The organism is Streptomyces sediminimaris, from assembly GCF_047049295.1.
Classification (GTDB): domain Bacteria; phylum Actinomycetota; class Actinomycetes; order Streptomycetales; family Streptomycetaceae; genus Streptomyces; species Streptomyces sediminimaris.
In genome coordinates this window covers 4,040,001-4,097,671 of sequence record NZ_JBJWOT010000001.1, presented here as the reverse complement: position 1 = coordinate 4,097,671, position 57,671 = coordinate 4,040,001, and the positions used below count along the sequence as shown (strand labels likewise).

The following is a 57,671-nucleotide window of genomic DNA, read 5'->3' as shown; positions in this document are numbered from 1 at the left end:
TGCGAGCCGCACGGCCGCGTGCCGGTTCTCCGCGCCGAGTTTCGAGACGGCCGACGACAGGTAGTTGCGTACGGTCCCCTGCGACAGCGCGGCCCGCTCGGCGATCTCCGCGACCGGCGCCCCGTCGGCGGCGAGTTCCAGCACCTCGGCCTCCCGCGAGGTCAGCGGGGAGTCACCGGAGGCGATGGCGTCGGCGGCCAACTCGGGGTCGACGTAACGGTTCCCGGTGTGCACCGTGCGGATGATCTCCGCGAGCCGCTGCGCGCTCACGGTCTTGGGCACGAACCCGCGCACGCCCGCCGCGAGCGCCCGCTTGAGGTGTCCGGGCCGCCCGTGACTGGTGACGATCAGCACCCGGCAGTCCGGCAGTTCCGAACGCAGGGATGTGGCGACCTTCACACCGTCCGCGCCCGGCATCTGCAGGTCGAGCACGGCCACGTCCGGCCGGTGCGCCCGCGCCATGGCCAGTGCCTCCGGCCCGCTCGCCGCCTCGGCGACGATCGCGAGGTCGTCCTCCAGAGCGAGCAACGCGGCCAGCGCCCCCCGGATCAGATGCTCGTCGTCGGCGAGCAGCAGGCGTACGACATCGGTCATGCGGTGACCTCTTCCACGCTCAGCGGTACCTCGGCCACCACGCGGAAGACGTCGCCGCCGGCCGGCCCCGCCCGCAGCGTCCCGCCCACCGCCGACAGCCGCTCCCGCAGCCCGGCCAGTCCGGACCCGCCGCCGGCCGCGGTGTCGCTCGCCCCGTCGTTCTCCACGGTCAGCACCACCCGTCCCTCGTCCCGTGCCAGCGCGATGTCACATTGCGCCGCGTCCCCGTGGCGCAGCACGTTGGTCGTGGCCTCCCGCACCACCCACCCCAGCGTCGACTGCACCTCGGTGTCGAGCCCGCCGGTCCGCCCGCGCACCGCGCACGCGATCCCCGCGGCGCTCAGCACCCCTTGCGCTCCGGCGATCTCCGCCCCGAGATCCGCCTCCCGGTAGCCCCGTACGACGTCCCGCACCTCCCGCTGCGACTCCTGCGCGATCCGCTGCACCTCGATCATCTGGTCCACGGCCTCGGGCCGTCCGCGCCGCGCCAGCTGCACGGCGAGCTCGCTCTTCAGCGCGATGACGGCCAGGTTGCGCCCCATCACGTCGTGCAGGTCCCGCCCGAACCGCAGCCGTTCCTCGGCCACGGCGAGCCGGGTCTCGACCTCGCGGGCCCGTTCCGCCTCCCACAGCACGGACAGCGTCCAGGCGCCGCAGCGGCAGGCGAGCAGCGAGAACAGCCCCCCGAAGACGGTCAGCACGCCGACCAGGGCGATACGGGCGAGGTCCTGCCCGGTCCATCCGAACGCGGCCATGAGCACCACGGCCAGCACGGCGAATCGGCGCAGGAACCGCCGTACCGGAACGACCAGCCCGTACAGCAGCCCGAAGGGCAGCAGCGAGGCGCCGATGGCGAGCCGGACGGCGACCGGTCCGGCGGCGTGCAGGGCGGCGAGCGCCAGGGTCAGCCCCAGCGCCGCCCCCAGCAGGACGGCGGCGGGGCGCAGCGCGCCCGGCGGGAGCGGGGCGCGGCCCAGGTAGTGGTCGAGCACCGAGCGGGTGAGCCGGTTGGCCTCCGCGCACTGCAGGGCGCCCACCACCAGCAGCAGCGCTCCGACGGCCAGCGGCACGGGCCGCCGCTGGAGCCCGCCCGCCAGCGGCAGCGCCAGCCAGCACAGCGAGAAGAACCAGGTGGTCGTGTACCAGGTGACGACACTCTGCAGTTCGACCCGCTCCGCCTTGGTCCGCTCCCGCCAGTGCCGCTGCTGCCACTGCCTCATCCGACCGAGCACCCGCACTCCCCGTCCGTCAGCGCCGCGGTTCCCAGCGGAACCACCGCCGTACAGCAAACACCGCGAGGACGGTCCAGGCCACCGCCGTCGCGACGGCGCCCAGCACCTCCTGGCCGCTCAGCTGCCCGGTCCAGCCGCCCCGGACCAGCCGGATCGCGGGGGAGAGCGGCAGCAGCTCGCACAGGGACGCAAGCCGGTCCGGCAGCACCTCCGCCGGGATCGCGATGCCCGAGCCCAGCATCGAGACGAACACCAGCGGCAGCGCGGTGACCTGCGCGCTCTCCACGGTCCTGGTGAAGGCGGCGGTGAGCGCGGCGAGTGCGGCACACAGCACCAGGCCCGTGAGCAGACCGAGGACGGTCAGGTACGGCGCCCGGGGCGCTCCCGCGTCGAGCAGCACCGTGCAGCCGACGGAGAGCACGAGGGACTGGGCGAGCCCGACGCAGACGGCGGGCAGCGCGGTGCCGGCGAGGATCTCGGCATCGCCCGGCTCGCCGGTCCGCAGCCGCTTGAGCACCAGTTCCTCGCGCCGGGCGACGTAGGCGCTGACCAGGGAGGTGTACACGGCGAACAGGAAGGAGAACCCGATCGCGGCCGTGAGCATCACCGTGCCGACGTTCAGCCCCTGGGCCTTGAGGTCCATCCGGTCGATCGCGGGCCGCACGCTGAACGGCAGCGCGAGCGGCACCAGCAGCGCCGTCAGCAGCGTGCCCCGGTTGCGGCCGAGCAGGGTGAGCTCCGCCCGGGCCAGCGCCCGCATCCGCCGCCCGGCGGGAGCCAGGACGAGGGCACTCATGCGGCCACCTCCCGCTCGCGCGCGATCCCCAGGAACGCCTCCTCCAGCGAGGCGGAGCGCACGTCGAGCCCGTGCAGTTCCACCCGCGCCCGTTCGGCCCACGTCAGCAGCCCGGTGGCCGCCCGCTGCAACTCCCGCGTGCGCAGCCGTACGAGAGTGCCGTCCACCTCGTGCCCGCACACGCCCAGTTCGCCCAGCGGCGGCAGGTCCCCGAGGAAATAGCCGGCGGGCAGCCGGAAGGAGATCCGCGCGGGCTGGCGTGCGGTGACCTCGTCCGGGGTCCCGGTGACCGCGATGCGCCCCTCGTGCAGGATGGCCAGCCGGTCGGCGAGGCCCTCGGCCTCCTCCAGGTAGTGCGTGGTGAGCAGCACCGTCGTGCCTCCGTCGCGCAACGCCCGCACCAGCTCCCAGGTGTCCCGGCGCCCTTCGGCGTCCAGGCCGGTCGTGGGCTCGTCCAGGAAGAGCACCTCTGGTTCGCCGAGCAGGGCGAGCGCCAGGTCGAGGCGCCGTCGTTCACCCCCGGACAGCTGCTTGACCCGTACCCCGGTCCGTCCCGTCAGCCCGACGAGCGCCAGCGCCTCCTCCTCCGGGCGGGCCCCGGTCACGCAGCCCGCCCACATCCGTGTGGTCTCCGCGACGGTCAGTTCCGAGGGGAAGCCGCCCTCCTGGAGCATCACGCCGGTGCGCGGCCGTACGGCGCCGCGCTCCTCGTACGGGTCGTGGCCGAGTACCCGTACCCGCCCCCCGGCGGGCCGGGCGAGCCCTTCCAGCAGTTCGACGGTCGACGTCTTGCCCGCGCCGTTGGTGCCGAGGAGCGCGAAGATCTCGCCGCGGCCCACGGAGAAGGTGATGCCGCACACCGCCTCGAACCCGCCCCCGTACACACGCCGCAGGTCGGTGACCTCGATCACGTGCTCGTGTCCGTTCGTGTCCATGACGTCAGCGTCCCGGCGATACGGGGCCGCCGGCAGTGCGCGCTGTCATCGCTCGGCATGACAAATGTCAGAAGCGGCCGCACACGGAAAAGGCCCCGGTCCTGAAGGACCGGGGCCTTACTCCCGAGCGGACGACGAGGCTCGAACTCGCGACCTCAACCTTGGCAAGGTTGCGCTCTACCAACTGAGCTACGTCCGCATTGCCTCCGACCGGCTCCCACCGATCGGCGCGGGCACCAGCCTACCTGATCCACAACAGTGGTCAGGACCGGCGGTGCAGAGCGGGTGACAGGAATTGCACACTGCGCCTTCCCCCTGGAAGGGGGATGTTCTACTACTGAACTACACCCGCACGTACTCCGTGGGCCTTGGCTTTTCGGCCTCGCCCCGCGGCGTGCTCCAGACTCTAACTGACCAGGAGGGGTGCAGCGCAAGTCGGTTGAGCCGAGGGGCGGGTGACCGGTCGTCGGGCGGGGCTCACTGAGCCGCGCTGAACGCCTCGTAGACCCGCTTGGGGATCCTGCCGCGGGCCGGGACGTCCATCTTGTTGGCCTGGGCCCAGGCGCGGACGGCCGCCGGGTCGGGCGCGACCTCCGTCTGCCGGTAGGCCTTGCCGGACCTCGACCGCTTGCGGCCGGCCTCCACGTACGGCGCGAGCGCCTTACGCAGTTTCTTCGCATTGGCTTGATTCAGGTCGATCTCGTACGACTTGCCGTCGAGTCCGAAGGCGATCGTTTCCGCCGCTTCCGAGCCGTCGATGTCGTCAAAGAGCGTGACCACGACCTTCTGCGCCACGAATATCGGTCCCTTCGTGCGGCACGCTGACAATTCATTTGTACGCTTCATTTGTACAGTGCCGGACAATGCAATGTGAAGTCCGACTAAATCGTTCCGCGTGTCAAAAAGCAAGAGGGGGCGCGGCGACTTCGATTGAAGGGTGGTGGGGGCGGACCGGCGGGCGCAATAGCTGCCGGGCATCGATCCCGGATTTTTCCCGTAACTTTTCGCCCCCGGACACCCTCCCGCCGTGTCGTGACGGGCGTCACGTAGTTTCCTACAAGTCGACGCGCGTAGAAATTTTGTGCGGGTAGTCTGAAGTCACTTGTAGGAACCTGCTCAGCACCACACACCGGGAGTGCCAGTGGCACGCGTCGTAGTCGACGTCATGCTCAAGCCGGAGATCCTCGACCCCCAGGGCCAGGCGGTCCAGCGCGCACTGCCGCGACTGGGTTTCGAGGGGATCTCCGACGTACGTCAGGGAAAGCGATTCGAACTGGAAGTTGACGGGCCGGTCGACGAGGCCGCGCTCGCCCGCATCCACGATCTTGCGGAATCCTTCCTCGCCAACACCGTGATCGAGGACTTCACCGTCAAGGTGGAGAACGTCGCGGAGGCGACGCAGTGACCGCTCGTATTGGCGTCGTCACTTTCCCCGGAAGTCTCGACGACCGGGACACCCGGCGCGCGATCCGCCTCGCGGGCGCCGAAGCGGTCGCCCTCTGGCACAAGGACAAGAACCTCCACCAGGTGGACGCCGTCGTGCTCTGCGGCGGTTTCTCCTACGGCGACTATCTGCGGGCCGGCGCCATCGCGCGGTTCTCGCCGGTGATGGAGCCCCTCGTCGAGCAGGCGAAGGCCGGACTGCCGGTCCTCGGCATCTGCAACGGCTTCCAGATCCTGACCGAGGCGCACCTCCTCCCGGGCGCGATGCTCGGCAACGACCACCTCCACTTCATCTGCCGCGACCAGAAGCTGCGGGTGGAGAACGCGGAGACCTCCTGGACCAGCGACTACACCGCCGGCCAGGAGATCCACATCCCGCTGAAGAACATGGACGGCCGGTACGTCGCCGACGAGTACACCCTCGACAAGCTGGAGGCCGAGGGCCGCGTCGCCTTCCGTTACGTGGACTGCAACCCGAACGGTTCGCTGCGTGACATCGCCGGCATCAGCAACGAGGCCGGCAACGTCGTCGGTCTGATGCCGCACCCGGAGCACGCCGTCGAGCCGCTCATCGGCAGCGGCCGTACCGACGGCCTCCCCTTCTTCACCTCGATCCTCAAGAAGCTGGTCAACGCATGAGCCGGACGCCTCTGGACACGGTCGAGCACGCGACCGAGACCCCCGACGTCGAGCTGCCCTGGGCCGAACTCGGCCTGAAGAAGGACGAGTACGAGCGGATCGTGGGGATCCTCGGCCGCCGCCCGACCGGTGCCGAGCTCGCCATGTACTCCGTCATGTGGTCCGAGCACTGCAGCTACAAGTCCTCCAAGGTGCACCTGCGCCAGTTCGGCGAGAAGGCCCCCGAGAACGACGCGCTGCTCGTCGGCATCGGCGAGAACGCCGGCGTGGTCGATGTCGGCCAGGGCTACGCGGTCACCTTCAAGGTCGAGTCGCACAACCACCCCTCCTACGTCGAGCCCTACCAGGGCGCGGCCACCGGCGTCGGCGGCATCGTCCGCGACATCATCGCGATGGGCGCACGGCCGGTCGCGGTCGTCGACCCGCTGCGCTTCGGCGCGGCGGACCACCCGGACACCAGGCGGGTGCTCCCGGGCGTCGTCGCGGGCATCGGCGGCTACGGCAACTGCCTGGGCCTGCCCAACATCGGCGGCGAGGTCGTCTTCGACGCCTGCTACCAGGGAAACCCGCTGGTCAACGCCGGTGCCATCGGCGTGATGCGGCACGAGGACATCCACCTCGCGAAGGCGTCCGGGTCCGGCAACAAGGTCATCCTCTACGGCGCCCGGACCGGCGGCGACGGCATCGGCGGCGCGTCGATCCTCGCCTCCGAGACCTTCGACGACGTCAAGCCCTCGAAGCGTCCCGCCGTGCAGGTCGGCGACCCCTTCCAGGAGAAGCTGCTCATCGAGTGCACCCTGGAGGCGTTCAGGGAGAAGCTGGTCGTCGGCATCCAGGACCTCGGCGCGGCCGGTCTGTCCTGCGCCACCTCGGAGCTGGCCTCCAACGGCTCCGGCGGCATGCGCGTCACCCTGGACGACGTGCCGCTGCGCGACTCCACGCTCTCGCCCGAGGAGATCCTCATGAGCGAGTCGCAGGAGCGCATGTGCGCGGTCGTCGAGCCGGAGAAGGTCGACCGGTTCCTGGAGATCTGCGAGAAGTGGGACGTCATCGCCACCGTCATCGGTGAGGTGACCGACGGCGACCGCCTGGAGATCTACTGGCACGGCGGCAAGATCGTCGACGTCGACCCGCGCACGGTCGCGCACGAGGGCCCGGTCTACGAGCGGCCGTACGCCCGCCCGTCCTGGCAGGACGAGCTCCAGGCGGACGACGCGGGCAGGCTCGCGCGGCCCGCCACCTCCGAGGAGCTGCGTGAGCAGGTCCTGAAGCTGGTCGGCTCGCCCAACCAGGCCTCCAAGCAGTGGATCACCTCGCAGTACGACCACTTCGTGCAGGGCAACACCGTCCTCGCCCAGCCCGAGGACTCCGGCATGATCCGCATCGACGAGGCCAGCGGGCTCGGTGTCGCGATCGCGACCGACGGCAACGGCCGGTACGCCAAGCTCGACCCGTACACGGGCGCGCAGCTGGCGCTCGCCGAGGCGTACCGCAACGTCGCCGCCACCGGCGCCAGGCCGCTCGCCGTCTCCGACTGCCTGAACTTCGGCTCGCCCGAGGACCCGGCCGTGATGTGGCAGTTCGCAGAGGCCGTCCGCGGGCTCGCCGACGGCTGCCTGCAGCTCGGCACGCCGGTGACCGGCGGCAACGTCTCGCTGTACAACCAGACGGGCGAGGCCGCGATCCACCCGACCCCCGTGGTCGCGGTCCTGGGCGTCATCGACGACGTGGCCCGCCGCACGCCGGTCGCCTTCCAGGAGGAGGGCCAGCTGCTCTACCTCCTCGGCGAGACCCGCGAGGAGTTCGGCGGCTCGGCCTGGTCGCAGGTCGTCCACGACCACCTCGGCGGCCTGCCGCCCGAGGTCGACCTGGAGCGGGAGCGCCTGCTCGGCGAGATCCTGATCTCCGCCTCCCGCGACGGCATGATCGACTCGGCGCACGACCTGTCCGACGGCGGTCTGATCCAGGCGGTCGTGGAGTCGGCGCTGCTCGGCGGCAAGGGCGCGCGTCTGGTCGTACCGGACGGGCTGGACGCCTTCACGTTCCTGTTCTCCGAGTCGGCGGGGCGCGCGGTCGTCGCCGTGCCGCGCTCGGAGGAGGTCCGCTTCACCGACATGTGCGGTGCGCGGGGCCTGCCGGCCACCCGCATCGGTGTCGTCGACGGCGACACCGTCGAACTGCAGGGTGAGTTCGAGCTGCCGCTGGCGGAGCTGCGCGAGGCGCACGAGGGAACGATCCCGGCACTGCTCACCTGAGCCGGCCCCGGCTCCGGTCCGGTCCGCCGGTCCGGTTCCACGGCAGCCCCGGGGCCCCGCCCGTCGCGCACGGGCGGGGCCCCGGGACTCCGCGAGCACGGTGTGACGCGGGCTAGGCTCACCGCCATGCCACCGGCCAGGAAACGCGCCCGTACGTACGACTCCGTCAAGATCCGTGCCGCGGTGACCGCGCAGTTCGGGCACCTGCGGGAGGCCGTGCGCACCCTGAGCCCCGAGCAGCTGGCCGGGCCCACGCGGCTGGGGGAGTGGACCGTGCGGGACCTGATCGCCCACACGGGGATGGCACTCGGTGCCGTCAGCCGCTTCATCGACCTGCCGGAACCGGCGCGGCAGGAGGTCACGGTCCTCGACTGGCCGTTCGCGACCGCCGCCGGCGCGACCGGGATCGACGACGCGAGCCGCCGGCTCGCCGCGGACAACCCCGACCTCGGGGCCTACCTCGCCGCCGTCGACCGCCGCTTCACCGCGGACCTGGCCGAACACCGCGGCACCCGCCTGCTGGCCACCGGAGCCGGGTCGATGCCGCTGTCCGACTACCTGGTCACCCGCACCGTCGAACTGATCGTCCACACCGACGACCTCAACGACGCCGTCCCGGGCCTGGAGGTGCCCTACGAGCGCCAGGCCCTCGCCGCCTGCACCCGGCTGCTCGCCGACGCCCTGGCCGCCAAGGCGCCCGGCGGCGCCACCGAGGTGCGGATCCCGCCGTACGCCGTGGTGCAGTGCGTCGAGGGACCGCGGCACACCCGTGGCACCCCGCCCAGCGTCGTCGAGACCGACCCGCTGACCTGGATCCGGCTCGCGACCGGGCGCCTGAGCTGGCCGGAAGCGGTCGACAGGGCCCGGGTCGGCGCCAGCGGCGAGCGGGCGGACCTGAGCGGGCTGCTGCCGCTGATGGCGTGAGCCGCGGGAACCGGTCTTTCGTCCCTTCCGTCCCATCGGTATGGGCACACCGCGACTCACCCTCGCCGTCCTGACCGTGCTCCCGCTCGTCCTGGGGTGCGCGGGCGACGGCGGCGGCGCCTCGGCGGAGCCGGGCGTGACGGGCGTGCACTGGAAGGTCGACAGCGTCACGGTGGACGGCGTCACGCGGCAGGCCCCCGCGGACGCCGGCGCCGGCGTCCGTTTCGGCACGGACGGCACCGCCGTGGGCAGCTACGGCTGCAACCAGTTCGGCGCGAGGGCCGCCTTCACCGGCCACCGCGTCGAGCTCACGCACGCCCACCGGACCCTGATGGCCTGCGAGCCGGAGCGCATGGCCTTCGAGCGGGCCCTGTCCCGCACCCTCACCGGCCGCTCGCTCGCGGTCGGGACGAAGGACGGCGAGCTGACGCTCACCGCCCGCGACGGCGACCGGGTCCACCTGACCGAGGAGAAGGACGTACCGCTGTACGGCACGAGGTGGACGATCACCTCCCTCGGCGCCGGGGGCACGGCGACGAGCCTCCCGCGGCCGGCCCGGGGATCGGCACACCTCACCTTCGGCAAGGAACCGGGCAGGGTCACCGGCCGCCTGGGGTGCAATCACGTCACCGCGAAGGCGACGGTACGCGACGGACGTATCACGCTCGGTCCCGCGTACACCACCCGAATGATGTGCGACGCCTCACTCATGCGTATCGAGAAGCGCCTCCTGCGTCTCTTCGACGGCACGGCCGGCTACACCCTGGATCATCGAACCCTCACGCTGACCAGCGGAAACGGAGAAACCGCCGAAGCGGTCGCCGGACGGTGACCGAAGGACGGCAGGTATCCCCAATTCGGACCAGTGGTCGATCTCGCCTACACTCGGTGCCGTGCCACGTGGTGACGGTCGACTCAATCACGATCTGCTCCCCGGTGAGAAAGGCCCCCAGGACGCCTGCGGCGTCTTCGGAGTCTGGGCTCCGGGCGAAGAGGTCGCCAAGCTCACTTACTTCGGGCTGTACGCCCTCCAGCATCGGGGCCAGGAATCCGCGGGAATCGCGGTCAGCAACGGCTCCCAGATCCTCGTCTTCAAGGACATGGGCCTGGTCTCCCAGGTCTTCGACGAGACCTCCCTCGGTTCGCTCCAGGGTCATATCGCGGTCGGACACGCCCGCTACTCGACCACCGGTGCCTCCGTGTGGGAGAACGCCCAGCCGACGTTCCGCGCCACCGGGCACGGTTCCATCGCGCTCGGCCACAACGGCAACCTGGTCAACACCGCCCAGCTCGCCGAGATGGTCGCGGACCTGCCGAAGAAGGAGGGCGGCCGCACCCCGAGGGTGGCCGCCACCAACGACACCGACCTCCTGACGGCCCTGCTCGCCGCCCAGGAGGACGCCGACGGCAAGCCGCTGACCATCGAGGAGGCCGCGCACACGGTCCTGCCGAAGGTCAAGGGCGCCTTCAGCCTCGTCTTCATGGACGAGCACACCCTCTACGCCGCCCGGGACCCGCAGGGCATCCGCCCGCTGGTCCTCGGCCGCCTGGAGCGCGGCTGGGTCGTCGCCTCGGAGTCCGCCGCCCTCGACATCTGCGGCGCCTCCTTCGTCCGCGAGATCGAGCCGGGCGAGTTCGTCGCCATCGACGAGAACGGTCTGCGGGCGTCGCGATTCGCGGAAGCGAAGCCCAAGGGCTGTGTCTTCGAGTACGTGTACCTGGCCCGCCCCGACACCGACATCGCCGGCCGGAACGTCTACCTCTCCCGGGTGGAGATGGGCCGCAGGCTCGCCAAGGAAGCACCGGTCGAGGCCGATCTGGTCATACCGACCCCGGAGTCCGGCACCCCGGCCGCCATCGGCTACGCGGAGGCCTCCGGCATCCCCTTCGGCGCCGGCCTGGTCAAGAACGCCTACGTCGGCCGGACCTTCATCCAGCCCTCGCAGACGATCCGGCAACTCGGCATCCGGCTGAAGCTGAACCCGCTGAAGGAAGTCATCAAGGGCAAGCGCCTGGTGGTCGTGGACGACTCCATCGTCCGCGGCAACACCCAGCGGGCGCTGGTGCGGATGCTCCGCGAGGCCGGGGCCGCCGAGGTCCACATCCGGATCTCCTCCCCGCCCGTGAAGTGGCCCTGCTTCTTCGGCATCGACTTCGCCACCCGCGCCGAGCTCATCGCCAACGGCATGACCATCGACGAGATCGGCACCTCGCTCGGCGCCGACTCCCTGGCCTACATCTCCATCGACGGCATGATCGAGGCGACCACCATCGCCAAGCCGGACCTCTGCCGCGCCTGCTTCGACGGCGAGTACCCGATGGACCTCCCGGACCCCGAGCTGCTCGGCAAGCAGCTGCTGGAGACCGAACTGGCGGCCGGTCCGGCCGCCACGGCCGCGGCCGACGCGATCCGTCGCCCGTAAGCCTCGTAGAAACCGACACGAAAGATCCCAGGCAATGTCTGCTGCGTCTGATCAGTCACCTCCGGCGACGGGCCCCGTCACCGGGGCTTCCTACGCGGCTGCCGGCGTCGACATCGAAGCGGGCGACCGCGCCGTCGAGCTGATGAAGGAGTGGGTGAGAAAGACGCGGCGGCCCGAGGTCCTCGGTGGCCTCGGCGGCTTCGCCGGCCTCTTCGACGCCTCCGCCCTCAAGCGCTACGAGCGTCCCCTGCTGGCCTCCGCCACCGACGGCGTCGGCACCAAGGTCGACCTCGCCCGGCAGCTCGGCGTGTACGACTCCATCGGCCACGACCTGGTCGCCATGGTCATGGACGACATCGTGGTGTGCGGCGCCGAGCCGCTGTTCATGACCGACTACATCTGCGTCGGCAAGGTCCACCCCGAGCGCGTCGCCGCCATCGTCAAGGGCATCGCCGAGGGCTGTGTGCTGGCCGGCTGCGCCCTGGTCGGCGGCGAGACCGCCGAACACCCCGGGCTCCTCGGCGAGGACGACTTCGACGTGGCCGGTGCCGGTACGGGCGTCGTGGAGGCCGACCGGCTGCTGGGTGCCGATCGCATCCGTACGGGTGACGTGGTGATCGCCATGGCCGCGTCCGGGCTTCACTCGAACGGGTACTCGCTGGTCCGGCACGTCCTGCTGAACCAGGCGGGCCTGTCGCTGGACGCACGGATCGAGGAGTTCGGCCGCACCCTCGGCGAGGAGCTGCTGGAGCCGACCAAGATCTACTCGCTGGACTGCCTGGCCCTGACCGGTACCACCGAGGTGCACGCCTTCTCGCACATCACCGGCGGCGGGCTGGCCGCCAACCTGGCGCGCGTGATCCCCGACGGACTGCACGCGGTCGTCGACCGCTCCACCTGGACCCCGGCCCCGGTCTTCGACCTCGTCGGCAGGACCGGTCGGGTCGAGCTGCTGGAGCTGGAGAAGACCCTCAACATGGGCGTCGGCATGATGGCGATCGTCCCGCAGGAGTCGGCGGACGTGGCCCTCACGACGCTGGCCGACCGCGGGGTCGGCGCATGGGTGGCCGGAGAGATCACGGACCGCGGCGACCGTACGACCGGTGCGGCACTGACCGGCACGTACGCGCGCTAGAAGCGCCGCGGGCCGACGCCCGCCAGAGCAGCGTCAAAACCCGGTCCGGTGGTGTGGACCACCACGGACCGGGTCGAGCGCAGCTGGATCGTCAAGCGCCGCGGCGTTGAGACGTCGGACCGGACTCGTCGTCCTCGTCCTCGTCGTCGTTATAGAGATCCGCGTACTGGGCGTACGGGTCGTCATCGTCCTCGTCGTCCTCGAACGGCTCGCCGTTCGGTGGCTGACTCGAAGTCGAAGCGCCCAGCTCGCTGGCCAGACGCGACAGGTCTGTCCCGCCGCTGTTGTACTTCAGCTGGCGGGCGACCTTCGTCTGCTTGGCCTTGGCCCGGCCGCGCCCCATGGCTCGACCCCCTCGGTGACGGGGCTCGACGGCCCCAGAGTCTTGACACGCGTTCATGATCTGGAACGGACTCTCATCGGAGAGACCGGTCCGTAGGACTTCCACGGTACCTGAGCCCGCGCCCATACGGTACGTCGCCCACAGGACGGGCCCGGATCCAGGACCCCCGGGGCGCGCCGTCCCCGCTGGTCAACCGCGATTTTAACCACTTCTCGGCAGGCGACCCGCCGACGAACGTGAGAGTTCTCTCCAAGTGTGCGCCGACGGGTACCGCTCAAACCTCCCGGGGGTCAGAACCTGCGCGCCGCGGCCGCCTCGTGCATCCGCTGCTCGGCGATCCGGTCGGCCGCGGCGGCCGGCGGGATCCCGTCTTCCTTCGCACGTGCGAATATGGCCAGCGTGGTGTCGAAGATCTTCGCGGCCTTCGCCCTGCACCGCTCGAAGTCGAAGCCGTGGAGCTCGTCGGCGACCTGGATGACGCCGCCCGCGTTCACCACGTAGTCCGGGGCGTAGAGGATCCCGCGGTCGGCGAGGTCCTTCTCGACGCCCGGGTGGGCGAGCTGGTTGTTGGCGGCGCCGCAGACCACCTTCGCGGCGAGCGCCGGCACGGTGTCGTCGTTCAGGGCTCCGCCCAGTGCGCACGGGGCGTAGATGTCGAGTTCGCCTGCGTGGGCGCCGCGGATCAGGGTCGCGGTGTCGGCGACGGCGGTCACGCCCTCCGGGTGAGCCGCGAGGATCCGCCCCACGGCCTCCTCGCGCACGTCCGTGACGAGGACCTCGGCGCCCTCCGCCCGCAGGTGCTCCACCAGGTGGCGGCCGACCTTGCCGACGCCCGCGATGCCGACCCTGCGGCCGCGCAGCGACGGGTCGCCCCACAGGTGCTGGGCGCTGGCGCGCATGCCCTGGTAGACGCCGAAGGCGGTCAGCACCGAGGAGTCGCCGGCGCCGCCGTTCTCGGGGGAGCGGCCGGTGGTCCAGCGGCACTCGCGGGCCACGACGTCCATGTCGGCGACGTAGGTGCCGACGTCGCAGGCGGTGACGTAGCGGCCGCCGAGCGAGGCGACGAACCGGCCGTAGGCGAGCAGCAGTTCCTCGGTCTTGTCCTGCTCCGGGTCCCCGATGATCACGGCCTTGCCGCCGCCGTGGCCGAGTCCGGCCATGGCGTTCTTGTACGACATCCCGCGCGCGAGGTTGAGGGCGTCGGCGACGGCGTCGGCCTCGCTCGGGTACGGGTAGAAGCGCGTACCGCCGAGCGCGGGGCCCAGGGCGGTGCTGTGGATGGCGATGACGGCCTTGAGGCCACTGGCGCGGTCCTGGCAGAGCACGACTTGCTCATGTCCGCCCTGGTCCGAGTGGAACAGGGTGTGCAGTACATCAGCAGGCGCGCCGGTTACGTCGGTCACTGTGGTGACTCCTGAGTAAGTAGCGGCGGGTGGAGAGTGGCTCCCCGTGTGGGTGGCGGGGTTGTGAGGACGAGATTAGAGCCTGTGGGCCCCGCCGTTCGCGCAGTGCTCAGGATCACCTCCTCGCGGCGTACGTCCGTGGGACGATTTGCATGGATTTCCCGCCGTCCGTGAGCGGGGCCGGCAGGTTTTCCCGGTGGTGGGAGGGGGAGGGAGCAGGCGTGCCCAAGGTGTCCTCGGTGATCGTCCCGTACGCGACGTATCTGCGCGTGTACGAGCCACTGGCCGCCTTCCCCGAGCCGGAGCGCGGCCACTGGGCGCGCTATGCCCGGCGCGCCGACCGTCCCTCGTACCAGGACGAACTGCGCCGCTCGCTGGCCGACTTGGTGCCCACCCCACCGGTCCCGGTGCCGGTGCACGAGAGCAGCGACGCCTTCGTGGCCGAGGTCGACGGGGTGGTCTGCGTGTGCCCGTGGCGCACCCGGCTGCGTGGCTGGCAGGCCCTCCAGCAGCTGCCCGAGGAACTGCCGAAGCCGGTCCTGGAGGCGGTGCTCCCGGAGGTCGTACGGCGCCAGGCGGCCCAGGACTTCGAGCGCTGGCTGACCCGCAACCCGGACGCCCGGCCCTGGATCCGCACCGCGACCTGGCAGGTGCCGCTGCACTGGTTCGTGCTGGTGTCGGACGAGGAGCGGCGCTTCGACAAGGGCTCCGGCGAGATCCCCCCGATGCTGCGCTACCGGACGCCGATGGTGCAGGCGCGGCGGCGCGTGGCGCGGGCCCTGCGGGCGCTCAAGGACGGCGTCGACGAGGGGCCGCTGATCGACGGCCTGGTGGACGTCGGGCGCTGGCTCGAGGAGTTCCACCCGCGCTCGCTGGTGGAGCTGGACTACGGCGGTCTGGTGCACGTCCTGCCGGCCGGCGAGCTCGAGGACGACCACTCGGCGGCGGACGTGGCCGGGGGCATCGAGGCGCTGCGGCAGGGCGACGGGGCGGCCGCGGGGGCGGCGTACGCGCGGCTGGTGGAGCGCTGGCGCTCCGTCAGGGACCGGCGCTCGGCGAACTGACGTTTGACGTTCCGCCCGTTTTGGGGTTTTCTCCTGGCATCGATGTGCGAACCGCGTGCACTGATGTCCTGCTGACATGGGGCGTAGGCCGCGATCCGGGCTTTCGCCCAAGTCACCCGCAAACGCGGCAAGCGTGACGGACCGCACGTACAAGGCTCTTGCGCCTCATGCCCCTCCTCATGCCAAAATAGGACAAGGAGTCCGGGGAGGACTCCGTCCGTGTTGCACGCTTTGGGGGGTCTGGTGACTCCTGATCGTCCTGTGACTGATCGTCACAGTGGCGTGACTGTCCGCTATGGCATGGTCCATCGGCTTCCGTCGCTGATGAACACCTGGAGGGGCAATTCCATCGGTTTGGCCGACGCGGCTGGACAGATGGTGTAGTTGTAGTGCCGAGGACAAGCCGTTCGTCCTATAACCGACTCGACTCGCGTCCGCCATTTCGGGCAACGCGGGTCAAGGTGCAGAATTTAGAGGAAAGAACCGAGAAGGTTCGGTTCTCCCGAGGAGGCCGCTCATGACCGCTCGCACCCCTGATGCCGAGCCGCTGCTGACCCCGGCTGAGGTCGCCACCATGTTCCGCGTCGACCCCAAGACGGTCACGCGGTGGGCCAAGGCCGGCAAGCTCACGTCGATCCGCACGCTCGGCGGGCATCGCCGCTACCGCGAGGCGGAGGTCCGCGCCCTGCTGGCGGGTATTCCGCAGCAGCGCAGCGAAGCCTGAACAACAACTCCATAACCGGGCAAACCGGCAGGTCCCCCAACGTGCCGAGGCGCCCGGAACCCTAGCTCCAAGCGACGCGGGGTCTGCCCCAACAGGCTCCACGCCCGGGCTCATCAGAGCTTCCCGAGCACGTGACAGGGTGCGTCGTCGATCGCGCTGGACTCCGCCGAGTCCGGCGCGATCTTTTTTGTGCGCGGTGTGTGCCCGGTCCGGCGGCTCTGTGGGTGGCCTTGTGGGAGTCTGGGGAGGGCTGTCGGATCTGCTGTGAGAGGCCCGTCGGGCGGCGTCGGGGGAGTCGCCTCCGGACGGTGCAATTGCACATATTAAATTGACCAGTTGTAGGCGGGGGGTAAGTACCGCACCTTCGGAAACTCATGCGGTGACTCCTGTCACATGACAGAGTCCTTGTCCCCTGCGTCCCGGGTGCGCTAGTGGAGCCTCGTGTTCCACCCGCCCACGCCGCAGCGGGCGTTGGGAGCGGCCGGTGGTCACGCGCCGGCGGGACTCTCGTCCTGCGCGCACTCCTCCGGGGCCTCGGCGGCTCTCTGTGCGGAGTCCATCGCCAGCCGCAGCAGGTGGTGGCAGATCGGGCAGTGGCGGGCCCTGTGGCCATAGGACGATGCGGCCGACAGGTGTGCACGGAGCAGTGCCCGTGTCTCGTGCCTGACCGATGCCGCCATACGCCACCTCCAGGGGCCGCACGGGAGCAGGCCCTGTCTTCTGGGTACCGACGGAACGTCAGGCCGTCAAGACGGCGTGGAGCCCCGCCGGTGCGCGCGTGACTGCAGGAGCCGGGTACGGCCACTGTTCCGGCGATCCGGGACGCCTGGAGGCGGTGCGGGGCCGTGAGGCGGGCATGAGGCGGGCGGGTGTGAGGCGGGCGGGTGTGAGGCGGGCGGGTGTGAGGCGGGCATGAGAGAAGGCCCGCACCGGGTGTCCGGTACGGGCCTTCCTTCTTTCGCTGCGGTCCTGACGGGATTTGAACCCGCGGCCTCCACCTTGACAGGGTGGCGAGCACTCCAAACTGCTCCACAGGACCCGGTGCCCCGCCCAGACCCTTGCGGGACTGGGGGAGTTTCGCAGTGCGATGTGTGCGTTGCGCTGCGAGAAGAGACTGTACAGGAGGGTGAGCCCCTGGTCGAACTCACCCACCGTGCACGGGTGATCACGGTACGGCCGCGTCGATCGCCTTCACGATCCGCTTGTCCGAGACGGGGTACGCCGTGCCGAGCGCGTGGGCGAAGTAGCTGACCCGGAGCTCCTCGATCATCCACCGGATGTCCAGGACGGCGGACGGGACCGGGCGCCCCCGCGGCAGCTGCTCCAGCAGCCAGGCGTACTCGTCCCGCATCTCGTGGACCTTCTCCATGCGCGTCGTGTCCCGCTGGACGTTGGTCGGCATCTGCTGCAGGCGGCGGTCCGCGGCCACCAGATAGCGCATCAGGTCGGGCAGCCGGCGCAGCCCCGCCTCCGTCACGAACCCCGGCTTCACGAGGGCGTCGAGCTGCCCCCGGACGTCCTGCAGGTTCGGCAGCAGCGCGGGACTCCGTACGGCCTTCAGCCGGCGCTCACAGGCCTGCCAGGCGGCGAGGACCTGCTGCACCTGGCCGACCGCGCGGACGGTGGTGTCCACGATCTCCGCGCGCACCTTGTCGTACAGCTTGCGGTACGACTCCTCGTCCCACGCCGGGCCGCCGAAGTCCGCGATCAGCCTGTCCGCCGCGGCCGTCGCGCAGTCGTCGAACAGCGCCTGGACCGAGCCGTGGGGGTTCGCGGAGAGCGCCAGCTTCTGCGCGTTCGTCAGCTTCTCGGAAGCGAACTTCGCGGGACTGACCGGGATGTTGCGCAGGATCAGCCGGCGCGTGCCCCGCCACATCGCCTCCGCCTGCTCCGCCTCGGTGTCGAAGAGGCGCACGGAGACCGTGTCGCCGTCGTCCACCAGCGCCGGGTAGGCCTTCACCGGCTGCCCGGCCCGGCGCGTCTCGAAGACCCGGGTGAGCGCGCCGATCGTCCAGTCGGTCAGGCCCGTGCGCTCCAGGGACTCGCCGCCCCGGCGCGAGGCGGTGGCCGCCGCGGCCTGGGACAGGGCCTTGCGCGCCTTCGGCTTCAGACGCAGCCTCAGCGCCTCCAGGTCCTTGTCCTCCGCCAGCTTCCGCCGCCGTTCGTCGACGATGCGGAAGGTGACACGCAGGTGGTCCGGCACCTTCGACCAGTCGAAGTCCTCGGCCTCGAAGGGGACGCCGACCATGCGCTTCAGCTCGCGGGCCATGGTGACCGTCAGCGGCTCCTGCAAGGGGACGGCCGTGTCCAGGAAACGCCTGGCGAAGTTCGGCGCCGGCACGTAGTTGCGGCGGATCGGCTTCGGCAGTGAACGGATCAGCTCCGTCACCACCTCCTCCCGCAGACCCGGGATCTGCCAGTCGAAGCCCTCGTCCGTGACCTGGTTGAGGACCTGCAGCGGGATGTGGACGGTCACGCCGTCCGCGTCCGCGCCCGGCTCGAACTGGTACGTCACCCGGAACTTCAGCTGCCCCTGCCGCCAGGAGTCCGGATAGTCGGCCTTGGTGACCGCCTCCGCCGACCCCCGGATCAGCATCTCCCGCTCGAAGTCCAGGAACTCCGGCTCCTCGTGCCGCTTGCGCTTCCACCAGGAGTCGAAGTGAGCGCCGGAGACCACGTGTTCGGGCACCCGGGCGTCGTAGAAGTCGAAGAGCGTGTCGTCGTCCACGACGATGTCCCGGCGCCGGGCCCGGTGCTCCAGCTCCTCGACCTCGCTGAGCAGCCTGCGGTTGTCGGCGAAGAACTTGTGGTGGGTGCGCCAGTCGCCCTCGACGAGCGCGTTGCGGATGAACAGCTCGCGGCTGGTCTCCGGGTCGACCCGGCCGTAGTTGATCTTCCGCTGCGCCACGATCGGCACGCCGTACAGCGTCACCTTCTCGTACGCCATCACGGCCGCCTGGTCCTTCTCCCAGTGCGGCTCGCTGTACGTGCGCTTCAGCAGGTGCTCCGCCAGCGGCTCGACCCACTCCGGCTCGATCTTCGCGTTGACGCGCGCCCACAGGCGGGAGGTCTCCACCAGCTCCGCGGACATCACGAACCGCGGCGGCTTCCTGAACAGCGCCGAGCCGGGGAAGATCGCGAACTTGGCGTTCCGGGCGCCCAGGTACTCGTTCTTCGCGCCGTCCTTGACGTCCTTCATGCCGATGTGCGACAGCAGTCCGGCGAGGAGCGAGACGTGGACGCGGTCGCCGGGGGCGTCCTCCTCGTTGAGGTGGATGCCCATCTGCTTGGCCACCGTGCGCAGTTGGGAGTAGATGTCCTGCCATTCACGGATGCGCAGGAAGTTGAGGTACTCCTGCTTGCACATCCGCCGGAACGAGCTCGAGCCCCGCTCCCGCTGCTGCTCCCTGATGTACCGCCAGAGGTTGAGATAGGCGAGGAAGTCGCTGCCCTCGTCCTTGAAGCGGGCGTGCTGCTGGTCGGCCTGGGCCTGCTTGTCGGCCGGGCGCTCCCGCGGGTCCTGGATGGACAGGGCGGCGGCTACGACCATGACCTCGCGCACGCAGCCGTTGCGGTCCGCCTCCAGGACCATGCGGCCCAGACGGGGATCGACCGGCAGCTGGGCGAGCTTGCGGCCGGTCTGCGTGAGCCGCTTGCGCGCGTCCTTCGAAGAAGGGGAGGGCTGCGACGCAGCTCGTTGCGGGGTGGTGGTCGGCTGACGGGTGGGCGGGTCCAGCGCACCCAGCTCCTGCAGCAGCTGCACACCGTCGCGGATGTTGCGGTGGTCCGGCGGATCGATGAAGGGGAACCTCTCGATGTCACCGAGGCCGGCCGCGGTCATCTGCAGGATGACGGAGGCCAGGTTGGTCCGCAGGATCTCCGCGTCCGTGAACTCCGGCCGGGCGAGGAAGTCGTCCTCGGAGTACAGCCGGATGCAGACGCCGTCACTGGTACGGCCGCAGCGGCCCTTGCGCTGGTTGGCGCTGGCCTGCGAGACCGGCTCGATCGGCAGCCGCTGGACCTTGGTGCGGTGGCTGTAGCGGGAGATCCGGGCGAAGCCGGGATCGATGACGTACTTGATGCCCGGCACGGTCAGGGACGTCTCGGCCACGTTCGTCGCCAGAACGATCCTGCGCCCCGTGTGCGGCTGGAAGACGCGGTGCTGCTCGGCGTGGGAGAGGCGGGCGTACAGGGGGAGGATCTCCGTGCTCTGCCAATGGGCGCCTCCGTTCTTCCTGGTCAGCGCGTCGGCGGTGTCCCGGATCTCCCGCTCACCGGAGAGGAAGACGAGGATGTCGCCCTTCCCCTCCGCCATCAGCTCCTCCACGGCGTCCGTGATCGCGGTGATCTGATCACGGTCGGCGTCGTCGCCGTCCTCCTCCAGCAGCGGGCGGTAACGGACCTCCACCGGATACGTCCGCCCGCTGACCTCCACGATCGGGGCGTCGCCGAAGTGCCGGGAGAAGCGCTCCGGGTCGATCGTCGCGGAGGTGATCACGACCTTCAGATCAGGCCGCTTCGGCAGCAGCTGCGCCAGATAGCCCAGCAGGAAGTCGATGTTCAGGGACCGCTCGTGCGCCTCGTCGATGATGATCGTGTCGTAGGCGCGCAGCTCCCGGTCGGTCTGGATCTCGGCGAGCAGGATGCCGTCCGTCATCAGCTTGATGAAGGTGGAGTCCTGGTTCACCTGGTCGGTGAAGCGGACCTTCCAGCCGACGGCCTCGCCGAGGGGGGTGTCCAGCTCCTCGGCCACGCGCTCGGCGACGGTACGGGCGGCGATACGGCGGGGCTGGGTGTGCCCGATCATGCCGCGCACGCCGCGCCCCAGTTCGAGACAGATCTTCGGGATCTGCGTGGTCTTGCCGGAGCCCGTCTCACCGGCGACGATCACGACCTGGTGGTCGCGGATGGCGTCGGCGATCTCGCTCTTCTTCTGGCTGACCGGCAGCTGCTCGGGATAGGAGACGGCGGGCAGCCGGCCGCGCCGCTCACCGATCCGTTCCTCGGCCTTCGTGATCTCCGCGTCGATCTCGGCGAGGACGGCGGCGCGGGCCTCCGGCTTGCGGATCTTGCGCGCGCCTTCGAGCCTGCGCCCGAGCCGGTGCGCGTCGCGCAGGGACAGCTCGGTCAGGCGGGGGGCGAGGGGGCCGGGGGCCGGGGTGGCGGGGGCAGGATGCGTAGACATACGCGATCCAGGATCTCATCCCCGGGAAATCCGTGGCGAACGATTTGTACCGGATGCCGCGGGGGACTCCGGACCGGGCCGCGACACGACGAAGGCCCCGTCCGTGGACGGGGCCTTCGCGGGCTGTGGCTGGGGCCGGGGTCGAACCGGCGACCTATCGCTTTTCAGGCGATCGCTCGTACCAACTGAGCTACCCAGCCGTCAAGACCTTCTGCAAGGCCTTTGCGGTCCTGACGGGATTTGAACCCGCGGCCTCCACCTTGACAGGGTGGCGAGCACTCCAAACTGCTCCACAGGACCAAGCTGTTGCGTACGACAGTGTCGCACATCGTGTCGCGTGCCCCCAACGGGATTCGAACCCGTGCTACCGCCTTGAAAGGGCGGCGTCCTAGGCCGCTAGACGATGAGGGCTATCGGCCCGCCTGGGCGCTTCTCAGCGCGTCGGGGACGTGAGAAGCATATGGGATGGCGGGAGGTATCGCCAAAACGGTTTACGGGGCCGAGGTGGCCGGGGCCGGTGAGGCGGGGGTGGCGGAGCCGGAGGGGGTCGAGGACGGCGACGGCGTGGCTCCGGGCTGGTTCTCCTCGGGCAGGTGGCGGGAGACCTCCGCCGTCGTCTCGCCGAGGCCGCCCAGCTTGATCGAGTCCCACGCCTGGAGGCGGCGGGTGTCCCGGTCGAAGTAGAGGATCGAGGCCTCGACCGGGGCCGGGTACTTGTGCTCCAGGGCGCGCAGGCCGCTGCCGCCCGTGGAGCCCTCCATGCGCAGCCGGGTGCCGTACTTCAGGATCTCGTCGCCCTCGTGGTGCAGATGGCCGCAGAGCACCAGCGGCACCTCGCCGTCCACTTCGCGGGCCGCGGACGGCTCGTGGGCCATGGCGACGTCGACCGGGGTGCCCGCGTTCTTCTGGTCGCGCAGGGCCGAGGCCAGCCGGTCGCCCGCCAGCTGCTCCGACTGGTCGGCGCCCCGCGGGTTGGAGCGGTCGGGGGTGAACTGCGGGTCGCCGATGCCGGCGAAGCGCAGGCCCGCGACCGTCTGCGCCCGGCCGTCGTCCAGGACGTGCACGTTCTTCATGCGGGACAGATAGCGCTGGGTGACGCGGGAGTCGTGGTTGCCGCGGACCCAGACGTAGGGCGCTCCGAGGTCCGCGATCGGGTCGAGGAAGCCGTTCTCGGCCGCCGTCCCGTGGTCCATGGTGTCGCCGGTGTCGACGATCACGTCGACCTTGTACTGCTGCACCAGCGACGCGATGATCTTCCAGCTGGCGGGGTTGAGGTGGATGTCCGAGACGTGCAGGACGCGCACGGTGGACGGGTCCGGCCGGTAGGCGGGCAGGGTGGAGGTGACGTCGTAGAGCTTCGTCACGTTCGTCACCAGGCGCGCCAACTCCTTCTGGTAGACGTCGAACTCGGTGACGATGCTGCGCGCGTTGCCGATCAGGGAGGGCGCCGAGGACAGCAGGCCCGAGTACCTGGGTTCCAGGACGGACTTGGGGTTCCAGGTCAGGTACGCCGACGCTCCGGAGGCCACGAGGAGGGCCAGGGCGGTGCCGCCTGCCGCGAGGGCCCGGCGGGGGCGGCGGTAGACCGCGAGGCCGAGGGCCGTCGCGCCGGAGACGACGGCGACGCAGGAGCGCAGGGCCAGGTCGCGGGTGCCGTGCTCGACGTCGCGGGTGACCTCGTCCTGGAGGCCGGAGAGGCGTTCGGGGTGGTCGACCAGGGCCTGGGAGCGGACCGGGTCGAGCTGGTCGACGTTCACGTCCAGGCGCAGCGGCGCGCGGTGGCTGTCGAGCTGGAGGGCGCCGAGCGGTGAGACGTTGATCTTCGTGCCGCCGGTCAGGGACGGGCGCAGGGTCATCGTCGTGTTCATCGGGCCGACCGGTGTCCGGACGTTGCCGACGACCAGCAGCCCCAGCCAGGCGCCGAAGAGGACCACGGCGGCCAGGCCCAGCGCGCGCAGCCAGGCGGGCTGCCGCGGGGCGGCGTCGAGCGTCGGCAGCGCACGGGGCGTGCGGTGCCGTCGGCTGAGGGCGCGAGAAGCCCTCGGGATGCGGTTGAGGGCGTTCAAGGCGGCGGGGACGCGGGCCATTGGTCGCGTATGCCCGTGTGGGGGCGCGGATATGCGGGCGGCCCCGTGGCTCTCGCGTACGGGCGGGTCGTGGCTCTCTCGTACGGACGGGTCGTGGCCGACAATGGGCCTGTGCTGGAGATGACGCGCGAGGAGTTCGAGGAACTGGTCGCCGAGGCGCTCGACCGGATTCCGCCGGAGCTGACGCGGCTGATGGACAACGTCGCGGTGTTCGTCGAGGACGAACCGCCCGCCGGTGATCCCGGGCTGCTCGGGTTGTACGAGGGCACCCCGCTGACCGATCGGGGCGAGTGGTACGCCGGGGTCCTGCCGGACCGGATCACGATCTACCGGGGTCCGACGCTCAGGATGTGTGCCTCGCGGGAGGACGTGGTCGCGGAGACGGAGGTGACGGTGGTGCACGAGATCGCGCATCACTTCGGTATCGACGACGCGCGTCTGCACGCCCTCGGATACGGGTGACCGGGGCGCGTGTCCTCTTGCGGGCGGCGGGAGTTGGGCAGGTCGACTCCTGTCCCCACCCCGGAGGTGGCTTCCCGTGCGCCCCATGTACGTACCCGTCCGTCTGGCCGCCACGGTCGTCGCCGTCGCCGCCGCCTCCGGTTGCATGAGCGTGGGTCAGGGCGGGGGAGGCGGGGGCGCGAGGCCGTCGCACTCCGCGCGGGAGCGCGCCGGTGAGGTGCCGGACGGCGGCTCGGCGGTGTCCGGCCGGGGCGGCGTCGCGGCCGACGGCAAGCACGGCAAGCACGGCAAGCACGGCGAGGGCGGCAGGAAGAAGGAGCGGGGCGGGGAGTCGGCGTCCGCCTCGCCCTCGCCGTCCGTGCGCGCGGGCGGGCCGGCTCCCGCGACGGGCGGGCCCGGTGGCGGGGACGGGCCGGGGGCGCCGACGCCGACGGGTGCGACGCCCACGCCCACCCGCACGGCGGAACCGCAGCCGACGCCGAGCGAGCAGCCGACCTCCGCCTCGCCGGCCCCGACGGTCGCCGAGCCGTCGTCGTCCGCGCACCAGGAGGCGGCGCCGCAGCTGGCGGAGCGGGAGCCGGCGCCGGCCGCGGGCTCGCCGGCGTAGCGGGTCCGGTCATCCGCCGCCGGAGCAGGGGTGACGTACATTCAGCAGGTGTGACGTACGTCTACGGGGCTCGGTTTGCCTTCGGGGCAGGTGGGTGCGTATGGTGGTAGATCGTTTGATCCCATTTGCCCGGCGCCACCGCAGAGCGCGCCGTGTGGCGCGTACTCTCCCTTGCCGTGGCGGACCGCATTGAGGCGGTCGTAATGCGAATCACGGAGTTGACGGGCGCGTGCCGACGAGACTCCGGAAGGTTTCGCTTACGCATGTCCATTTCCAGTACTGATCACGTCGTCGTGCCCGAGAACGAGGCGGCCGAGGACGCTCCCGAGGTCACCTTCGCGGACCTCGGTCTCCCCGAGGGCGTGGTGCGCAAGCTCGCCCAGAACGGCGTGACCACCCCCTTCCCGATCCAGGCCGCGACCATTCCGGACGCCCTGGCCGGCAAGGACATCCTCGGCCGCGGCCGCACCGGCTCCGGCAAGACCCTCTCCTTCGGTCTGCCGGCCCTGGCCACGCTGGCCGGCGGCCGCACCGAGAAGCACAAGCCGCGCGCCGTGATCCTCACGCCGACCCGCGAGCTCGCCATGCAGGTGGCGGACGCCCTCCAGCCCTACGGCGACGTCCTCGGCCTGAAGATGAAGGTCGTCTGCGGCGGCACGTCGATGGGCAACCAGATCTACGCCCTGGAGCGCGGCGTCGACGTCCTCGTCGCCACGCCCGGCCGGCTGCGCGACATCATCAACCGCGGCGCCTGCTCCCTGGAGAACGTGCAGATCGCCGTGCTCGACGAGGCCGACCAGATGTCCGACCTGGGCTTCCTGCCCGAGGTCACCGAGCTGCTCGACCAGGTCCCGGCCGGCGGCCAGCGGATGCTGTTCTCCGCGACCATGGAGAACGAGATCAAGACCCTCGTCGACCGGTACCTGAACAACCCGGTCCACCACGAGGTCGACGCCGCCCAGGGCGCCGTGACGACCATGTCGCACCACATCCTGATCGTGAAGCCCAAGGACAAGGCGCCGGTCACCGCCGCGATCGCCTCCCGCAAGGGCCGCACCATCATCTTCGTGCGCACCCAGCTCGGTGCCGACCGCGTCGCGGAGCAGCTGCGGGACGCGGGCGTGAAGGCCGACGCGCTGCACGGCGGCATGACGCAGGGCGCGCGCACCCGGACGCTGGCGGACTTCAAGGACGGCTACGTCAACTGCCTGGTGGCCACGGACGTCGCGGCCCGCGGCATCCACGTCGACGGCATCGACCTGGTGCTGAACGTCGACCCCGCCGGCGACCACAAGGACTACCTGCACCGGGCCGGCCGTACGGCCCGCGCGGGCCGCACCGGCACGGTCGTCTCGCTGTCCCTGCCGCACCAGCGCCGCCAGATCTTCCGGCTGATGGAGGACGCGGGCGTCGACGCGGGGCGGCACATCATCAACTCCGGTACGGCGTTCGCCCCCGAGGTCGCCGAGATCACCGGCGCCCGTTCGATGACCGAGGTCCAGGCGGAGTCCGCGGGCAACGCCGCGCAGCAGGCCGAGCGCGACGTCTCCCACCTCACCAAGCAGCTGGAGCGGGCGCAGCGGCGCGCGAGCGAGCTGCGCGAGGAGGCCGACCGGCTGACCGCCCAGGTCGCCCGTGAGCGTGGGGAGAGCGTGCCCGCCGAGGGTCCGGCCGCGGTGGCCGAGGCGCCGCAGGCCGTGGCCGAGGCGGCCGCCGGGCCGGCCGAGGTGGCCGTGCCCGAGCAGCCGGTGGCGCGGGACAGGGCGGAGGCCCCGGCTCCGTACGAGCGGCGTGAGCGCCGTGACGGCGACCGTGGCGGCTTCCGCCGGGACGACCGCCGGGACGACCGGGGCGGCCGTTCCTTCGACCGTGACCGTGACCGTGATCGTGACCGCGGTTTCGAGCGCCGTGACGGCGGCGACCGTGGCGGCTTCCGCCGGGACGACCGCCGGGACGACCGCGGTGGCCGTTCCTACGACCGCCGGGACGACCGGGGCGGCCGTTCCTTCGACCGTGACCGTGACCGTGACCGCGGTTTCGAGCGCCGTGACGGTGGCGACCGTGGCGGCTTCCGCCGGGACGACCGCCGGGACGACCGCGGTGGCCGCTCCTTCGACCGCCGGGACGACCGCCGCGGCGGTGACCGTCCCTTCAACCGCGACCGTGACCGCGACCGCGGCTCCTTCCGCCGGGACGACCGTCCCTCCGGCCGGCCCTTCGAGCGCCGTGACGACCGCGGCGGGCACCGCGGCAGCGACCGTCCCTTCAACCGGGACCGCCGCGACGACCGCCCCGGTTTCCGCTCCGGCGGCCACGACCGCCCGTACGGCCGCCGTGGCGACCACCGCGGTAGCGGCGGCGGCTCCTCCTTCGGCCGCCGGGACGACAAGCCGCGCTGGAAGCGCAACGGCTGACGCCTGAACCGGAGTTGCCGAAGGGCCCGTACGACACGAGTCGTGCGGGCCCTTCGGCGTTCCGGCATCGGCGAAGACTTTTGGCCACAGCACGTACTCTGTGGCGCATGTCACGCCGTCGGTGAGGGAATCGCTGGGGACATGACAGATGACGCCAAGGTGAGTGGGCTGTCTGACGAAGAGCGGCTGGCCCAGCTCGGCTACACGCAGGTTCTCGCCCGCCGCATGTCGGCGTTCTCCAACTACGCGGTCTCCTTCACGATCATCTCGGTCCTCTCGGGGTGTCTGACGCTGTATCTGTTCGGGATGAACACCGGCGGCCCGGCGGTGATCACCTGGGGCTGGGTCGCCGTGGGCCTGATGACGCTCTTCGTCGGCCTGTCCATGGCGGAGATCTGCTCGGCCTACCCGACGTCGGCGGGCCTGTACTTCTGGGCGCACCGGCTGGCCCCGCCGCGGTCCGCGGCCGCGTGGGCGTGGTTCACGGGCTGGTTCAACGTGCTCGGCCAGGTGGCCGTGACGGCGGGCATCGACTTCGGGGCGGCGTCCTTCCTGGGCGCGTACCTGAACCTGCAGTTCGGCTTCGAGGTGACCCCCGGGCGCACCGTCCTGCTCTTCGCCGGGATCCTGCTGCTGCACGGCCTGCTGAACACCTTCGGCGTGCGGATCGTCGCCCTGCTCAACAGCGTGAGCGTGTGGTGGCACGTGCTGGGTGTGGCGGTGATCGTCGGCGCGCTGGCCTTCGTGCCGGACCACCACCAGTCGGCCTCCTTCGTGTTCACGAAGTTCGTGAACAACACCGGCTGGGGGAGCGGGGTCTACGTCGTGCTCCTCGGCCTGCTGATGGCGCAGTACACCTTCACCGGCTACGACGCCTCCGCCCATATGACGGAGGAGACGCACGACGCGTCGACGGCCGGCCCGAAGGGCATCGTCCGCTCCATCTGGACCTCGTGGATCGCCGGCTTCGTGCTGCTGCTCGGCTTCACCTTCGCCATCCAGTCCTACGACAAGGAACTCGCCTCGCCGACCGGCGCGCCGCCGGCGCAGATCCTGCTGGACGCGCTGGGCGCGACGGCGGGCAAGCTCCTGCTGCTGGTCGTGGTCGGGGCGCAGCTGTTCTGCGGGATGGCGTCGGTGACCGCCAACAGTCGCATGATCTACGCCTTCTCGCGCGACGGCGCCCTGCCGTTCTCCCGCGTGTGGCACACGGTGAGCCCGCGGACCCGGACCCCGGTGGCGGCGGTGTGGCTGGCCGCGGCGGGCGCGCTGGTGCTCGGCCTGCCGTACCTGATCAACTACACCGCCTACGCCGCGGTGACGTCCGTCGCCGTGATCGGCCTCTACATCGCCTACGTCATCCCCACGCTGCTGCGGCTGCTCAAGGGGGAGGCCTTCGAGCGCGGGCCGTGGCACCTGGGCCGTTGGTCGCGGCTGATCGGGGTCGTCTCGGTGACCTGGGTGGGCGTCATCACCGTCCTCTTCATGCTGCCGCAGGTCTCCCCGGTCACCGGGGACAGCTTCAACTACGCGCCGGTCGCCGTGCTCGTGGTCCTCGGCTTCGCGGCGGTGTGGTGGCTGGCCTCGGCCCGGCACTGGTTCCTCAAACCCGAGCACGGCCGCACCCCCGCCCACGGGGCACCCCACACGGCGGCCGCGGGCGGCACGCCCGAAAAGGCGGACTCCTGACCCACCCGGCCCGATCTTCACCCCCGGCACGGCCGTGTCCCCGATACCCGATCGGAGTCCCGGCCGTGTCCGGCTATGCTCGGGGAGGCAACATCGCCAAGGGCCCTTAGCTCAATTGGCAGAGCAGTGGACTTTTAATCCATTGGTTGTGGGTTCGAGTCCCACAGGGCCTACCGGTTGCGGGGGAGGGAAATGCCCTCTGACCTGCGAAGGAGCGCCTCGATCGGTTTTGTTCGGTCGGGGCGCTTCGAGGTGCAAGGGTCTGTGCGTGAGCGACTGTGCCCGGTGACCGACGGGCGGGCCATCGTCTTCACGCCCGTCAGCCGCTGAGGCGGTGGAACCGTCAGAGGTACGACGGTGCGAGCGGTCGGCCCGCCAGGCGGCCCGAGGCCGCGGCCACGGCCCGCGCATGGGCAGCGCGTTCGGCGGCGAAGGTCCGCTCCATCTCCGCGAACAACGCGATCAGCAAGAACGCCAGCCGCCCAGCCCCCGCCGCCGAGGTGTCGATGGCCAGCGGATCGGACAGGCTCTTGACCCCCACCCCACGCTCGCCAAGGTCATGCATCAGGTTCAGCACCTCGCGCAGGTTGCGCCCCAGCCTGTCCAGGGTGTGCACCACCACGGTGTCGCCACTTCGCGCATACGCCCAATACGCCTGAAGGCCAGGACGATGCACGTGCGACCCGCTCGGTCGCCGTCCACGAGGCCCCCTGGCTGTCGAATCCCGGCTGGTCCACCGCAACTGCGGCGCCGCCCACGATTCAGCTCGTAGGCGGTTGACGGGATCCCGTCCGATCACTTCGATCGGGCGGGACCTCTGCGTTGCGCAGGACGGGCGGCAGGCACCCCTGGCGGGCGGCGCCCGTAATCCGCTGTTCACCACCTCCTTCGCGAGCAAGAATCGTCCGCATGTCTGCGATCCCCGGTGGCACGACCGCCTTCCACGACCTGCCCGCGTTCGTCGCCCAGCCTCGCGTCAACTCCCTTGCGCTGTCCGCCGACGGTGGCCGTCTCGTCGCCGCCGTGCAGACGCTGTCGGAGGACCGGACCAGGTTCGTGTCCGGGCTGTGGGAGATCGATCCGGCCGGGGAGCGCGAGGCGCTGCGCCTGACCCGGTCGGGGAAGGGCGAGTTCGGGCCCGCGTTCGGCCCGGACGGGGTGCTGTACTTCCTGTCGGAACGCGAGGACGACAGCGAGGAGGGCAAGCACGAGGGTGCCGCGCTGTGGGCGCTGCCCGGGCGTGGTGAGGCCGCCGTCGTGGCCCGGCACCCGGGCGGGATCACCGCGTTCACCGTCGCCCGGGACTCCGGCGCGCTGGCCCACACCGCCGGGCTGCTGCCCGGGGCCGCCGACGCCGACGCGCACGGCAGGCTGCGCACGGCGCGCAAGGACGCGAAGGTCACCGCGATCCTGTACGAGGCCGGGCCGACCCGCGCCTGGGACCGCGATCTCGGCCCCGACGAGCAGCACACCTTCGTGCGCGCGGGGGCCGAGGGCGCCGTGGTCGACGCCGGCGGGCAGGGCGTCGGCCTCGAGAACCCCGGGGACGTGGCGCTGTCGCCCGACGGGACGCGAGTGGCCTACACCCGGTTCGTACCCGGCCGGGTGCCCGCCGAGAACCGCACCGCCGTGGTGGTGGCAGACGCGGCCACCGGCGAGGAGGTCTTCGTCCTGGGCGATGTGGAGCACCTCTACGAGGCGCCGGTGTTCACGCACGACGGCTCGGCGGTCGTGTGCTCGCGGATGACGTGGCCGACTTACGACGAATCGATGGACATGACGCTCGTCCGGGCCGGCGTGGACGGCGGCGAGGCCGTCGATCTGCTGCCCGGGTTCGACAACTGGCCCGTCGGCGCCGTCTGTTCGACGGTCGACGACACCCTCTTCTTCGTGGCCGATGTGGAGGGCCACGCGCCCGTCTTCCGGCGGGACGCGGACGGCACCGTGACCCGGCTCACCGCCTCGGGCGCGTACGGCTCGCTCTGCGTGGCCCCCGACGGGCGGACGCTGTACGCGCTGCGCAACGCGATCGACTCGCCGCCGCGGCCGGTCAGGTTCGAGGCCGGCGTCGCCGACCAGACGCCGGTCGAGCTGCTTGCCCCCGGTGCGTTCGACGCGCTGCCGGGCACCCTCACCGAGGTGCACGCCAACGCGGCGGACGGGTACCGGCTGCGAGGCTGGCTCGTGCTGCCCGAGGGCGCGTCGGCCGAGAACCCCGTGCCGCTGCTCGTCGCCGTGCACGGCGGGCCGCAGGGCAGCTGGAACGGCTGGACCTGGCGGTGGAACCCGTGGCCGTTCGCGGCCCGCGGCTACGCGGTGCTGCTGCCCGACCCGGCCCTGTCGACCGGCTACGGTCAGCAGGGCCACCGGCGCGGCTGGGGGCAGTGGGGCGGGGTCCCGTACACGGACGTGATGGCGCTGACCGACGCAACCGAGGCCCGTGACGACATCGATGCCGCGCGCACCGCGCTCGGGGGCGGCTCCTACGGCGGCTACATGGCCAACCGGGTCGCCACGAGCACCGATCGGTTCAAGGCGATCGTGAGCCACGCGGGCCTGTGGGACCTGCGGTCCTTCCAGGGCGACACCGACGCGCCCTGGTACTTCCAGTGCATCTTCGGGGACCCGGTGACCCGGCCCGAGCGGTACGAGGCGCACTCCCCGTACCTGGACGCCGCGAAGATCCGTACGCCGATGCTGGTCATCCACGGCGCGAAGGACTACCGCGTGCCGGTCGGCCAGGGCGCCGCGCTCTTCCAGGATCTGCAGCGGTTCGAGGTGCCTGCGAAGTACCTGTACTTCCCGGACGAGAACCACTGGATCCTCTCCCCGGGCCACATCCAGGTCTGGTACGAGGCGTTCCTGAACTTCCTCGACCACCACGTCCTCGGTGCCGAGTGGCAGCGGCCCGGACTGCTGTGACCGTGGGCGGGCGTCGGCCTTCGACGAGGCGGGATCGCCGCTTCTGGGCAGGAACGGACGCCGCTTCACCGCGGCCACCGACCAGCGCTACGTGTGGCTGGAGACGGGCCACCAGGAGGGCGTCGGCGGGAGTTCCGCGAAGAAGTGGACCCTGGAGGTCACGCCTCCCGCCAACCCCGCGGCCGCACCGCCCGATGACTACATGCTCGTCGTGGTGGACGGGCACGGCACCCCGTCGGAGGCCACCGCGCTGCGCTTTCCCTCACGGCTCGGAAGCACCCGGCAAGCTTCGGCCAGGACTTTTCATCCATTGGTTGTGGGTTCGAGTCCCACAGGGCCTACGACGGAGCCCCGGTCCGCAGCACGTGGACCGGGGCTCGTGGTGTTGCGGGACTCGTTCAGCCCGCGCTGAGTTCCGTCAACTGGCCCAGGGGCAGTGTGTGCTGGGTCTGGAGGACCTTGGCGCGCAGGTAGCGGACGTTGTGGGCGGTGGTGAAGACGCCGGTGGGCACCCGGTCGCGGACGTCGATGCCGAGGCCGCGGAGCTGGCCGGCCTTGTCGGGGTTGTTGGACAGCAGGTCGAGGCTGTCGATGCCCAGGGCCCGCAGCATCTGCGCGGCCGCCGTGTAGTCGCGGTCGTCCTCGGGCAGGCCGAGGGCCGCGTTCGCCTCGTAGGTGTCGAGGCCCTGGTCCTGCAGGGCGTAGGCGTCCAGTTTGTTGTAGAGGCCGATGCCGCGGCCCTCCTGGCGGAGGTACAGCAGCACGCCGCCGCGGGCCGCTATCCGCTCGACCGCCTCGCGCAGCTGCGGGCCGCAGTCGCAGCGGGCCGAGCCGAACACGTCGCCGGTCAGGCACTCGGAGTGCAGCCGGACCAGGGGCGTCGTACCTGGTGCCGGGTCGCCGAGGACGACGGCCACGTGCTCCTGGCCGTCGGTCAGCCCGTGAAAGGTGACCAGTTCGGCGTCGACGCCGTAGCCGTCCTGGAAGCGCAGCGGTACCCGGACGCGGGCGCGCGTGGTGGCGGCGGGGAAGTCGGGCATGCGGGGTCTCCCGGGTCCGGTCGGCATCTGCTTCAGATTTGAAGCAGATCTACGGTGCAGGACACTACCTCTGCTTTAAAGTTGAAGCAACCGGTTCGCCGGGCCGCGGTGCCGCTCGGCCGCGCCCTCACGAGCAGGGCGGCGACGAGCGGCGGCGCCACGGGACCTCGTCGGGCGTGGGGCGGCTGCCCCCCTCGTCGAGCGCCTGTGCGACCCGCGCGCAGATCTCCTCCAGCTGCCCCACCTGCTCCTCGCTGAGGTGGTCGAAGAGCGAGGCGCGCACCGTCTCGACATGCCCGGGCGCCGCGCGCTCCAGCACCGCCATACCCTCGTCGGTGAGCGCGGCGATGCTGCCCCGCTTGTCCCACTTGCAGTTCTCGCGCCGGACCAGCCCGTCCTTCTCCAGCCGGGACACGGCGTACGTCAGCCGGCTCCGGGTGATCTTCGTCCTCCCGGCGAGGTCGGTCATCCTGAGCCGCCGCTCGGGCGCCTCGGAGAGGTTGGCCAGGATGGAGTAGTACAGGTGCGGCATGCCGGCGTCCTGCTGGAGCTGCCGGTCGATCGCGTCCTCCAGGAGGTGCGCCGCGGCGAGGTACGCGCGCCAGGCGCGCTGCTCCTCGGAGGTGAGCCAGCGAGTCGTCATGCCGCCAGTGTAGTTTTGCTTAAAACTTGAACCAAGTCACCCGCCCGCCCGATACCGTCTGCCCGCCGGGTCCGCCCGCCCGGCCTGCCCCGCCCGTCGCCGAGAGTGAGCGCGCGTCCGATGCCGTACCCCTACGTCCTGCTGTCCGCCGCCGTCTCCCTCGACGGCTACCTCGACGACACCGGTCCCGAACGCCTGCTGCTCTCCGGACCGGCCGACTTCGAGCGTGTGGACGAGGTGCGGGCGTCGGTCGACGCGATCCTCGTCGGCGCCGGGACCATCCGCGCCGACAACCCGCGGCTGCTGGTCAACTCGCCCAGGCGCCGGGCCGCCCGGGTCGCGGCGGGGCGGTCGGAGTACCCGCTCAAGGTGACCGTCAGCGGCTCCGGCGAGCTGGATCCGGACGCCGTTTTCTGGCACACCGGCGGCGACAGGCTCCTGTACACGACCGACAAGGGCGCCGAACGCGCCCGCGCGCTCGGCCTCGCCGCCGGCGTCGTCGCGCTCGGCCCCGGCCTCGACTGGCGCGGGCTCCTCGCGCACCTGCACGACGAACGGGGCGTGCGACGCCTGATGGTCGAGGGCGGCGGCACGATCCACACCCAGCTCCTGCAGCAGGGCCTCGCCGACGAGCTCCAGCTCGTCCTCGCCCCCCTCTTCGTCGGCGACCCGGAAGCGCCCCGCCTCTTCGGCCCCGGCGCCTACCAGGGCGGGCGTCTGCGTCTGACGGAGACGCGGCGGATCGAGGACGTCGTCCTCATGCGCTACGAGCCCACCGCCCCCGGCGCCGGCCCGCTGCCCACCGCCGCCGACCACCACTGGCTGGCCCTCGCCTGCGAGCTCGCGGCCCTGTGCCCGCCCTCCCGTACGGCCTTCAGCGTGGGCGCGGTGATCGTCGCCGCCGACGGCACGGAACTCGCCCGCGGCCACTCCCGTGAGGGCGGCGACCCCGTCGTGCACGCCGAGGAGGCGGCCCTGGCCAAGCTCGGCCCGGCCGATCCGAGGCTGGCGTCGGCCACGGTCTACACCAGCCTGGAGCCCTGTACCCGCCGGGCGTCCCGGCCGAAGCCCTGCGCCCGGCTGATCCTCGACGCGGGCGTACGGCGGGTGGTCACGGCGTGGCGGGAGCCGGACACCTTCGTCGCGGGCGCGGACGGCAGCGGCCTGCTGGCGGCGCGCGGCGTCGAGGTGGTCGTACTCGAAGAGCACCGGGAGCGGGCCGAGGCGCCGAACCGTCATCTGCCGGGCTTCTGAGCCGTGGCGTGGACGGCCCCGCGGATGGCGTATGCTGATGACACACCGACGCGGGGTGGAGCAGCTCGGTAGCTCGCTGGGCTCATAACCCAGAGGTCGCAGGTTCAAATCCTGTCCCCGCTACTCAAGGCTCAGGGCCGAAGTCCGGAAACGGATTTCGGCCCTGAGCGTTTCCCGGGGCCTCCTGTCCGCAACGGCGTCCCGTGAGGCTGTCCCGTGAGGCCGTCCTGTGGGGCCGTCACGTGAGGCCGTGACGTGTGGTGACCGGGCGACCGCTTTCCGCATAACGACTGACACACCGTCAGGGCGGGCGGAGCGATCGAGGCGAGGTCAACTCGCCCGTTTTCTGCCGCTCTTGGTCCCTACGTCCGGGCCAAGAAGCGTTAATGATCAAGCGGAACGGCTTGGAATCGGTACCCCGGGTCTATTAACGTTCGATAACGCAGCGCGGTCGTCCCAGCCGTCACAAGAGGCGGCTCCGTGCGCACGCGCCGAATCCCGCAAGGGAACCGGGGAACCACCACCCAGGGGTGAATCGCGTGGATGCCGCCGTGAAGCCACGGCTGCTGTACGCGCGTAGGAGACCTTCCTGCTCCGAACCCGTCAGCTAACCCGGTAGGCGAGAAGGAAGGAAAGGAGCGCGCCCACGTGGCGTCCAACCCGCCTGCCCCGGCAGCACCGTTCGTGCCGAGCACCGAGCCCTTCGGCTTCGCCGGTCCCTCCGAGGAGGGTCCGTGGGAGGAGTGGAACCCCACCGAGGAGTCCCTCCGTCCCGTTCGCGGCCGGCACCGTGTCGCCAAGCAGCGTGGCGGCGGGCTCGCCCGCAGCTCCACGGTTCTCGGTGTCGGCGTCATAGCGGCCGTCGGCGCGGGCGGCATGGCCAGCGCGAACACCGGCAAGCCGCCGGTCTCCATCTCCATGCCCGACCTGGGCTCCGTCGGCCACATGTTCGGCGGCTCCTCCGACGCCGCCAAGGGCTCGGCCACCGCGCTCAGCACCGTCGGAGTGACCACCGAGGAGACCGAGCAGGGCGCCCAGGACGCCGGTGAGGCGCTGCGCGACCGCATCATGGCGCAGGCCGAGAGCCAGCAGGTCCAGGTGGACAGCAAGGCCCAGACCGTCACCGAGGCCGCCATCGCGCGGCAGGCCGAGGCCGCCGCCGCCAAGGCGGAGAAGGACGCCGCGGCCAAGGCCGCCGCCGCCAAGGAGAAGGCCGAGGCCGCCGCCAAGAAGGCCGCCGAGGCCGCGCGGCTGGCCGAACTGGCCAAGGAGTACCGCCTTCCGGTCGTGTCCTACACGATCACCGGCACCTTCGGGCAGGCCGGCTCCATGTGGTCCTCCGGCTACCACACGGGCCTCGACTTCGCCGCTCCCACGGGCACGCTCATCAAGGCCGTCCACAGCGGCACCGTCACCCAGGCCGGCTGGGCCGGCTCCTACGGCTACCGCACGGTCCTGACCCTCGACGACGGCACGGAGCTGTGGTTCTGCCACCAGTCGTCGATCAGCGTGAGCGTGGGCCAGAAGGTCAGCACGGGCGAGGTCATCGGACGGGTCGGCGCCACGGGCAACGTGACCGGGCCCCACCTCCACCTCGAGGTCCACCCGAACGGCCAGGCCCAGGCCGTCGACCCGATGACCTGGCTGCGCGGCAAGGGCCTCAACCCCTGAGCCAGGCCACTGTCCGAGGACGGACCCACGGCGCCCCGGTGACCGGGGTCGCCCCGGCCCGGCCCGGCCCGGCCCGACCCGGCGCCGGCTCTCAGGACTGGTACGGGTTGTACGGGGTGTACGGCTTGTACGCGGTGTACGGCTTGTACGCGGTGTACGGCGTCGCCGGGTACCCGTACGTCCCGTACGCGCCGTACGCGCCGTAGGTCCCGTACGCCGGCCATGGCGGCGCGACCGCCGGTGCCGCGGGCGCCGTGGCACGCGCGGCGTAGTCCAGCGCCGGACGTGCCACGTCACGCCGCCGCCACAGCTCGAACAGCAACTCCCGTTCCCTGACGACGAAGTCCTCCCCGGCCCGGCCGCGCCGGCCCCGGTGCCGCAGGAAGGCCAGTGAGGTCGCGTACGCCTCGTACTGGGTGACCTGGCGTGCCGCGGGCCGGCCGCCGTGGTGGGCGGCGTAGTCGCGGGCCAGCCGGCGGGCCCGCATCGAGCCGAGGACGTAGGGTTCGGCGGGGGAGAGCCAGCCGGCGACGGCGTAGGCGGGCAGTTCCTCGCGCACGGTGCGCAGTTCGCGCTGGCGCGTCCAGATCACCAGCCAGGTCAGCAGGCCGAACGCCGGGACCATGAAGGCGGCGTAGACGGCGAAGAACCCGTACTCGCCGAAGGTCGACGAGCCGTTCCAGATCGCGTGCATGGCCATCGCGAGCAGCAGGCCGGAGAGCGGGACCAGGACCCGCCGCAGACGCCGGCGCTCCGGCGAGAGCGCGGCGAGGCCGAAGCCGATGCCGGTCAGGACGGTGAAGAGCGGGTGGGCGAACGGCGACATGATGACGCGGACGAAGAACGTCGCGGCGGTGACGGAGGCGATGCCGCGTTCCCCGGTGAGCTGGTCGGTGCCGAAGGCGGTGCCCAGATAGAGGATGTTCTCGGTGAACGCGAAGCCGGTGGCGGTGACACCGGCGATGACCACGCCGTCGACGATCCCGGTGAAGTCCCGTCTGCGGAACAGGAAGACGAGGAGGACGGCGGCCGCCTTCGCCGACTCCTCGACGATGGGCGCTATCACGGTCGCACCGAGGGTGTCGGCACTGGACGGATCGGCCGTCGCGGTCTCTATCCATCTCGTGGCGAAGCTGTTGGCGACGATCGCTATCAGCGCCGCCGCACAGGCTCCCCAGGCGAAGGCGAACAGCAGGTTGCGCCAGGGGCCGGGGGCGACGCGGTCGAGCCAGCGGAAGGCGGCTATGAGCAGGGGCACGGGCAGCACGGCCAGCCCCAGCCCGACCAGGAATCCCTCGGTGCCGGTCTGCTCGCGCACCAGGGCCAGGATGACGAGCCCGGAGAGCGCGAGAAGAGTGCTGAGCGCCGCGTACCGCACCCATCCGCACTGCCACCAGTGGGCGGGCCCGAGCGCACCACCGGCCGGACCGCCGGGCTGCGGCGGATGCGTCGGGTACGGGGGACTGGTGGCCACGGCATTGACCCTAACGAGGCAGGGCGCCGCCCGCGACGGTACGTCGGATGGCCCGTACGGCCGAAGGGGGGTTCAGGCGCCGGCGGGGGGGTGGAGGTGGTGCTGTGCGCGACGGAAGAGCAGGTCGTTCACGACATGTCCCTTCTCCAGACCCTGGCTCTCGAAACGGGTCAGCGGCCGGAAGCCGGGACGCGGCGCGAAACCACCGTCCGCCTGTGTGTTCTCGAACGCGGGGTGTGCGGTGAGCACCTCGAGCATCTGTTCGGCGTACGGTTCCCAGTCGGTCGCGCAGTGCACGATGCCGCCGGGTCCGACGCGGGCCGCCACGAGGTCGAGGAACTCCGGCTGGATCAGCCGCCGCTTGTGGTGCCGCTTCTTGGGCCAGGGGTCGGGGAAGTACACACGCAGCCCGTCCAGCGAGTCCGGACGGAGCATCTCGCGCAGCAGGATGATGGCGTCGCCGTTGCCCACCCGGACGTTGGTGAGCCCGCTGCGGTCGGCGAGGTTGAGCAGATGGCCCTGGCCCGGGGTGTGCACGTCCACGGCGAGGACGTTCGTCCCAGGGTCCGCGGCGGCCATCCGCGCGGTCGCCTCGCCCATCCCGAAACCGATCTCGAGCACGACGCGACGGGTGTTGCCGAACAGCTCGGCGAGGTCGATCGGCCCCCGCCCGTCGATGTCCAGTCCCCACTTCGGCCACAGCCGCTGCAGCGCGTCCGCCTGCCCGGCGGTCACCCGGCTGCGGCGCGGCTGGAAGCTCCGGATCCGCCGCTCGAAATGCGCTCCCGCGGGGTCGGCCTTCGGCCCGTCGGGAAACCGCGGCTCCCCCTTCGCCCTGGTGTGCCTGACGGACGCGCCGGGGGCGGGCGCGTGCTCGCCCGGCTGACCGGGGGCGGGAGCGGCGGGCCGGGGGACTTCGGAGGCATTGAGCGAGTCAGACACAGTGGAGCCGATTTTACGGGGGCGACGGGGCCGGCGGCAGCGACGGCTCTGTGGCACAGGGCACGCTCCGGACCGTCCAGAGCATCACAGCGCGCCTTCTTCAGACCGTCCCGAGCATCACAGCGCGCCTTCTTCAGACCGTCCAAAGCATCACCAGCGCGCCCTCCTCGCACTGTCCCGAGCGTCGTCAGGGCTCTCCTCCGACTGTCCCGAGCGTCGTCAGGGCTCTCCTCCTCTCCTCAGACCGTCCCGAGCATCGACAGCGCTCTCCTGGCCACCTCCCGTCCGATCGGGAGCGACGCGGTCGCCGCGGGCGAGGGCGCGTTCAGCACGTGGACGGCCCGTGCGCCCTCCTTGATCAGGAAGTCGTCCACCAGTGACCCGTCCCGCAGGACGGCCTGCGCCCGCACCCCCGCGTCCGTGGGCACCAGATCGTCCTTCTCGATCGCGGGCAGCAATCTGCGCACCGCCGCCGTGAACGCCGCCTTGGACAGCGACCGCCGCATCTCCCCCGTGCCATAGCGCCAGTGCCGCCGCGCCATCCGCCACGCCCCGGGCCACCCGAGCGTCCCGGCCACCTCGCGCGGCCGTACGACACCCCATCCGTATCCCTCGCGGGCGAGGGCCGGCACCGCGTTGGGCCCGATGTGCACGCCCCCGTCGATCCCGCGCGTGAGGTGCACCCCGAGGAACGGGAACGCCGGGTCCGGCACCGGATACACCAGCCCCCGCACCAGCCCGGGCCGCGCCAGCTCGTAGTACTCCCCGCGGAAGGGCACGATCCGCATCTCCGGGTCGTCCCCGGTCAGCCGCGCCACCTCGTCGCAGTACAGCCCGGCACAGTTCACCAGCACCCGCGCCCGTACGACGTCGCCGGCCCGCGTGCGCACCGCGACCCCGAGCTCCGGCCGCCGGTCGATCCGCTCGGCCCGCGCCCCGTAGCGGATGTCCGCCCCGGACGCCTCGGCGAGCTGCCGGGCCACGCCCACGAAGTCGCACACGCCGGTCGTCCCGACGTGGATCGCGGCAAGGCCGCGCACCTCCGGCTCGTACTCCTCGATCTGGGAGCCGCCCAGCTCGCGCACCGGTATGCCGTTCTCCCGGCCGCGCTGCACCAGGGCGTGCAGCCGGGGCAGCTCCTCCCGCCGCGTGGCGACGATGAGCTTGCCGGTGACGGCGTGCGCGATGCCGTACTCGGCGCAGAACTTCACCATCTCGGCGGCGCCCCGCACCGCGTACCGCGCCTTGAGCGAGCCGGGCCGGTAGTAGATCCCGCTGTGGATGACCCCGCTGTTGCGCCCCGTCTGGTGGCGGGCCGGCCCCGGCTCCTTCTCCAGCACCGTCACCCGGGTCCCCGGCGCGGCACGCGTGATCGCGAACGCCGTCGACAGCCCGACGATCCCGCCACCGATCACCAGCACGTCGCAGTCGTACGCGATCTCCGCCCGCACCTGCACCACCTCCGCATCCGATAGTGCACTGCGCCACTGACAGTCACTTCAAACGCGGGACCGCGGAGGGCGGCGCACCTCACGCCGGCGCCATCAGCAGCGGCCTGGCCCGCTCCCTCAGCTCCACCACCCGCGGCTCGTCCCCGTAGGGCTCCAGCCGGTGCAGGAGATCCTTCACGTACTCGGTGGTGCGGGCCGAGGAGATGCGCCCCGCGACCTCCACCGCCCGCACGCCCTGCTCGCAGGCGGCGTCGAGGTTGCCGGACTCCAGCTCCGCGACGGCCGAGACGACCAGCCGCAGCCCGTGCGACCGTACGAACTCCTCCGTCGGTTTCGACAGCGCCTGCTCCGTGAAGCGGCGCACCTGACGCGGAGCCTTCAGGTCCCGATAGCACTCGGCCGCGTCCGCGGCGAACCGGTCGTAGGAGTAGAAGCCGAGCCAGCTCGGGTCGTTGTCGCCCTCCCGGGACCGCTCCAGCCACCCTTCCGCGGCCTTCAGCGCGGCGCCCGCGGCCTGCGCGTCACTCGCGCGCGCGTGGGCGCGTGCCTCGACGAGGCGGAAGAAGCTCATGGTGCGGGCGGTCGCCAGGCCCCGGTTGCGCTCCAGGGCGGCCTGCGCGAGGTCGACGCCCTCGTCGCCGAAGCCGCGGTACGTCGCCTGCAGCGACATCGATGCCAGCACATAGCCCCCGAGGGGGACGTCGGCCGCCGCGCGCGCGAGGCGCAGCGCCTGGATGTAGTACCGCTGCGCGGCCTCCTGCTGGCCCGTGTCGAAGGCCATCCACCCGGCCAGGCGCGTGAGTTCGGCCGAGGCACCGAACAGTGCCCGCCCCACCTCGTCCGAGTACGAGCCGAGCAGCAGCGGTGCCGCCTCCACCCGTAAGCATTCCGGCACCATGGACGAACGCCAGTCGCCGCCTCCGTACTTGGAGTCCCAGCGCCTGGCGTCCTCTGCGGCCTCCCGCAGCTTCTGCACGTCACTGTGGCCGACTTTGAGCGGTGCGCCCGAACCCTCGGCGGGGTTCGCCTCGCGCGCCACCGAGCTGTCGGCCGGTGTTATCAGCCATCGCGAGGCGGGGGTCGCGTACGCGCTTACTGCGAACGATCCGGCCAGCGACTGCCAGATGCCACCGGAGCCGGCCCGGCGCCCGGCGAGGTCGAGGCGGTACAGCTCCGTCGCCGACCGCACCGCCTGTCCTACGTCCCTGGGAAAGGCGAGCCCGACTTCGGGCGCGGGATCCGCGTCCGCCAGGCCGATCTCGTGGAGCGGCACCGGGCGGCCGAGCTTCTGGCCGATCGCGGCGGCGATGAGATGCGGCGCGGCGCCCTGCGGCACCATGCCCTTCGAAACCCAGCGCGCCACCGAGGTCTTGTCGTAGCGAAGTGTCAACCCGCGTTGAGCGCCAAGATCGTTGACGCGTCGCGCGAGGCCTGCGTTGCTGATTCCCGCGAGGGCGAGAACGGCGCCGAGTTTCTCGTTCGGCCCGCGTTGCTCCCTGGACATGCGCCACCCCTCGACACAGACGGCTGCCGCGCTGGCATAACCACGCGGCATTCGTAAACCCAGCGTAGTTCGCCGCATCCCAAGCGTTAAGGGGCATAACTCCGGATGGCGGGATTGTGGTCCGCGCGGAAGTGCGGGTCCGATACGCGCAGTTGCGCCGTGCCCCCGCTGTGTGGCCGTGCGCCCGCCCGTGCGCTCTTCTCCGGCCACCCGGGGAGCGCTTCCATGGATGGTGCGTGGGTCGGCCCGCTGTACTGGATCCAGTGGGCTGGGGGACACCGCCGCCACCATCCCCGCGGGCGGCGGACGGGCCCGGGGGGCGAACTCCGTCTCCCGGGCTGCGCGCGCGTGACGCGCCGCGCAGGGCCTGTACGGAGCGTGTCGACGCCTGCGCCTCCGCCCGGTATTTGGCCGAAAATCGACCCCGTGTTCCCCGCGCAAATACCGCCCTCACCATGGAACTTGACGGCGCGAAGGGCGTTCTCGGGGAGCGTTCCGGGGGCGCATTCGCGTCGCAGCGGCCCTGTCGCGTACGGGTGTTCCCCCGCTCGCAAGGGTGAGCGCCCCGGCGCGTTCCGGGGAGCACAAGCCGCCCCAGGGCCCCTCCAGCGTGCGCCCTTCATGGCAGCATGGGGAACCAGTTCGTACGGTGCACTGGTTGTCCACAGCCTGTGGAGGCGTCGATGCGGTGGTTGGTGGGGTGGAGCAGCACCGCAGCGGGGGCTTTGGATTTCGCCTCCGCAGGGGCCACCGGAGACGCCGGCGAGACCCTGCACCCGGTGGGCTCCCAGCTCCTGTGGGGCGACCCCGACCCCCTCTGGGCGGTCGGCGACTGGCGCCCCGACGAGGTGCGGGTGGTGAAGGCCGACGCGCAGACCCGGATCGCGGTCCTCGGCACCTGCGCGGCCTCCGACGAGCAACTGCGCGTCGGGCTGTTCGCCGCGCGCGGAGGCGCCCTGAGGCATCTGACGGCATGGCCGGGCAGCTACACGGCGATCGTCCAGGTCGGCCGCAGGATCACCGTCTGCGGCGATCTCGCGGGCGCCCGCCCCGTCTTCTACACGCCCTGGGCGGACGGCACGGCCTACGCCACGGCTGCCCTCCCGCTCGCCGACCTCATCGAGGCCAACCTCGACTTCGGCCACCTCGCCGCGCTGCTGGCCGCCCCCGACGTGCCGGCCGCGCTGCACGACTCCACGCCCTACGACGGCGTGCGCCGCGTACCGCCGGGGCACGCACTGATCCTGCGCACCGGAGCGCGCGAGATCGCCGGTTACGAGCCGGTCGCCTCCCTCGCGGTGGCGGCGCCCTCGGCGGACCCGGACAGCGCGGTGGACGCCGTGCGCGACGCCCTGGTGGACGCGGTACGCGCGCGTCTGTCGGCGCCCAGGCACGTCCCCGGGACCGACATGGACCCCGGCCCGGTGCCCGGCATGGGCCCGGCGGAGCGGCGTGCCGCACGCGGGATGCCGGTCGCGGGCATCGGCGCGGATCTCTCCGGCGGCCCGGCCTCCGGCACCCTGGCGCTGCTCGCCGCGGGCCTGCCCGGGATGCCGGGTACGGTCCTGGGCCACGGCACGGGCGCGGGGGAGCGCCTGCTGGCGGTCACCTTCAACGACCTGGCGGTCGGCGGCCGGGAGGCCGAACTGGAGCGGGCGGGAGACCTCGCGGCCAACCCGCGGCTGCACCACGTGGTGGTGACCGGCGGCGAGGAGGCGCTCCCGTACGCCGAACTGGACGGCCCGCTGACCGACGAACCGGGCCAGTGCCTGGTCACGGCGGCGCGGCACCGGGCGCGGCTGGCCTCGGGCAGCGCCGACCACTTCACGGGCTACGGCGCCCGCCAGGTCCTGGACGCCCACCCGGCGCGCCTGGCCGACCTCCTGATGGACCGCAAGCGCCGCCACCTCGTACGTCCCGTGGCCGCGCTCGCCAAGGCGGACGGCTCGGTGATGGTCCCCGCGCGCGTGTACGGAGCGGCCCGCCGACTGGCCCGCACCCCCTACCGCGCGGGCCTGGAATCGCTCGCCGACCGTCTGCTGCAGCGCCGTTTCGACGAGCCCGGGGGCCCCGTCGGAGCGTCCCTGGCGGCCCTCGCATGGGCCAGACCGGGCCCCGCGGCACGCTGGCTGACCGGCGAGGCCCTGGCTGAAGTATCGGTTCGCCTGCAGGCGTCCACGGGTCGCTCGGGCGTGGGTCCCGGCCAGCGTCCCGGCGACTACCGCGCGCGTGCGGCCCTGGCCCGCCACGCGGCGGACCTGCGCGTCCTGGAGCAGGCGGCCGAGATCCGCTCGCAGCGGCTGCACGCGCCCTTCCTCGACAACCAGGTCGTACGCGCCTGCCAGACCCTTCCGGAGGCCCTGCGCGTCCAGCCGGGTGCCCGGGCCGCCATCCTGCGCACGGTCCTGGAGGGCGCCGGCGTCAGCGACCTCCCGCCCGGCTGGGGCGCCCCCTCCCACGCCTCGGCCGCCGTGGCGGCCCGCACCGGCCTCCGGGTGGCCGCCGACTCCCTGATGGCCCTCTTCGACACCCCGCTCCTGGCGGAGGCGGGCCTGGTCGAGGCCCGCACGGTCCGCAAAGCCCTCCGCGCGGCGGCGGCCGGCGAACCCCTCCCCCTGGACGGTCTCGCCGACCTGGTCTCCCTCGAACTCTGGCTGCGCCGCCTCCTGGCCCGCCGAGGCACCTGCTGGACAGGCACCCCGGCCCGCCAGAGGGCGGTACCGGCGGGGATCCATCCGCAGAGGGGGGCGCTGGCCTCCGGCGGGGGAGCGGGGGTCGCGTAGACGGGGCCGGATCGCTGCGGTTCGGATGGATGCAGGCGGATGCAGGCGGATGCAGGCGGAGGCAGGCGGAGACAGGCGGAGGCAGGCGGAGACAGGCGGAGGCAGGCGGAGACAGGCGGTCATGGCGCGGGACGGCTTCCCGGGCCGGACCGATTCCCCGTGGGAGTCGGCGCTCTCGGCGCAGCGGCAGGGGCGGCGCGCCCGAAACCACCCGCCGCGGTGAAACCCCGTGCCGCGGTGAAACCCCGTGCCGCGGTGAAACCCCGTGCCGCGGTGAAACCCCGTGCCGCGGTGAAACCCCGTGCCGCGGTGAAACCCCGTGCCGCGGTGAAACCCCGTGCCGCGGTGAAACCCCGTGCCGCGGTGAAACCCCGTGCCGCGGTGAAACCCCGTGCCGCGGTGAAACCCCGTGCCGCGGTGAAACCCCGTGCCGCGGTGAAACCCCGTGCCGCGGTGAAACCCCGTGCCGCGCTCCCGCCTCCCCGGCGACAATGACCCGGTGCGGTACAAGATCCTGGGCGTCACCCAGGCCGAGGACGATCACGGCACAGCCGTGCCCGTTCCCGGCCCCCGCCTCCGCACCCTCCTCACCGCCCTCGCGCTCCGGCCGGGCCGGATCACCACGCCCGACACCCTCATCGACGAGATCTGGTCGGACACCCCGCCCCACGACGCCCCCGCCGCCCTCCAGGCCCTGATCGCCCGCCTCCGCCGCGCCCTGGGCAGGGACACGATCACCTCCGCCCCCGGCGGCTACCGCCTGGAGGCGACGGAGGAGGACGTGGACCTGTTCGTCTTCGAGCGACTGGTGCGGCAGGGCACGACGGCCCTGGACCGGGCCGATCCGCGGACCGCGGCGCACACCCTGGCACAGGCCCTCGCCCTGTACCGCGGTCCCGCCCTCGCCGACCTCCCCGACCGCACCGCCGCGACCCGCGCGGAGGCCCTGCACCTCGAGGCGACCCGCGCCCGCCTCGACGCCGACCTGCGCCTGGGCCGCGCGCACGCCGCCGTTCCGGCCCTGAGGGAGCTGACCACGGCGTACCCGTACGACGAGCCGCTGCACGCCCTCCTCATCCGCGCCCTGCGCGACACGGGCCGCACCGCGGACGCCCTCGCCGCGTACGAGACCGCGCGCCGCGCGCTGGCCGAGGGCCTGGGCACCGACCCGGGCCACGGGCTGCGCGCCCTGCACCACGAACTGCTCGCCCCGCCCCCGCAGGCACCCCGGCCAGAGGGCCCGCGCCCCTCCGCGCACCCGCCGGCCGCCGACCCGGCCCGCACCGGCAACCTCCGTCCGCGCCTTACCTCTTTCGTGGGCCGGGAACCCGAACTCGACGCCATTCGTTCCGAATTGCACAGGGCGAGACTCGTCACCCTGACCGGTCCCGGCGGCTCCGGCAAGACCCGCCTCGCCGAGGAGGCCGCCGCCGGGCTTCCGCAGGCGTGGCTGGTCGAGCTGGCCCCGCTCGACCGGCCGGAGGCGGTGCCAGGAGCGGTGGTCAGCGCGCTCGGTCTGCGCGAGACCGTGCTGATGACCACCGAACTGACGGCCCCGCAGGACGACCCGGTCGCCCTGCTCGTCGAGTACTGCGCCCCGCGCAGCCAGCTCCTGATCCTCGACAACTGCGAACATGTCGTCGAAGCGGCGGCCACCCTCGCCGAGACGCTGCTCACCCGCTGCCCCGGCCTCACGGTCCTCGCCACCAGCCGTGAACCCCTGGGCGTCCCCGGCGAGTCGGTGCGACCGGTCGAACCCCTCGTCCCGGAGCAGGCGCTGCGCCTCTTCGAGGACCGAGCCCGCGCCGTCCGTCCCGACGCGCAGGCCTTGCTGCGCGACCGGGAGGCGGTGGCCGAGATCTGCCGCCGCCTGGACGGCCTGCCGCTCGCCATCGAGCTGGCCGCGGCCCGGCTGCGGCTGCTCACGCCGCGGCAGATCGCCGACCGGCTCGACGACCGCTTCCGCCTGCTCACCTCGGGCAGCCGTACGGCCCTGCCCCGCCAGCAGACCCTGCGCGCGGTCGTCGACTGGTCCTGGGAACTGCTCGACGAGCGGGAGCGCACGGTGCTGCGCGAGGTCTCCGTGTTCGCCGGCGGCTGGGACCTCGCGGCGGCGGAGGCCGTGTGCACCGGCCCGGCGGCCGACCTCGTCGGGGCGCTCGTCGACAAGTCCCTGATCGTGGCCACCCCGCACGCCACCGGTACGCCGTACGACCGGGACGGCTCCGGTACGCCGTACGACCGGGACGGCTCCAGCGCGTCGTACGACCGGGACGGATCCGCCGGCATGCGGTACCGCATGCTGGAGACCATCCACGAGTACGCCGTGGAGCGTGCCGCCGAAGTCCCCCAGGTGCGCGCCGAGGCCGAGCGCCGGCATCGCGCGTGGGCGCGGGCGCTGGTGGAGAAGGCCGAGCCGCTGCTGCGCTCCGCCGACCAACTCCCGTGGATCTCCCGCCTGGAGACGGAGCTGGACAACATCCGTGCGGCTTTCCACCGCGCGGTCGCCTGCGGCGACGAGGAGGAGGCCGGGGCCCTCGCGCTGAACATGGGCTGGTTCTGCTGGCTGCGCAACTACCGCCCCGAGGCCATCGACTGGCTGGACCGCATCCTGCGCCTGGGCGCGACCCTGGACGCGCACTCCGCCGCCGTGGACGGGCACTCTGCTGCCGTGGACGGGCACTCCGCCGCCGCGGACGGGCAGCGCACTGCCGCGGACGGGGCCGCCGCGGGAGACGGCCGTCCCGCCCTCTCGGACGGGCAGTCCGTCATCTCGGACGGGCAGTCCGCCGCCCCGGACCGGCAGTCCGCCGTCCCGGGCGGGCGTCCCGCCGCCTCATCCCTCACCGCCGGTCGGACGAACGTCCCGGTCGACCCGCGCGTCCCGGTCGACCGGCCCGCCGCGATCGAGCCGCCCGCCCCGATCGAGCCGTCCACCCCGATCGAGCCGTCCACCCCGATCGACCCCGTGGACGCCTTCCTCGCCGCCCCGCACGGTGAATCGGACCACCCGCGGCACGCCCTGCGGATGAACCTCCGGATGCTGCACGTGTTCCTCAGGTCGGACACCGAGCGGATGGACGAGGGTGCCCTGGACGACCGGATGCGTGAGTACATCACCCGGCTGCGGGACCACTTCGCGCGGGGCGGTCCGGACGCGGCCCGCCTGCCGGGCATCGCCTGGCCGCTGGCCACGTACGTCCTCGGCTCGGCGGACGCCCGCGCCGCCCTGGACGAAACGGTGGCCAACTGCCGTGTGCACGGCGACGACTGGGCGGTCGGCGTGTCCCTGATGTTCCGCACACACATGGCCGTCGACTCACCGGGCGGCCTGAAGGGCGTCGACGAGGACCTCGCGGAGCTCAGGTTGCTGAGCCGCCGCGTCGGCGACCGCTGGATGCGCGCCCAGGTGTGCAGCGCGGCCGGTGAGGCCGCGATGGCCCGCAGCAGGCTGGAGGAGGCCAGGGGCGAGTACGAGGAGGCCCTGCGGCTCGCCTACGAGGTGGGGGCGTACGCCGAGACGCCGTTCCTGATGGCCCGGCTCGCCGAGATCGCCTACCGCGCGGGCGACCGTGCGAGCGCCCTGCGCGGGCTGGACGAGGCGACCACTGCCGCCGACCGGTACGGCGTGCCGGACACCAGGGCGTTCCTGCTGCTGATGCGTGCCCAGCTCGCGCTGGACGAGAAGGACACCGCCCGCGCGCGGGAGATGGCCGACGCGGCGCGCGTGGAGACCGGGCGCGGGACACCGCCGCCGCAGTTCATGGTGATGCTGAGCGCGGTCGACACCATGGTGACGGTCGCCGAGACCGGCCCGGAGCGTGGTCTGCCGAAGCTGGCGCTCACCATCCGCGAGGCGGTGGACCAGCGGTGCGCCGACGTGATCACGGCGACCCTCGTGGACACCGCGGCGGTCCTGCTGTCCGATCTCGGGGACCATCCGCGCGCGGTCCGCCTGCTCGCCGCCGGAGAGAACTGGCGTGACGGTGCGCCGCGCCCCATGCCGGAGCGCGCCGAGGCCGAACGCGCCGAGACGGCCGCCCGCGCCGCGCTGAGCGCCGAGGAGTACGCCGCGGAGTCCGCCCGGGGCAGACCCCTCACCGTCGAGGCGGTCCTCGCCGAACTCGACGCGGCCGTGCGCGCCCGCCGGTGAACCACGACGGGTGGACAACATGTAGGTGGACTACGAGCGGGTGGACTACGGCCGGGTGGACTACGGCCGGGTGGACTACGGCCGGTGGACTGCGACCGGGTGGACTGCGAGCAGGTCGACTACGAGCAGCTGAACCTCGACTCGGCCCAGTCCGCCAGCGTCAGGGAGTCGAAGCCGCTCCGTGGCGAGACGACCAGCCGTACGGTCCTGTGCCCGGCCAGGTTCACATGGACCGGGACAGCGGGGTCGCCGCCCCGGAGCATCCCGGACCGCCACAGCGGGACACCGTCGGCGTAGACGGAGAAGGAGACCGTGCCGAGCCCCAGGGTCATGTCGTCGACGCCCACCACGGCGTCGTAGCTGGAGCAGGTGCGGTTGAGGTCGATCGTGACGGAGGAATCGCCGTGCACGGTCACGCCGCGCGCGTAGCGCTTGCCGGCGATCGACATGCCGTACCGCTGCCAGACCCAGCTGCTCCCGCCGAGCCGCATCTCCGGCTTCGTGCCGTCGCCGTTGAGGTCGTAGGCCAGCGTGCTCCACTCGTAGACCACCGGGGCCGGTGGGGGAGTCGGCGTCGGCGTGGGGGTGGGCTTCGGGCTCGGTCTCGGCTTCGGCTCGGGTGTGGCGGACGGCTTCGGGGTGTGCTTCGGCCGGGTGGTCGGTGCCGGAGCCGGTACCGACCGGGAAGCCGACACCGGAACCACCGGCGGCTTCGGCGCGGGCTTCTTCTTCGGCGGCGCGGGCTTCGGCGACGCCGGACGGACGGACGGCGTGGAGACCGGCGGCTTGGCGTCCTGCTTCCTGGCCGGGGCGTCGCCGCCGGACAGCGCGAGGGCGACGGCCACGCCCGCCGCGGCGACCACGGCGGCCGCGGCGAGGCCGGCCTTCGCCGGCGCGCCGAGCCCTTCGGAGACCGCCGCGCCACCGGCGCCCGCGCCGCCGGACGAACCGCCGCCCGCCGCCGCGGCCGCGCCCGCCGCGCCTGCTCCCGTGCCGCCGGCGATGAGCGCGGCCGCCTTGGCGTACCCGGCGGCACCGAACCAGCCGATGACCGCGACCGGCACGACACCGGGGATACCTCCCGCGACTTCCTTGATCTGCCCCGCGGCCAGACGGCACTTGGCGCACTCCTCCAGGTGCTTGCGCAGCCCCCGCTCGGCACGCGTGCGCAGTCCGCCGCGGGCGTAGGCGCCGAGCCGGTCGGCGTAGCGGGCGCACTCCTCGTCGTCGGCGAGCGCGGCGCTGACGTGGGCCTGGAGATAGGCCTGCTTCAGGCCCTCGCGGGCACGGCTGGCGAGCACGCGGGTGCCGTTGGCGTCCAGCCCGAAGAGCGTGGCGACGGCGCTCGGCGACTCGTCCTCGACCTCGGTGTGCCACAGCACGGCCTGCCAGCGTTCGGGCAGCGACCGGAAGGCCTGCATGGCCATGGACTGCTCGGCCACCTGCATCGCGCGCACGTCCGCGCCGAGTTCGAGTGTGTCGTCGTCGGAGACCTCCGAGGAGCGCGCGGCCTGCGCGGCGAAGACGGCGAAGTCGTCGACCAGCTGCTCCCGCCTGGCGGACTTCGTCCAGCTCGCGGCCACGCGCCGGACGCTGGTGAGCAGATACGCGCGTACGGCGTGCTCCGGGCCGTGACCGCCGCGTACGGCCTGGAGCATGCGGGCGAGGACCTCGGCCGTGAGGTCGTCCGCGGTGTGGGCGTCGCGGCAGCAGGTGCGGGCGTAACGGCGCACGGCGTCCGCGTGGCGCCGGTACAGCTCCTCGTACGCCGTGTCGTCGCCGGAGCGCATCCGGACGATCAGGTCGGCGTCGGACGGCGGGAAATCCCTCGGCGGGGGCAGGACGCTGTCCTCGTGCAGGTCGCGCTGCGCCGGGACGGTGCCCTCGGCCGGATCGGCCGGATCGGCCGATCCGGCGGGCCTGCCGGGCCCGGCGGATCCGAGGGGTCCCGCGGTTCCGACCGGCCCGGTCGTTCCGAGCGGCCCGGCGGGCTCGCCGCCCTGCATGGGAATGACGGTCTCCGGGGGGCCGCCCGCCTTGGGCGTGCCCGCCCTTCCGCCCTGACTCGGCACCTGCGGCGGCCCGCCGGCCTCCTCGTCACCGTCGTCCGGCGACTCGTCCCGCCCGTCAACGCTCATCGCGGAACGCCCCTGCCGCCGCCCGACCCACCAGTCACGAACACCGGGTCAGAGTGCCATATTGGATTTTGTTCAGGACCCCGCAAGGCGGACCATCCACCCGTCCGTGGGGACTTGTCGTGCGGTAGTACTGGGCGTCCCCTATTCGGGGAAGGCTCGTTCGACGTTCAGCAGACGGCAGTTGGGCGGCATGCCGGACGTCCCCGGCGGTCGGCCGGCAGGGAAGCCTCACCGGCGTCGGACGGCCCACAGCCGCCCGGGCGCCTGGTCGTCCCGACGCCCGGTGGCCCCGGCGCCCGCAGGCCGCGGGGCCGCGCGGGGCCGCGCGGCGATCGCACCCCTGCCCCCGCGTCCCCGCCCCATCGCCACCGTGTCCGCGCCTCGCGTCAGGCGGGCCGCGACCGCAGCCCCTCGAGCAGGATGTCCAGCAGCCGTGCCGAGGCGGCCGCCTGCTGTGCCGGGTCCGGCAGCGAGGGGGCCGCCGTGGCGATGACCAGCAGGACGTCCGACACCGACACATCGGCCCGCAGCTCACCGGCCGCGCGCGCCCGCTCCACGAGCCGGCCCACGACCTCGAGCAGCGCGCCCGCGCCCGTGTCGTCCTCGTCCACGGCCTTCGAAGCGCCCTCGGAGACCAGCCGCAGCTCGCCGGAGCCGGGCTGTATCCGCTGCTGCGGCACCCGGGCCTCGTCGAACACCGTGCCGTCGGAGCGCCTGCCGCCGTCGTCGGTGACCGAGACCCGCAGCACCTGCGGCGGCAGCAGCCGCCCGGCGCCCGAGGCCACCGAGGTCCGCAGGAAGCGCGAGAGCGCCGACCACGGCTCGTCCTCCTGGCCGAGCGCCGCCCTGGCCTGCTCCGTCAGCCGGGAGGTCTCCTCCTCGGCTATCCGCCGCACCAGGACGTCCTTGCTCGGGAACCGCCGGTACACGGTCCCCACACCCACCCTCGCCCGCCGCGCCACGTCCTCCATCGGTGCGCCGTAGCCCAGTTCGCCGAAGACCTCCCGCGCGGCGCGCAGGACGTGCTCCAGATTGCGCTGTGCGTCCACGCGCAGCGGCGCCGTACGCGATCCGTCCCCGCGTCCGTCGCTCGCCGCAGCGTTCACCATGCCGCCCGCCGTCAGCGCGGACGCGGACGACCAATGAGAGTCCTGAACATGCATAAGCGTTCCCCCGGTAATGACGTCTCCCCCCGGAGACTCTCCCCGCCATCGGTTGGCCGGAGCGCGGGAACATGCCCGGTTCACCGGCCCGCCCCTCGCGGACCCGGTGAGCGATGAGCGCATCCCCCTACACCCCGTCGACACACGAACATAGTTGAGCGGGGGTCAATTCAGAAGGGGCAGGTTCCGCACAGAGCGCCCCCCGATCGGAGCACGGGCCGCATACGTCCCGATTGCGCCCCCCAAGGTCACCAGGCGCACACCCGCTGACCTGCGGCGCTTCCGGGCACTCGGGCAATTCGGCCAACTCTGGGCGTCCTGGGCCCGCGGTCACACAAATTGTCGGGGCTGTGGACAAACTCAAGCGCCGGGTGCGTCATGGGATGGTGAAGGAACGTGCGCGCATTCTCGTTGTCGGCGGCGGCTACGTCGGGATGTACACGGCCCTGCGCCTGCAACAGAGGCTGAAACAGGAACTGCGGCGGGGCGAGGCCGACATCACCGTCGTCACTCCGGACCCGTACATGACGTATCAGCCCTTCCTTCCCGAGGCGGCGGCCGGGGCCATCTCGCCGCGCCACGTCGTCGTGCCGCTGCGCCGCGTCCTGAAGCACTGCCACGTCGTCGTCGGCGAGGTGCGGTCGATCCAGCACGCCAAGCGGACCGCCACCCTCACCACACTCGCCACCGAGGAGGAGGGCGCGGGCCCGGAGCAGCTGACGTACGACGAACTCGTCCTGGCGCCCGGCTCGATCTCGCGCACCCTGCCGATCCCGGGCCTCGCCGAGCACGGCATCGGCTTCAAGTCGGTCGAGGAGGCCATCGGCCTGCGCAACCACGTCATCGAGCAGATGGACATCGCCTCCTCCACCCGCGACCCCGAGATCCGCGACGCGGCGCTCACCTTCGTCTTCGTCGGCGGCGGATTCGCCGGGGTCGAGGCGCTCGGCGAACTCGAGGACATGGCGCGCTACGCGACCCGCTACTACCACAACGTGCAGCCCGAGGACATGAAATGGATCCTCGTGGAGGCATCGGACCGCGTCCTGCCCGAGGTCGGCGAGGAGATGGGCCGCTACACGGTCACCGAACTGCGCCGCCGCAACATCGACGTACGCCTGCACACGCGCCTGGAGTCCTGCGCGGACCGGGTAGTAGTGCTCAGCGACGGCGCCCGCTTCCCGACCCGCACGGTCGTCTGGACGGCCGGCGTGAAGCCCCATCCACTCCTCGCCGCGACCGACCTGCCCCGCGACGGCCGGGGCCGGCTGAGATGCACCCCGCAGCTGACCGTCGACGGCGCCACGCACGCGTGGGCGGCGGGGGACGCGGCCGCCGTCCCCGACGTCACCGCGGCCGGACCGGACGCGACGACGGCCCCCAACGCCCAGCACGCGGTCCGCCAGGCCGGACTCCTCGGCGACAACATCGCGCACGCGCTGCGCGGCGAGCCGCTGGAGACGTACTCCCACAAGTACGTCGGCTCGGTCGCCTCCCTCGGCCTGCACAAGGGCGTCGCCCACCTCTACGGGCGCAAGCTGAAGGGCTACCCTGCGTGGTTCATGCACCGCGTCTACCACCTCAGCAGGGTGCCCACCTACAACCGCAAGGCCCGCGTCCTGGCCGAATGGACGCTCTCGGGCCTCTTCAAGCGGGAGATCGTCTCCCTCGGGTCACTCGAACACCCGCGGGCGGAGTTCGAACTCGCGGCCGGTGCAAAGCCTCCGTCCGACCCCTCCGGCGACCCGAAGGGGTCGTCCTGACCGGACCCAGGAACTCCGCCGACCGGGTGAACGTCCCACGGATGTCGCCCCGGTAGGCAACACTGCCAGACTGACCCCGCCCCATGGGCGAGCAGACGCTCGCCCCCGCACCCAGAGGCTCTTCCCATCGTGCTGCATCCCGGGGGCGTCGCCCCCCAGCCCTCCGGCCGGGTCCGGAGCCGGTCCAAGACGCCGAAGACGACGACACGAGGCAAGGATTCGTGAACTTCACGCGCTGGAGCGCCCGGCTCCCCGGAACGCAGCGCCGCACCGCGGGGCGGAGCGACCACACGATCGCCCCCGACCGGCCGGCCGAGACCGCGAGCGCCGTCCCCGCGGCCCGCGCCGAACGGCTCACCGACGCGCACGCGCCCGTGCCGGCCGTCGACGACCTCCCCGTCCGCGAGGTCCTCGACCGCGTCCCCGCCCTCGTCGCCCTGGTCCACGGCCCCGACCACCGCGTCGCCTACGTCAACGACGCCTATGTGGCGGCCTTCGGCGTACGCCCCCTGGGCGAGCCCACCCGCGACGCGCTCCCGGAACTCGACGCACTGGGCCTGCTCCCGCTCCTCGACCAGGTCCTGCGCAGCGGCAGACCCCGCACCCTGAAGTCCCGCAAGGCCCCCGACGGCCGCTCCTACACCTTCACCTGCACCCCGGTCACCGAGGGGGACGACGCCGGCGTGCTGGTCTTCGCCACCGACGTCACCGACCACGCCGAAGCCGCCGAACGCCTCCGCGCCAGCGAACGCAGCCAGCGCGAGACGGCGGTCACGCTCCAGCGCTCGCTGCTGCCCCAGGAGCTGGAACAGCCCGACGACCTGCGCATCGCGGCCACCTACCAGCCCGGCGGCACGGAGGCCGCGGTCGGCGGCGACTGGTACGACGTCATCACCCTCGGCGGCGGCCGCACGGCCCTGGTCATCGGCGACGTGATGGGCAGGGGGGTCCGCGCCGCGGCCGTCATGGGCCAGCTCCGCACGGCGGTCCGCGCCTACGCCCGCCTCGACCTGCCCCCGCACGAGATCCTGCAGCTCCTGGACGGCCTCGCCGCCGAGATCGACGCCAACCAGATCGCCACCTGCGTCTACGCCATCCACGACCCGAACGAGGGCCGCCTGGTGTACGCCTCCGCCGGCCACCTGCCGATCCTGGTCCGCGACGACAGCGGCACGGTCCTGCGCGCCGACGAACCCACCGGCCCGCCGCTCGGCACGGGCGGCTGGATGCACGCCTCGGGCTCGGTCCCGCTGGGCCCCGGCGCCACGGCCGTGCTCTACACCGACGGCCTGGTCGAACGCAGGGACGAGGACCTGGACGAGGGCATCGCCTCCCTGGAGCGGGCCCTCGCGGGCGCGACGGGCACGCCCCAGGTCGTCTGCGACCGCCTGGTCCGCTCGGCGGGCGTCACCGCGGACCACGACGACGACGTCGCCGTCCTCGTCCTCCAGCACCCGGCCCGCACCGGCCCGGACAGCGACCTGTTCCGCAACGCCGCCCTGGAGCTCCTCGGCGGCGTCGAAGCGGCCCCACGCGCGCGTGCGTTCGCCTCCGGGGTGCTGACGAGCTGGCGGTTCCCGTCCGAGCTGCACGACCTGGGCGTGCTGGCGGCGAGCGAACTGGTCGCCAACTCCCTCCAGCACGGCACACCCCCCATGCGCCTGCGCCTGCGCCGTACCGACCGCCGCCTGATCATCGAGGTCACCGACGGGGACGACCACCTCCCCCGCCGGCGCCGCGCGGAGCCGGTCGACGAGTCCGGCAGGGGCATCGCGATCGTCGCGACCATCGCCGGCAACTGGGGGTCGCGGCGCACGCCGGGGGGTGGAAAGGCCGTCTGGTGCGAGTTCGTCCTGCCGAGGAGCGCGGGCTGAGCGCCGCCTACGCCTCCGCGGCCACCGGTTCCGCGGGCGCCCCACCACGCGCGACCACCCGGCTCCGCACCGACCACGGCTGATCCTGTACGGCGGTGAGCCGCCGCCCCAGCCGCAGGGCGAGGGCGGTGATGCCCAGCGAGAACAGCAGGAACGTCACGACGTACGGCGCGTGCAGCGAGGCCCCCATCGGCCCGCCGACGGCCGGCCCCACGGCCAGCGCCAGCTGCTTCACCAGGGCGAAGGCGGAGTTGTACTGCCCGGCCATCCCGCTCGGGGCGAGATCGGCGACCAGCGGGGCGACGGTCGGCGACAGCATCGCCTCCCCCAGCCCGAACAGCGCGTACGTCGACACGAACGCCGCCGTCGCCATCTCCCGGCTGCCGTGCCCCAGCCCGGCGTACCCGGCCGCGATCCACGCCACGGCCCAGATCAGCCCGACCCCGGCGATCACCCGCGACCGCCGGCGCCGCTCGACGAACCGCAGCACGGCGAACTGCGCGACGACGATCATCAGCGTGTTGGCGGCCAGCGCGGTGCCCAGCGCGGACGTCGAGATCCCGGCGGCCTCGACGCCGTAGGCGCTCAGCCCCGACTCGAACTGCCCGTAGCAGGCGAAGAACAGCACGAAGCCCAGCACGCACAGCTGCACCATGGCCCGGTTCCCGAGCAGCTGCTGCCAGCTGCCCCTGGCCGACGGGGCGGGCGCACCCGCGATCCGCGGCGCCCTCGGCACGCGCACGGTCGCCATCACGCCGACGAGCAGCAGGAAGACCGCGGCCTCGATCGAGAACAGCAGGGTGAAGGAGTCGACGCGCGTAGCGTCGACGAGACGGCCGCCGATGAGGCCGCCGACGCCGAGCCCGAGGTTCTGCAGGAAGAACTGCACGGCGAAGGCGCGCGAGCGCGTGTCGGCCGTGGAACAGTCCACGATCATCGTCGCGAGCGCGGGCTGCATCACGGCCTGACCGGCGCCGAGCGCGGCCGCCGACAGCAGTACGGCCGTCCGGGTCCCCGCCAGTCCCAGGCTCATCGCTCCTACGGCAGCCGTGGCCAGGGCGGCGAGCAGGACCGGCCGGGGACCGCGCCGGACGATGGCGCGCCCGGCGAACGGCAGCACGACCAGCGCGGCCACGGCGAAGACGGCGAGGACGAGCCCCGCCGTCATGGCTCCAAGGCCCCGCACCTGCGCCACGTAGACGTACAGGTACGGGACGGTGAAGCCGAGCCCGAACGCGCTGAGTGCGTTACCCACGTGGATCCGGCGCATCGCTGCGCCCATCGCCCTGGTCACGTTCACCTCTCTCACGAGTTAGGAATGAAGACTTAGAAGCTAAAGTTCAATCCTAAAGAGTACACATTCAAGGACTTCGAGGCAAAGGAGGCGCGTGTCATACTGCGCCCATGGCCGAGACCCCCGGCGTCACGGAGCCGACCCTCGAAGAGCAGATCGCCGCATACCAGCGGGAGTTCCAGGACCTCGATCCCCAGGTCGAGAAGATCGTCTCGGCACTCTCCCGGCTGAACCGCCGCATGAACGTCGCCTACGGCCGCCAGACCGCCGCGCTCGGCATCAGCAACGCCGAGTGGGAGGTCCTCAAGGCGCTGGTGCTCTCCGGCGCCCCCTATCGCCTGGGTCCGAGCGACCTCGCCAAGCGCCTCGGTCTGACACCGGCCGCGATGACCCACCGGATCGACCGCATGGTCGGTGAGGGACTGGTGACCCGCGAGCGGGACGAGTCCAACCGCGTCCGGGTGATCGTGGAGCTGACCGCGGACGGCCGCGAGAAGTGGCTGGAGGCGATGCGCCTCGCCACGGTCTTCGAGGAGGACCTCCTCCAGGACCTCTCCCAGGAGGACCGCACCGCCCTGGGCGAGGTCCTCACCCGCCTCCTGCGCCGGGTGGAGCACGCCCAGCCGGATGCCGGCGGACGCCTCACCGACCTGGACTGAGGCCCCAAGAAAAGATCTTGACACCGAGCGCTTGACAGGCCCTCTGTGGATCCGTAAAGTTCTTCGGGTTGCCACGGGGCCGTAACGGTTCTCCGGCAGCACCTCCCGCCGCGTCAGCGGCAAACCTAACCAAAGCACGATCTCCCACTCGGGTTGATTTCGGCGTGCCCGAATTCATTTCCACGTGGGACTGGGCGGCCCGATTGGGAATCGCCGAGCGGATCAGCTAAGGTTTGAGACGTCGGAACGGCCCAACGGCCGGGAAGGCAACCCCCTCTGACTGGGAATCAGACGCCGAAAGGTTCTGATAGAGTCGGGAACGCAAGACCGAAGGGAAGCGCCCGGAGGAAAGCCCGAGAGGGTGAGTACGAAGGAAGCGTCCGTTCCTTGAGAACTCAACAGCGTGCCAAAAGTCAACGCCAGATATGTTGATACCCCGTCTCCGGCCATACGGTCGGGGCGAGGTTCCTTTGAAAAAATACACAGCGAGGACGCTGTGTGCGGGGGGATTATTCCTCCTCTCGCACCGCTCTCGTGTGTGTCGCCCCGATGACGGGGAAGCATTCACGGAGAGTTTGATCCTGGCTCA

42 protein-coding genes, 8 tRNA genes, 1 rRNA gene and 1 riboswitch (2 of these 52 cut by a window edge) are annotated in these 57,671 nt (G+C 72.0%); of the genes, 25 read left to right on the top strand and 26 right to left on the bottom strand.

Translation table 11 applies throughout. From position 1 onward, the window contains the following. The 7 genes from ACJ9NR_RS18925 to ACJ9NR_RS18895 all read right to left on the bottom strand — a co-directional run. A protein-coding gene (locus ACJ9NR_RS18925) for a response regulator (RefSeq protein ID WP_412488748.1) crosses the window boundary here: on the bottom strand, positions 1-594 show its 5' portion. Its footprint begins 21 nt before the window's first position; the window shows 594 of its 615 coding nt (coding positions 1-594); the start codon lies at positions 592-594; the stop codon falls past the left edge of the window. Further along, positions 591-1,814 (bottom strand): sensor histidine kinase, encoded by a 1,224-nt coding sequence (locus tag ACJ9NR_RS18920; protein WP_412488747.1) that lies wholly within the window; start codon positions 1,812-1,814, stop codon positions 591-593. The genes ACJ9NR_RS18925 and ACJ9NR_RS18920 overlap by 4 nt, the downstream gene beginning before the upstream one ends. 28 nt (positions 1,815-1,842) lie before the next feature. After that, positions 1,843-2,622 (bottom strand): ABC transporter permease, encoded by a 780-nt coding sequence (locus tag ACJ9NR_RS18915; RefSeq protein WP_412488746.1) that lies wholly within the window; start codon positions 2,620-2,622, stop codon positions 1,843-1,845. Further along, positions 2,619-3,557 (bottom strand): ABC transporter ATP-binding protein, encoded by a 939-nt coding sequence (locus tag ACJ9NR_RS18910; RefSeq protein WP_412488745.1) that lies wholly within the window; start codon positions 3,555-3,557, stop codon positions 2,619-2,621. The genes ACJ9NR_RS18915 and ACJ9NR_RS18910 overlap by 4 nt, the downstream gene beginning before the upstream one ends. 126 nt (positions 3,558-3,683) lie before the next feature. After that, a tRNA-Gly gene (locus ACJ9NR_RS18905) sits at positions 3,684-3,756 on the bottom strand. A gap of 81 nt (positions 3,757-3,837) precedes the next feature. After that, positions 3,838-3,909: transfer RNA gene (locus ACJ9NR_RS18900), tRNA-Gly, on the bottom strand. Between the two features lie 125 nt (positions 3,910-4,034). Beyond that, positions 4,035-4,352 carry a histone-like nucleoid-structuring protein Lsr2 gene (locus tag ACJ9NR_RS18895; protein ID WP_412488744.1) on the bottom strand — a complete coding sequence of 106 codons (318 nt, stop codon included), beginning with the start codon at positions 4,350-4,352 and terminating at the stop codon, positions 4,035-4,037. A 346-nt stretch (positions 4,353-4,698) separates the two neighbouring features. On the opposite strand from ACJ9NR_RS18895, the gene purS reads away from it, so the two are divergent. The 7 genes from purS to purM all read left to right on the top strand — a co-directional run bounded on the left by purS (position 4,699) and on the right by purM (position 12,376). Beyond that, positions 4,699-4,962 carry a phosphoribosylformylglycinamidine synthase subunit PurS gene (gene purS / locus ACJ9NR_RS18890; protein WP_412488743.1) on the top strand — a complete coding sequence of 88 codons (264 nt, stop codon included), beginning with the start codon at positions 4,699-4,701 and terminating at the stop codon, positions 4,960-4,962. Continuing rightward, positions 4,959-5,639, top strand: coding sequence for a phosphoribosylformylglycinamidine synthase subunit PurQ (gene purQ, locus ACJ9NR_RS18885; protein ID WP_412488742.1), 681 nt, complete (start codon positions 4,959-4,961; stop codon positions 5,637-5,639). The genes purS and purQ overlap by 4 nt, the downstream gene beginning before the upstream one ends. Further along, entirely contained in the window at positions 5,636-7,894 is a 2,259-nt protein-coding gene (purL, locus tag ACJ9NR_RS18880) for a phosphoribosylformylglycinamidine synthase subunit PurL (protein WP_412488741.1), read from the top strand. The genes purQ and purL overlap by 4 nt, the downstream gene beginning before the upstream one ends. A gap of 126 nt (positions 7,895-8,020) precedes the next feature. Beyond that, on the top strand, positions 8,021-8,818 hold the full coding sequence (locus ACJ9NR_RS18875) for a maleylpyruvate isomerase family mycothiol-dependent enzyme (protein WP_412488740.1): 798 nt from the start codon (positions 8,021-8,023) through the stop codon (positions 8,816-8,818). 40 nt (positions 8,819-8,858) lie between these two features. Further along, entirely contained in the window at positions 8,859-9,650 is a 792-nt protein-coding gene (locus tag ACJ9NR_RS18870; protein WP_412488739.1) for an META domain-containing protein, read from the top strand. Positions 9,651-9,711: 61 nt separating this feature from the next. Then, positions 9,712-11,241, top strand: coding sequence for an amidophosphoribosyltransferase (gene purF / locus ACJ9NR_RS18865; RefSeq protein WP_412488738.1), 1,530 nt, complete (start codon positions 9,712-9,714; stop codon positions 11,239-11,241). Positions 11,242-11,275: 34 nt separating this feature from the next. Continuing rightward, positions 11,276-12,376 (top strand): phosphoribosylformylglycinamidine cyclo-ligase, encoded by a 1,101-nt coding sequence (gene purM / locus ACJ9NR_RS18860; RefSeq protein WP_412488737.1) that lies wholly within the window; start codon positions 11,276-11,278, stop codon positions 12,374-12,376. Positions 12,377-12,467: 91 nt separating this feature from the next. Here the strand turns inward: purM and ACJ9NR_RS18855 are convergent, their stop codons facing one another. Continuing rightward, complete coding sequence (locus ACJ9NR_RS18855) at positions 12,468-12,719, bottom strand: DUF3073 domain-containing protein (protein WP_389430765.1); 252 nt, start codon at positions 12,717-12,719, stop codon at positions 12,468-12,470. Between the two features lie 290 nt (positions 12,720-13,009). Continuing rightward, positions 13,010-14,122, bottom strand: a complete 1,113-nt coding sequence (locus ACJ9NR_RS18850) for a Leu/Phe/Val dehydrogenase (protein ID WP_412488736.1) — start codon at positions 14,120-14,122, stop codon at positions 13,010-13,012. A 221-nt stretch (positions 14,123-14,343) separates the two neighbouring features. On the opposite strand from ACJ9NR_RS18850, the gene ACJ9NR_RS18845 reads away from it, so the two are divergent. Next, positions 14,344-15,186 carry a DUF8083 family protein gene (locus ACJ9NR_RS18845; protein WP_412488735.1) on the top strand — a complete coding sequence of 281 codons (843 nt, stop codon included), beginning with the start codon at positions 14,344-14,346 and terminating at the stop codon, positions 15,184-15,186. Between the two features lie 517 nt (positions 15,187-15,703). Further along, the gene (bldC, locus tag ACJ9NR_RS18840) at positions 15,704-15,910 is read left to right on the top strand and encodes a developmental transcriptional regulator BldC (RefSeq protein ID WP_003949541.1); all 207 of its coding nucleotides are present in this window, start codon (positions 15,704-15,706) and stop codon (positions 15,908-15,910) included. A gap of 488 nt (positions 15,911-16,398) precedes the next feature. Here the strand turns inward: bldC and ACJ9NR_RS18835 are convergent, their stop codons facing one another. The 7 genes from ACJ9NR_RS18835 to ACJ9NR_RS18805 form a co-directional block, all read right to left on the bottom strand. Then, positions 16,399-16,590, bottom strand: a complete 192-nt coding sequence (locus tag ACJ9NR_RS18835) for a DUF6274 family protein (protein ID WP_412488734.1) — start codon at positions 16,588-16,590, stop codon at positions 16,399-16,401. A 284-nt stretch (positions 16,591-16,874) separates the two neighbouring features. After that, positions 16,875-16,949, bottom strand: a tRNA-Asp gene (locus tag ACJ9NR_RS18830). Between the two features lie 126 nt (positions 16,950-17,075). After that, positions 17,076-21,095 (bottom strand): ATP-dependent RNA helicase HrpA, encoded by a 4,020-nt coding sequence (hrpA, locus tag ACJ9NR_RS18825; protein WP_412488733.1) that lies wholly within the window; start codon positions 21,093-21,095, stop codon positions 17,076-17,078. 126 nt (positions 21,096-21,221) lie between these two features. After that, positions 21,222-21,295: transfer RNA gene (locus ACJ9NR_RS18820), tRNA-Phe, on the bottom strand. Between the two features lie 25 nt (positions 21,296-21,320). Continuing rightward, a tRNA-Asp gene (locus tag ACJ9NR_RS18815) sits at positions 21,321-21,395 on the bottom strand. Between the two features lie 38 nt (positions 21,396-21,433). After that, positions 21,434-21,506: transfer RNA gene (locus tag ACJ9NR_RS18810), tRNA-Glu, on the bottom strand. 80 nt (positions 21,507-21,586) lie between these two features. Beyond that, positions 21,587-23,182, bottom strand: coding sequence for a metallophosphoesterase family protein (locus tag ACJ9NR_RS18805; protein ID WP_412488732.1), 1,596 nt, complete (start codon positions 23,180-23,182; stop codon positions 21,587-21,589). A gap of 111 nt (positions 23,183-23,293) precedes the next feature. Between ACJ9NR_RS18805 and ACJ9NR_RS18800 the strand changes: the two genes are divergently transcribed. From ACJ9NR_RS18800 to ACJ9NR_RS18780, 5 genes are all read left to right on the top strand, one after another. Then, positions 23,294-23,644, top strand: a complete 351-nt coding sequence (locus ACJ9NR_RS18800; protein WP_412488731.1) for a metallopeptidase family protein — start codon at positions 23,294-23,296, stop codon at positions 23,642-23,644. A 76-nt stretch (positions 23,645-23,720) separates the two neighbouring features. Beyond that, positions 23,721-24,251, top strand: coding sequence for a hypothetical protein (locus ACJ9NR_RS18795; RefSeq protein ID WP_412488730.1), 531 nt, complete (start codon positions 23,721-23,723; stop codon positions 24,249-24,251). A gap of 263 nt (positions 24,252-24,514) precedes the next feature. Next, entirely contained in the window at positions 24,515-26,665 is a 2,151-nt protein-coding gene (locus ACJ9NR_RS18790) for a DEAD/DEAH box helicase (RefSeq protein ID WP_412488729.1), read from the top strand. Between the two features lie 141 nt (positions 26,666-26,806). After that, complete coding sequence (locus ACJ9NR_RS18785) at positions 26,807-28,354, top strand: amino acid permease (RefSeq protein ID WP_412488728.1); 1,548 nt, start codon at positions 26,807-26,809, stop codon at positions 28,352-28,354. Between the two features lie 100 nt (positions 28,355-28,454). After that, positions 28,455-28,527, top strand: a tRNA-Lys gene (locus tag ACJ9NR_RS18780). Between the two features lie 170 nt (positions 28,528-28,697). On the opposite strand, the gene ACJ9NR_RS18775 is transcribed toward ACJ9NR_RS18780, so the two are convergent. Then, the gene (locus ACJ9NR_RS18775; protein ID WP_412488727.1) at positions 28,698-29,030 is read right to left on the bottom strand and encodes a recombinase family protein; all 333 of its coding nucleotides are present in this window, start codon (positions 29,028-29,030) and stop codon (positions 28,698-28,700) included. A 233-nt stretch (positions 29,031-29,263) separates the two neighbouring features. Here ACJ9NR_RS18775 and ACJ9NR_RS18770 point away from each other — a divergent pair, with 233 nt between their 5' ends. Next, entirely contained in the window at positions 29,264-31,276 is a 2,013-nt protein-coding gene (locus ACJ9NR_RS18770; RefSeq protein ID WP_412488726.1) for a S9 family peptidase, read from the top strand. After that, complete coding sequence (locus ACJ9NR_RS18765; protein ID WP_412488725.1) at positions 31,245-31,688, top strand: galactose oxidase-like domain-containing protein; 444 nt, start codon at positions 31,245-31,247, stop codon at positions 31,686-31,688. Before ACJ9NR_RS18770 ends, ACJ9NR_RS18765 begins: the two co-directional genes overlap by 32 nt. On the opposite strand, the gene ACJ9NR_RS18760 is transcribed toward ACJ9NR_RS18765, so the two are convergent. Further along, positions 31,675-32,316: a GTP cyclohydrolase II gene (locus ACJ9NR_RS18760; protein WP_412488724.1), complete on the bottom strand. Its 642-nt coding sequence runs from the start codon at positions 32,314-32,316 to the stop codon at positions 31,675-31,677. The two genes, ACJ9NR_RS18765 and ACJ9NR_RS18760, sit on opposite strands and share 14 nt — an antisense overlap. 127 nt (positions 32,317-32,443) lie before the next feature. Beyond that, positions 32,444-32,959 carry a MarR family winged helix-turn-helix transcriptional regulator gene (locus ACJ9NR_RS18755; protein WP_412488723.1) on the bottom strand — a complete coding sequence of 172 codons (516 nt, stop codon included), beginning with the start codon at positions 32,957-32,959 and terminating at the stop codon, positions 32,444-32,446. A gap of 120 nt (positions 32,960-33,079) precedes the next feature. Here ACJ9NR_RS18755 and ACJ9NR_RS18750 point away from each other — a divergent pair, with 120 nt between their 5' ends. The 3 genes from ACJ9NR_RS18750 to ACJ9NR_RS18740 all read left to right on the top strand — a co-directional run bounded on the left by ACJ9NR_RS18750 (position 33,080) and on the right by ACJ9NR_RS18740 (position 35,884). Next, positions 33,080-34,213: a dihydrofolate reductase family protein gene (locus ACJ9NR_RS18750; protein WP_412488722.1), complete on the top strand. Its 1,134-nt coding sequence runs from the start codon at positions 33,080-33,082 to the stop codon at positions 34,211-34,213. 49 nt (positions 34,214-34,262) lie between these two features. Further along, positions 34,263-34,336: transfer RNA gene (locus ACJ9NR_RS18745), tRNA-Met, on the top strand. A gap of 356 nt (positions 34,337-34,692) precedes the next feature. Further along, positions 34,693-34,849: riboswitch (cyclic di-AMP (ydaO/yuaA leader) on the top strand. 12 nt (positions 34,850-34,861) lie between these two features. Then, a complete protein-coding gene (locus ACJ9NR_RS18740; protein WP_412488721.1) occupies positions 34,862-35,884 on the top strand; it encodes a M23 family metallopeptidase in 1,023 nt (340 codons plus the stop codon). 91 nt (positions 35,885-35,975) lie between these two features. Here the strand turns inward: ACJ9NR_RS18740 and ACJ9NR_RS18735 are convergent, their stop codons facing one another. The 4 genes from ACJ9NR_RS18735 to ACJ9NR_RS18720 all read right to left on the bottom strand — a co-directional run bounded on the left by ACJ9NR_RS18735 (position 35,976) and on the right by ACJ9NR_RS18720 (position 41,255). Beyond that, positions 35,976-37,358, bottom strand: a complete 1,383-nt coding sequence (locus ACJ9NR_RS18735) for a PrsW family intramembrane metalloprotease (protein WP_412488720.1) — start codon at positions 37,356-37,358, stop codon at positions 35,976-35,978. A 72-nt stretch (positions 37,359-37,430) separates the two neighbouring features. Then, on the bottom strand, positions 37,431-38,300 hold the full coding sequence (trmB, locus tag ACJ9NR_RS18730) for a tRNA (guanosine(46)-N7)-methyltransferase TrmB (RefSeq protein WP_412488719.1): 870 nt from the start codon (positions 38,298-38,300) through the stop codon (positions 37,431-37,433). Between the two features lie 239 nt (positions 38,301-38,539). After that, positions 38,540-39,760, bottom strand: coding sequence for an L-2-hydroxyglutarate oxidase (gene lhgO, locus ACJ9NR_RS18725; protein WP_412488718.1), 1,221 nt, complete (start codon positions 39,758-39,760; stop codon positions 38,540-38,542). A gap of 70 nt (positions 39,761-39,830) precedes the next feature. Further along, positions 39,831-41,255: an NsdA family TPR-like regulatory protein gene (locus ACJ9NR_RS18720; RefSeq protein ID WP_412488717.1), complete on the bottom strand. Its 1,425-nt coding sequence runs from the start codon at positions 41,253-41,255 to the stop codon at positions 39,831-39,833. A gap of 683 nt (positions 41,256-41,938) precedes the next feature. On the opposite strand from ACJ9NR_RS18720, the gene ACJ9NR_RS18715 reads away from it, so the two are divergent. Together ACJ9NR_RS18715 and ACJ9NR_RS18710 are read left to right on the top strand one after the other, a co-directional pair. Continuing rightward, the gene (locus ACJ9NR_RS18715; protein WP_412488716.1) at positions 41,939-44,038 is read left to right on the top strand and encodes an asparagine synthase-related protein; all 2,100 of its coding nucleotides are present in this window, start codon (positions 41,939-41,941) and stop codon (positions 44,036-44,038) included. Between the two features lie 499 nt (positions 44,039-44,537). Then, on the top strand, positions 44,538-48,191 hold the full coding sequence (locus ACJ9NR_RS18710) for an ATP-binding protein (protein WP_412488715.1): 3,654 nt from the start codon (positions 44,538-44,540) through the stop codon (positions 48,189-48,191). A 119-nt stretch (positions 48,192-48,310) separates the two neighbouring features. On the opposite strand, the gene ACJ9NR_RS18705 is transcribed toward ACJ9NR_RS18710, so the two are convergent. Continuing rightward, the gene (locus ACJ9NR_RS18705; protein WP_412488714.1) at positions 48,311-50,329 is read right to left on the bottom strand and encodes a sigma-70 family RNA polymerase sigma factor; all 2,019 of its coding nucleotides are present in this window, start codon (positions 50,327-50,329) and stop codon (positions 48,311-48,313) included. A gap of 386 nt (positions 50,330-50,715) precedes the next feature. Further along, the gene (locus ACJ9NR_RS18700; protein ID WP_412488713.1) at positions 50,716-51,492 is read right to left on the bottom strand and encodes a TetR/AcrR family transcriptional regulator; all 777 of its coding nucleotides are present in this window, start codon (positions 51,490-51,492) and stop codon (positions 50,716-50,718) included. A gap of 383 nt (positions 51,493-51,875) precedes the next feature. Between ACJ9NR_RS18700 and ACJ9NR_RS18695 the strand changes: the two genes are divergently transcribed. Together ACJ9NR_RS18695 and ACJ9NR_RS18690 are read left to right on the top strand one after the other, a co-directional pair. Continuing rightward, positions 51,876-53,255: an NAD(P)/FAD-dependent oxidoreductase gene (locus tag ACJ9NR_RS18695; RefSeq protein WP_412488712.1), complete on the top strand. Its 1,380-nt coding sequence runs from the start codon at positions 51,876-51,878 to the stop codon at positions 53,253-53,255. A 221-nt stretch (positions 53,256-53,476) separates the two neighbouring features. Then, positions 53,477-55,129 (top strand): ATP-binding SpoIIE family protein phosphatase, encoded by a 1,653-nt coding sequence (locus tag ACJ9NR_RS18690; RefSeq protein ID WP_412488711.1) that lies wholly within the window; start codon positions 53,477-53,479, stop codon positions 55,127-55,129. 7 nt (positions 55,130-55,136) lie between these two features. Here ACJ9NR_RS18690 and ACJ9NR_RS18685 read toward each other — a convergent pair whose 3' ends face one another. After that, positions 55,137-56,411: an MFS transporter gene (locus tag ACJ9NR_RS18685; protein WP_412488869.1), complete on the bottom strand. Its 1,275-nt coding sequence runs from the start codon at positions 56,409-56,411 to the stop codon at positions 55,137-55,139. Between the two features lie 122 nt (positions 56,412-56,533). Here ACJ9NR_RS18685 and ACJ9NR_RS18680 point away from each other — a divergent pair, with 122 nt between their 5' ends. Beyond that, on the top strand, positions 56,534-57,082 hold the full coding sequence (locus tag ACJ9NR_RS18680) for a MarR family winged helix-turn-helix transcriptional regulator (protein WP_412488710.1): 549 nt from the start codon (positions 56,534-56,536) through the stop codon (positions 57,080-57,082). A 563-nt stretch (positions 57,083-57,645) separates the two neighbouring features. Beyond that, positions 57,646-57,671 (top strand): 16S ribosomal RNA (locus tag ACJ9NR_RS18675) (it continues 1,500 nt past the right edge of the window).

What these genes read in the sequence shown, in the direction of transcription:
- ACJ9NR_RS18920 (WP_412488747.1), bottom strand. Translation starts at nt 1,814, where the DNA reads ATGAGGCAGTGGCAGCAGCGGCACTGGCGGGAGCGGACCAAGGCGGAG.
- ACJ9NR_RS18915 (WP_412488746.1), bottom strand. Translation starts at nt 2,622, where the DNA reads ATGAGTGCCCTCGTCCTGGCTCCCGCCGGGCGGCGGATGCGGGCGCTG.
- ACJ9NR_RS18910 (WP_412488745.1), bottom strand. Translation starts at nt 3,557, where the DNA reads ATGGACACGAACGGACACGAGCACGTGATCGAGGTCACCGACCTGCGG.
- purL (WP_412488741.1), top strand. Translation starts at nt 5,636, where the DNA reads ATGAGCCGGACGCCTCTGGACACGGTCGAGCACGCGACCGAGACCCCC.
- ACJ9NR_RS18875 (WP_412488740.1), top strand. Translation starts at nt 8,021, where the DNA reads ATGCCACCGGCCAGGAAACGCGCCCGTACGTACGACTCCGTCAAGATC.
- ACJ9NR_RS18870 (WP_412488739.1), top strand. Translation starts at nt 8,859, where the DNA reads ATGGGCACACCGCGACTCACCCTCGCCGTCCTGACCGTGCTCCCGCTC.
- purM (WP_412488737.1), top strand. Translation starts at nt 11,276, where the DNA reads ATGTCTGCTGCGTCTGATCAGTCACCTCCGGCGACGGGCCCCGTCACC.
- ACJ9NR_RS18855 (WP_389430765.1), bottom strand. Translation starts at nt 12,719, where the DNA reads ATGGGGCGCGGCCGGGCCAAGGCCAAGCAGACGAAGGTCGCCCGCCAG.
- bldC (WP_003949541.1), top strand. Translation starts at nt 15,704, where the DNA reads ATGACCGCTCGCACCCCTGATGCCGAGCCGCTGCTGACCCCGGCTGAG.
- ACJ9NR_RS18835 (WP_412488734.1), bottom strand. Translation starts at nt 16,590, where the DNA reads ATGGCGGCATCGGTCAGGCACGAGACACGGGCACTGCTCCGTGCACAC.
- hrpA (WP_412488733.1), bottom strand. Translation starts at nt 21,095, where the DNA reads ATGTCTACGCATCCTGCCCCCGCCACCCCGGCCCCCGGCCCCCTCGCC.
- ACJ9NR_RS18805 (WP_412488732.1), bottom strand. Translation starts at nt 23,182, where the DNA reads ATGGCCCGCGTCCCCGCCGCCTTGAACGCCCTCAACCGCATCCCGAGG.
- ACJ9NR_RS18790 (WP_412488729.1), top strand. Translation starts at nt 24,515, where the DNA reads ATGTCCATTTCCAGTACTGATCACGTCGTCGTGCCCGAGAACGAGGCG.
- ACJ9NR_RS18785 (WP_412488728.1), top strand. Translation starts at nt 26,807, where the DNA reads ATGACAGATGACGCCAAGGTGAGTGGGCTGTCTGACGAAGAGCGGCTG.
- ACJ9NR_RS18770 (WP_412488726.1), top strand. Translation starts at nt 29,264, where the DNA reads ATGTCTGCGATCCCCGGTGGCACGACCGCCTTCCACGACCTGCCCGCG.
- ACJ9NR_RS18760 (WP_412488724.1), bottom strand. Translation starts at nt 32,316, where the DNA reads ATGCCCGACTTCCCCGCCGCCACCACGCGCGCCCGCGTCCGGGTACCG.
- ACJ9NR_RS18755 (WP_412488723.1), bottom strand. Translation starts at nt 32,959, where the DNA reads ATGACGACTCGCTGGCTCACCTCCGAGGAGCAGCGCGCCTGGCGCGCG.
- ACJ9NR_RS18750 (WP_412488722.1), top strand. Translation starts at nt 33,080, where the DNA reads ATGCCGTACCCCTACGTCCTGCTGTCCGCCGCCGTCTCCCTCGACGGC.
- ACJ9NR_RS18720 (WP_412488717.1), bottom strand. Translation starts at nt 41,255, where the DNA reads ATGTCCAGGGAGCAACGCGGGCCGAACGAGAAACTCGGCGCCGTTCTC.
- ACJ9NR_RS18715 (WP_412488716.1), top strand. Translation starts at nt 41,939, where the DNA reads ATGCGGTGGTTGGTGGGGTGGAGCAGCACCGCAGCGGGGGCTTTGGAT.
- ACJ9NR_RS18705 (WP_412488714.1), bottom strand. Translation starts at nt 50,329, where the DNA reads ATGAGCGTTGACGGGCGGGACGAGTCGCCGGACGACGGTGACGAGGAG.
- ACJ9NR_RS18700 (WP_412488713.1), bottom strand. Translation starts at nt 51,492, where the DNA reads ATGCATGTTCAGGACTCTCATTGGTCGTCCGCGTCCGCGCTGACGGCG.
- ACJ9NR_RS18695 (WP_412488712.1), top strand. Translation starts at nt 51,876, where the DNA reads ATGGTGAAGGAACGTGCGCGCATTCTCGTTGTCGGCGGCGGCTACGTC.
- ACJ9NR_RS18685 (WP_412488869.1), bottom strand. Translation starts at nt 56,411, where the DNA reads ATGGGCGCAGCGATGCGCCGGATCCACGTGGGTAACGCACTCAGCGCG.
- ACJ9NR_RS18680 (WP_412488710.1), top strand. Translation starts at nt 56,534, where the DNA reads ATGGCCGAGACCCCCGGCGTCACGGAGCCGACCCTCGAAGAGCAGATC.